This window comes from Sphaerospermopsis sp. FACHB-1194, assembly GCF_014696235.1.
Lineage (GTDB): Bacteria > Cyanobacteriota > Cyanobacteriia > Cyanobacteriales > Nostocaceae > Sphaerospermopsis > Sphaerospermopsis kisseleviana.
Genome location: NZ_JACJPU010000029.1, coordinates 1 through 57,671, shown reverse-complemented (window position 1 = coordinate 57,671; position 57,671 = coordinate 1). Strand labels below are relative to the sequence as shown.

The 57,671-nt window shown below is 38.6% G+C and carries 51 protein-coding genes, 1 tRNA gene and 1 other RNA gene (1 of these 53 running past the window's edge); 27 read left to right on the top strand and 26 right to left on the bottom strand.

Features of this window, described 5'->3' with window-relative positions; genetic code table 11:
• From H6F45_RS16775 to H6F45_RS16760, 4 genes are all read left to right on the top strand, one after another.
• On the top strand, positions 1-1,389 hold the end of the coding sequence (locus H6F45_RS16775) for a DUF1156 domain-containing protein (protein ID WP_190347801.1). The gene continues 1,698 nt to the left of window position 1, outside the view; the window shows 1,389 of its 3,087 coding nt (coding positions 1,699-3,087); the start codon falls outside the window, past its left edge; it ends in the stop codon at positions 1,387-1,389.
• 20 nt (positions 1,390-1,409) lie between these two features.
• Entirely contained in the window at positions 1,410-1,661 is a 252-nt protein-coding gene (locus H6F45_RS16770) for a UPF0175 family protein (RefSeq protein WP_096572637.1), read from the top strand.
• A gap of 52 nt (positions 1,662-1,713) precedes the next feature.
• The gene (locus tag H6F45_RS16765) at positions 1,714-2,220 is read left to right on the top strand and encodes a DUF3368 domain-containing protein (RefSeq protein ID WP_272109827.1); all 507 of its coding nucleotides are present in this window, start codon (positions 1,714-1,716) and stop codon (positions 2,218-2,220) included.
• Between the two features lie 297 nt (positions 2,221-2,517).
• Positions 2,518-5,409, top strand: a complete 2,892-nt coding sequence (locus H6F45_RS16760; protein WP_190347798.1) for a DUF499 domain-containing protein — start codon at positions 2,518-2,520, stop codon at positions 5,407-5,409.
• Positions 5,410-5,652: 243 nt separating this feature from the next.
• Here H6F45_RS16760 and H6F45_RS16755 read toward each other — a convergent pair whose 3' ends face one another.
• The gene (locus tag H6F45_RS16755; RefSeq protein ID WP_190347796.1) at positions 5,653-7,404 is read right to left on the bottom strand and encodes an ABC transporter ATP-binding protein; all 1,752 of its coding nucleotides are present in this window, start codon (positions 7,402-7,404) and stop codon (positions 5,653-5,655) included.
• Between the two features lie 152 nt (positions 7,405-7,556).
• The gene (locus H6F45_RS16750; RefSeq protein WP_096567226.1) at positions 7,557-8,198 is read right to left on the bottom strand and encodes a hypothetical protein; all 642 of its coding nucleotides are present in this window, start codon (positions 8,196-8,198) and stop codon (positions 7,557-7,559) included.
• 475 nt (positions 8,199-8,673) lie between these two features.
• Here H6F45_RS16750 and galE point away from each other — a divergent pair, with 475 nt between their 5' ends.
• Positions 8,674-9,672, top strand: a complete 999-nt coding sequence (galE, locus tag H6F45_RS16745) for a UDP-glucose 4-epimerase GalE (RefSeq protein ID WP_190347794.1) — start codon at positions 8,674-8,676, stop codon at positions 9,670-9,672.
• Between the two features lie 125 nt (positions 9,673-9,797).
• Here the strand turns inward: galE and H6F45_RS16740 are convergent, their stop codons facing one another.
• From H6F45_RS16740 to H6F45_RS16730, 3 genes are all read right to left on the bottom strand, one after another.
• Entirely contained in the window at positions 9,798-10,397 is a 600-nt protein-coding gene (locus tag H6F45_RS16740; protein ID WP_096567222.1) for a hypothetical protein, read from the bottom strand.
• A 39-nt stretch (positions 10,398-10,436) separates the two neighbouring features.
• On the bottom strand, positions 10,437-11,678 hold the full coding sequence (locus tag H6F45_RS16735; RefSeq protein WP_190347818.1) for a sulfite exporter TauE/SafE family protein: 1,242 nt from the start codon (positions 11,676-11,678) through the stop codon (positions 10,437-10,439).
• A gap of 308 nt (positions 11,679-11,986) precedes the next feature.
• A complete protein-coding gene (locus H6F45_RS16730; RefSeq protein WP_096567218.1) occupies positions 11,987-12,418 on the bottom strand; it encodes a hypothetical protein in 432 nt (143 codons plus the stop codon).
• A gap of 154 nt (positions 12,419-12,572) precedes the next feature.
• On the opposite strand from H6F45_RS16730, the gene H6F45_RS16725 reads away from it, so the two are divergent.
• On the top strand, positions 12,573-13,637 hold the full coding sequence (locus H6F45_RS16725) for an alpha/beta hydrolase (RefSeq protein ID WP_190347816.1): 1,065 nt from the start codon (positions 12,573-12,575) through the stop codon (positions 13,635-13,637).
• 280 nt (positions 13,638-13,917) lie between these two features.
• On the opposite strand, the gene H6F45_RS16720 is transcribed toward H6F45_RS16725, so the two are convergent.
• The 3 genes from H6F45_RS16720 to der form a co-directional block, all read right to left on the bottom strand.
• Positions 13,918-14,703 (bottom strand): DUF4058 family protein, encoded by a 786-nt coding sequence (locus H6F45_RS16720; protein WP_190347792.1) that lies wholly within the window; start codon positions 14,701-14,703, stop codon positions 13,918-13,920.
• Positions 14,704-14,800: 97 nt separating this feature from the next.
• Positions 14,801-15,730 (bottom strand): energy-coupling factor transporter transmembrane protein EcfT, encoded by a 930-nt coding sequence (locus tag H6F45_RS16715; protein ID WP_190347790.1) that lies wholly within the window; start codon positions 15,728-15,730, stop codon positions 14,801-14,803.
• A 132-nt stretch (positions 15,731-15,862) separates the two neighbouring features.
• A complete protein-coding gene (gene der / locus H6F45_RS16710) occupies positions 15,863-17,224 on the bottom strand; it encodes a ribosome biogenesis GTPase Der (RefSeq protein WP_137668358.1) in 1,362 nt (453 codons plus the stop codon).
• A 277-nt stretch (positions 17,225-17,501) separates the two neighbouring features.
• Between der and H6F45_RS16705 the strand changes: the two genes are divergently transcribed.
• On the top strand, positions 17,502-19,430 hold the full coding sequence (locus tag H6F45_RS16705; RefSeq protein ID WP_190347788.1) for a WD40 repeat domain-containing protein: 1,929 nt from the start codon (positions 17,502-17,504) through the stop codon (positions 19,428-19,430).
• 93 nt (positions 19,431-19,523) lie between these two features.
• Here H6F45_RS16705 and H6F45_RS16700 read toward each other — a convergent pair whose 3' ends face one another.
• The 7 genes from H6F45_RS16700 to groL form a co-directional block, all read right to left on the bottom strand.
• Entirely contained in the window at positions 19,524-20,285 is a 762-nt protein-coding gene (locus tag H6F45_RS16700) for a D-Ala-D-Ala carboxypeptidase family metallohydrolase (RefSeq protein WP_190347786.1), read from the bottom strand.
• A gap of 254 nt (positions 20,286-20,539) precedes the next feature.
• The gene (gene rnc / locus H6F45_RS16695) at positions 20,540-21,256 is read right to left on the bottom strand and encodes a ribonuclease III (RefSeq protein WP_190347784.1); all 717 of its coding nucleotides are present in this window, start codon (positions 21,254-21,256) and stop codon (positions 20,540-20,542) included.
• A 171-nt stretch (positions 21,257-21,427) separates the two neighbouring features.
• Positions 21,428-21,857, bottom strand: an RNA gene (gene rnpB, locus H6F45_RS16690) — RNase P RNA component class A.
• A gap of 107 nt (positions 21,858-21,964) precedes the next feature.
• Positions 21,965-22,681 carry a hypothetical protein gene (locus H6F45_RS16685; RefSeq protein ID WP_190347782.1) on the bottom strand — a complete coding sequence of 239 codons (717 nt, stop codon included), beginning with the start codon at positions 22,679-22,681 and terminating at the stop codon, positions 21,965-21,967.
• A 36-nt stretch (positions 22,682-22,717) separates the two neighbouring features.
• The gene (gene corA, locus H6F45_RS16680; protein WP_137668363.1) at positions 22,718-23,887 is read right to left on the bottom strand and encodes a magnesium/cobalt transporter CorA; all 1,170 of its coding nucleotides are present in this window, start codon (positions 23,885-23,887) and stop codon (positions 22,718-22,720) included.
• Between the two features lie 11 nt (positions 23,888-23,898).
• A complete protein-coding gene (locus H6F45_RS16675; protein ID WP_190347780.1) occupies positions 23,899-24,144 on the bottom strand; it encodes a hypothetical protein in 246 nt (81 codons plus the stop codon).
• A 310-nt stretch (positions 24,145-24,454) separates the two neighbouring features.
• Positions 24,455-26,143 (bottom strand): chaperonin GroEL, encoded by a 1,689-nt coding sequence (gene groL, locus H6F45_RS16670; protein WP_096567199.1) that lies wholly within the window; start codon positions 26,141-26,143, stop codon positions 24,455-24,457.
• A gap of 158 nt (positions 26,144-26,301) precedes the next feature.
• Between groL and H6F45_RS16665 the strand changes: the two genes are divergently transcribed.
• Both H6F45_RS16665 and H6F45_RS16660 read left to right on the top strand, forming a co-directional pair.
• Positions 26,302-27,384 (top strand): MraY family glycosyltransferase, encoded by a 1,083-nt coding sequence (locus tag H6F45_RS16665; RefSeq protein WP_190347778.1) that lies wholly within the window; start codon positions 26,302-26,304, stop codon positions 27,382-27,384.
• Positions 27,371-27,565: a hypothetical protein gene (locus H6F45_RS16660; RefSeq protein ID WP_190347776.1), complete on the top strand. Its 195-nt coding sequence runs from the start codon at positions 27,371-27,373 to the stop codon at positions 27,563-27,565. Before H6F45_RS16665 ends, H6F45_RS16660 begins: the two co-directional genes overlap by 14 nt.
• A gap of 97 nt (positions 27,566-27,662) precedes the next feature.
• On the opposite strand, the gene fabG is transcribed toward H6F45_RS16660, so the two are convergent.
• Complete coding sequence (fabG, locus tag H6F45_RS16655) at positions 27,663-28,427, bottom strand: 3-oxoacyl-[acyl-carrier-protein] reductase (RefSeq protein ID WP_190347774.1); 765 nt, start codon at positions 28,425-28,427, stop codon at positions 27,663-27,665.
• A 159-nt stretch (positions 28,428-28,586) separates the two neighbouring features.
• Here fabG and H6F45_RS16650 point away from each other — a divergent pair, with 159 nt between their 5' ends.
• The 5 genes from H6F45_RS16650 (at position 28,587) to H6F45_RS16630 (ending at position 34,809) form a co-directional block, all read left to right on the top strand.
• On the top strand, positions 28,587-29,777 hold the full coding sequence (locus H6F45_RS16650; RefSeq protein WP_190347772.1) for an RNA-guided endonuclease TnpB family protein: 1,191 nt from the start codon (positions 28,587-28,589) through the stop codon (positions 29,775-29,777).
• Between the two features lie 682 nt (positions 29,778-30,459).
• Positions 30,460-31,692, top strand: coding sequence for a VWA domain-containing protein (locus H6F45_RS16645; protein WP_190347770.1), 1,233 nt, complete (start codon positions 30,460-30,462; stop codon positions 31,690-31,692).
• Positions 31,693-31,709: 17 nt separating this feature from the next.
• Positions 31,710-32,501, top strand: a complete 792-nt coding sequence (locus H6F45_RS16640; RefSeq protein WP_190347768.1) for a protein phosphatase 2C domain-containing protein — start codon at positions 31,710-31,712, stop codon at positions 32,499-32,501.
• Positions 32,502-32,512: 11 nt separating this feature from the next.
• Positions 32,513-34,306, top strand: coding sequence for a serine/threonine-protein kinase (locus tag H6F45_RS16635; RefSeq protein WP_190347766.1), 1,794 nt, complete (start codon positions 32,513-32,515; stop codon positions 34,304-34,306).
• A gap of 308 nt (positions 34,307-34,614) precedes the next feature.
• A complete protein-coding gene (locus H6F45_RS16630; RefSeq protein WP_190347764.1) occupies positions 34,615-34,809 on the top strand; it encodes a hypothetical protein in 195 nt (64 codons plus the stop codon).
• Between the two features lie 656 nt (positions 34,810-35,465).
• On the opposite strand, the gene H6F45_RS16625 is transcribed toward H6F45_RS16630, so the two are convergent.
• The 5 genes from H6F45_RS16625 to H6F45_RS16605 all read right to left on the bottom strand — a co-directional run bounded on the left by H6F45_RS16625 (position 35,466) and on the right by H6F45_RS16605 (position 39,123).
• Complete coding sequence (locus H6F45_RS16625) at positions 35,466-36,338, bottom strand: DUF6671 family protein (RefSeq protein ID WP_096567194.1); 873 nt, start codon at positions 36,336-36,338, stop codon at positions 35,466-35,468.
• Positions 36,339-36,512: 174 nt separating this feature from the next.
• Positions 36,513-37,115 carry a protoporphyrinogen oxidase HemJ gene (gene hemJ / locus H6F45_RS16620; protein ID WP_190347762.1) on the bottom strand — a complete coding sequence of 201 codons (603 nt, stop codon included), beginning with the start codon at positions 37,113-37,115 and terminating at the stop codon, positions 36,513-36,515.
• Between the two features lie 166 nt (positions 37,116-37,281).
• A complete protein-coding gene (locus H6F45_RS16615) occupies positions 37,282-38,130 on the bottom strand; it encodes an alpha/beta fold hydrolase (protein WP_190347760.1) in 849 nt (282 codons plus the stop codon).
• A 436-nt stretch (positions 38,131-38,566) separates the two neighbouring features.
• A complete protein-coding gene (locus H6F45_RS16610; protein ID WP_096567188.1) occupies positions 38,567-38,860 on the bottom strand; it encodes a type II toxin-antitoxin system RelE/ParE family toxin in 294 nt (97 codons plus the stop codon).
• Positions 38,857-39,123 (bottom strand): type II toxin-antitoxin system ParD family antitoxin, encoded by a 267-nt coding sequence (locus H6F45_RS16605; protein ID WP_190347757.1) that lies wholly within the window; start codon positions 39,121-39,123, stop codon positions 38,857-38,859. Before H6F45_RS16605 ends, H6F45_RS16610 begins: the two co-directional genes overlap by 4 nt.
• A gap of 799 nt (positions 39,124-39,922) precedes the next feature.
• Between H6F45_RS16605 and trpB the strand changes: the two genes are divergently transcribed.
• Complete coding sequence (gene trpB, locus H6F45_RS16600; RefSeq protein WP_137667062.1) at positions 39,923-41,164, top strand: tryptophan synthase subunit beta; 1,242 nt, start codon at positions 39,923-39,925, stop codon at positions 41,162-41,164.
• A gap of 9 nt (positions 41,165-41,173) precedes the next feature.
• On the top strand, positions 41,174-41,689 hold the full coding sequence (locus tag H6F45_RS16595; protein ID WP_190347756.1) for a CAP domain-containing protein: 516 nt from the start codon (positions 41,174-41,176) through the stop codon (positions 41,687-41,689).
• Between the two features lie 277 nt (positions 41,690-41,966).
• On the opposite strand, the gene H6F45_RS27065 is transcribed toward H6F45_RS16595, so the two are convergent.
• Complete coding sequence (locus H6F45_RS27065; RefSeq protein ID WP_277876991.1) at positions 41,967-42,101, bottom strand: hypothetical protein; 135 nt, start codon at positions 42,099-42,101, stop codon at positions 41,967-41,969.
• Positions 42,102-42,265: 164 nt separating this feature from the next.
• Here H6F45_RS27065 and H6F45_RS16590 point away from each other — a divergent pair, with 164 nt between their 5' ends.
• Both H6F45_RS16590 and H6F45_RS16585 read left to right on the top strand, forming a co-directional pair.
• Complete coding sequence (locus tag H6F45_RS16590) at positions 42,266-42,811, top strand: CAP domain-containing protein (RefSeq protein WP_137667060.1); 546 nt, start codon at positions 42,266-42,268, stop codon at positions 42,809-42,811.
• 102 nt (positions 42,812-42,913) lie between these two features.
• Entirely contained in the window at positions 42,914-43,543 is a 630-nt protein-coding gene (locus H6F45_RS16585; protein WP_137667059.1) for a ribonuclease H-like domain-containing protein, read from the top strand.
• 160 nt (positions 43,544-43,703) lie between these two features.
• Here the strand turns inward: H6F45_RS16585 and H6F45_RS16580 are convergent, their stop codons facing one another.
• A complete protein-coding gene (locus H6F45_RS16580) occupies positions 43,704-44,135 on the bottom strand; it encodes a rhodanese-like domain-containing protein (protein ID WP_137667058.1) in 432 nt (143 codons plus the stop codon).
• Between the two features lie 491 nt (positions 44,136-44,626).
• Here H6F45_RS16580 and H6F45_RS16575 point away from each other — a divergent pair, with 491 nt between their 5' ends.
• Together H6F45_RS16575 and H6F45_RS16570 are read left to right on the top strand one after the other, a co-directional pair.
• Positions 44,627-45,343, top strand: coding sequence for a response regulator transcription factor (locus H6F45_RS16575; RefSeq protein WP_096567177.1), 717 nt, complete (start codon positions 44,627-44,629; stop codon positions 45,341-45,343).
• A 478-nt stretch (positions 45,344-45,821) separates the two neighbouring features.
• Positions 45,822-46,613: an endonuclease/exonuclease/phosphatase family protein gene (locus H6F45_RS16570; RefSeq protein WP_242052649.1), complete on the top strand. Its 792-nt coding sequence runs from the start codon at positions 45,822-45,824 to the stop codon at positions 46,611-46,613.
• Between the two features lie 160 nt (positions 46,614-46,773).
• On the opposite strand, the gene pdxA is transcribed toward H6F45_RS16570, so the two are convergent.
• On the bottom strand, positions 46,774-47,874 hold the full coding sequence (gene pdxA / locus H6F45_RS16565; RefSeq protein WP_137667056.1) for a 4-hydroxythreonine-4-phosphate dehydrogenase PdxA: 1,101 nt from the start codon (positions 47,872-47,874) through the stop codon (positions 46,774-46,776).
• A gap of 266 nt (positions 47,875-48,140) precedes the next feature.
• Here pdxA and H6F45_RS16560 point away from each other — a divergent pair, with 266 nt between their 5' ends.
• From H6F45_RS16560 to H6F45_RS16530, 7 genes are all read left to right on the top strand, one after another.
• Positions 48,141-48,245: a PetM family cytochrome b6-f complex subunit 7 gene (locus tag H6F45_RS16560; RefSeq protein ID WP_096567167.1), complete on the top strand. Its 105-nt coding sequence runs from the start codon at positions 48,141-48,143 to the stop codon at positions 48,243-48,245.
• 179 nt (positions 48,246-48,424) lie between these two features.
• The gene (locus H6F45_RS16555) at positions 48,425-49,423 is read left to right on the top strand and encodes an SDR family oxidoreductase (protein ID WP_096567165.1); all 999 of its coding nucleotides are present in this window, start codon (positions 48,425-48,427) and stop codon (positions 49,421-49,423) included.
• A gap of 80 nt (positions 49,424-49,503) precedes the next feature.
• Positions 49,504-50,421 (top strand): NAD(+) kinase, encoded by a 918-nt coding sequence (locus H6F45_RS16550; RefSeq protein WP_190347814.1) that lies wholly within the window; start codon positions 49,504-49,506, stop codon positions 50,419-50,421.
• Positions 50,422-50,647: 226 nt separating this feature from the next.
• Entirely contained in the window at positions 50,648-51,334 is a 687-nt protein-coding gene (nblR, locus tag H6F45_RS16545; protein WP_096572633.1) for a response regulator transcription factor NblR, read from the top strand.
• Between the two features lie 603 nt (positions 51,335-51,937).
• A complete protein-coding gene (locus tag H6F45_RS16540) occupies positions 51,938-54,772 on the top strand; it encodes a zinc-dependent metalloprotease (protein WP_190347754.1) in 2,835 nt (944 codons plus the stop codon).
• A gap of 148 nt (positions 54,773-54,920) precedes the next feature.
• Positions 54,921-56,000: an alpha-hydroxy acid oxidase gene (locus H6F45_RS16535; RefSeq protein ID WP_137667054.1), complete on the top strand. Its 1,080-nt coding sequence runs from the start codon at positions 54,921-54,923 to the stop codon at positions 55,998-56,000.
• A gap of 89 nt (positions 56,001-56,089) precedes the next feature.
• Positions 56,090-56,173 (top strand) — tRNA-Leu (locus tag H6F45_RS16530).
• A gap of 144 nt (positions 56,174-56,317) precedes the next feature.
• Here the strand turns inward: H6F45_RS16530 and H6F45_RS16525 are convergent.
• On the bottom strand, positions 56,318-56,500 hold the full coding sequence (locus tag H6F45_RS16525; RefSeq protein WP_190347752.1) for a hypothetical protein: 183 nt from the start codon (positions 56,498-56,500) through the stop codon (positions 56,318-56,320).
• Positions 56,501-56,568: 68 nt separating this feature from the next.
• A complete protein-coding gene (locus H6F45_RS16520) occupies positions 56,569-57,186 on the bottom strand; it encodes a hypothetical protein (RefSeq protein ID WP_190347750.1) in 618 nt (205 codons plus the stop codon).
• Between the last annotated feature and the right edge of the window lie 485 nt (positions 57,187-57,671).

Sequence of the window (57,671 nt, the reverse complement as noted above, 5' to 3'; positions counted from 1 at the left end):
ACAAATCACCCATTACCTGATAATTTTATTCAAGCATTAATTACAGATCCTCCATATTATGACAGTATTGAATATTCTGATTTATCAGACTTTTTTTATGTGTGGTTAAAACGCACCTTACCTAAAACTATTGGTATTCCTTTCAATGATGAATTAACACCTAAAGAAGAAGAATGTATTGTAAATCCCAGTAGAGGAAAAGATAAAGCTTATTTTGAGCGACAAATGGGAAAAGCAATGGGGGAAGGATGCCGTATTTTATCCCCAGAAGGTATAGCTATAATTGTCTTTGCCCATAAATCAACATCTGGGTGGGAAGCGCAACTACAAGCAATGATAGATGCTGGATGGATAATTACGGGTTCATGGGCAATAGATACTGAAATGCAAAATAGACTTCTTGCCATGAACTCAGCCGCCCTCGCCTCATCCGTCCATATAGTCTGCCGTACCCGCAAAAATGATGATGGTTCACTCCGTACAGATGAAATCGGCGACTGGCGCGACGTACTCCAAGAACTGCCCCAACGCATACATGAATGGATGCCCAGACTAGCATCAGAAGGCGTAGTAGGTGCAGATGCCATCTTTGCTTGCCTCGGACCCGCTTTAGAAATATTCTCCCGCTACTCCAGCGTTGAAAAAGCCTCCGGCGAACTTGTCACCCTCAAAGAATACCTAGAATACGTATGGGCAGCAGTCTCCAAAGAGGCATTGAGTATGATATTCTCCAATGCCGATACTACCAGCTTTGAAGAAGATGCCCGCCTCACTGCCATGTGGTTATGGACACTTTCCACAGGTAGCACGGACAACAACGACAGCAGCGAACCAGAACCCGACGACGAAGACGACGAAACCAGCAGCAAAACCAGTAAAACCGGCGGTTATACCTTAGAATTTGACGCAGCGCGGAAAATAGCCCAAGGACTAGGCGCACACTTAGAACAACTTACCCGCTTAGTAGAAGTCAAAGGCAGCACCGCCAAACTTTTACCAGTATCAGAACGTACACAATATTTATTTGGTAAAGAAGAAGCCCAAACCCCCAGCAAAACCAAAGGTAAAAAAGGCAAAAAGAAAGAAACCGAACAACTCAACTTATTCGCAGTCCTGGGTATCCCTGAAACAGAAGAGGATACAGACTGGGGAGAAAAAACCGTACCCCAACCAGGTAACACCACATTAGACCGCATTCACCAAAGTATGATTTTATTTGCTGCCGGACGTAGCGAAGCCCTGAAACGCTTTTTAGTAGATGAAGGAGCAGGAAACGACCAACGCTTTTGGGGACTTGCTCAGGCATTATCAGCATTATACCCCATCGGTACAGAGGAAAAACGCTGGGTAGATGGGGTATTAGCCAGAAAGAAAGGACTAGGATTTTAATTTTCATGGAAGCTAACTTTATGACGAAAGTAAATCTAGACTTACCCCCAGAAGTATTTTCAGCCCGTCGTCTTTCCCCAGATGACTTTGTACGTGATATGCGCCTAGCAGCCGCTATATACTGGTATCAAAAAGCGGAAATTTCTCAAGAGAAAGCTGCACAAATTGCCGGGTTAAACCGCCGCGACTTTCTTGCAGCCCTAGCCCGTGAACAAGTGGATGTATTTTCTGTAGATTTTGATGATTTAGAACAAGAATTAGCCCGTGAATAAAAACCTGTATTTTGTCCCCAACAATTACCTATTAAAGCCCAAAGATTAAGCCGTGACTGAAAAATTGCCAAGTATTGCCATCAAACCTGCAATTAACACCTCTCCCCTAATTTTTTTGACTAAAGGTGGTTTTCTCCATTTATTGCAGATAGTCAGCCCGGAAATCACTGTTCCTCAAGCAGTGTCCACTGAAATTCAGGCTTATGGAGAAACAGACATCACCGCCTCTAGTCTCGCTCATACCTCCTGGTTGGTAGTGACAGAAACACCTCCCATACCCAGCATCATTCAAACTTGGGATTTAGGGGCTGGTGAATCTGCGGTTTTAACTTGGGCTTATGTAAATCCTGGCACTGAGGTAATTATTGATGATTTAGCAGCCCGTCGTTGTGCAGCAGCTTTGGGCATTCCCCTCCGGGGAACTTTAGGTATAGTTCTTACAGCTAAACAACGAGGGATAATTCCATCTGCACGCCCAGTTTTAGAACAACTGCGCCTCTGTGGAATGTATTTATCTGATAAAGTGATAAATCAAGCATTAAGATTAGTAGGGGAATAATTCTATATCCTATCCAAATCCTTCACTTTTGAGATCAATTTTCTCATTTATAGCTGTAGCCAGGATGATTAGGACATGATTGAGTATTGAAACCTAATCATAGTAAGGGTTTTACTATTGCCTTTTGCTTTCTGCTATAAGCCCCGTTCAAGTTGAAACCTATAGTTTTTTTATGGCGCAAACTCAAGTTTTCAAGATGGATGGAGTTTAGCAAATAAATTGTTCAAGAAGTTCTGGTTTAACTTCATAACCCAAACACTCCCCACTCCGCACTCCCACACACATTTAAATTTATTTATGGCAACTATTAAACCTTGGTACAAAATTGATGGACTAACACCCCGCGAAGACCTACGGGAAGGTAAACCTTTAGATGCTGCGGAATTTGCAGTACATTTAGACCAGGTTAGAAATCAAAAAGCACCTGCTGACTATCAACAACCAGACAGGTTTTTTGAACGTACCTATTTAACTAAATATTTAACAGAATTTTCCGCCCAAGTTGTGCGACGTTTATCGGGTGAAAAAACAGAAACTTCTGCTATTTTTAATCTTTCTACTCAATTTGGTGGCGGTAAAACCCACGCCTTAACTTTACTTTATCATTTAGCTAAAGGTGGTGCTATTGCTAATAATTGGACTGGTGTACAAAAGATATTACAAAAAGCTGGTATTTCCTCAGTTCCAAAAGCAGCAGTAGCGGTATTTGTCGGCACTGAATTTGATTCTCTTAATGGCCGCGGTGGTAATGATGGTACACCATTACGGAAAACTCCCTGGGGAGAAATTGCTTATCAATTAGGTGGAGAAAATGCCTTAGCTATATTAGCGCAACACGAAGCAGAATTTATTGAACCTAAAGGCGATGTTATTAAACAATTTCTGCCTAAAGATCAACCCTGTTTAATATTAATGGATGAAATTATTAATTATGTTAGTACCTATCGTGGCAAGGGTTATCACAATAGTTTATATAATTTCATTCAAGCATTATCAGAAACGGCTAGAGGTTTAGATAATGTAGTGTTAGTAGTTTCCATTCCCGCTTCCGAAATGGAATACACCTCAGCCGATGAAGGGGATGAACAAAGATTTAAAAAAATGCTGGATAGGGTGGGTAAACCTATCATCATGTCAGCAGAAGCAGAAACTTCAGAAATTATCAGAAGAAGACTATTTGAATGGGATGCTGGGGCTGTCAGTGCAGATGGTAGGATTATGTTACCAAAAGATGCTATTAATACCTGTAATGAATACGCAGACTGGGTACTAGACCACCGTCAACAACTTCCTAATTGGTTTCCTGTAGATAACCCCCGTGAAGCTTTTTATGCTACCTATCCTTTCCATCCCTCAGTGCTATCAGTATTTGAGCGCAAATGGCAAGTTTTACCCCGCTTCCAACGCACCAGGGGAGTATTACGACTCCTAGCATTGTGGGTATCTAATGCTTACCAACAAGGATATCAAGGCGCACACCGTGACCCCTTAATTACTTTAGGAACAGCACCACTAGATAACCCCCAATTTCGCGCTGCTGTTTTTGGACAATTAGGCGAAGATAGATTAGAAGGTGCAGTAACAACTGATATTTGTGGTAAAAAAGATTCCCATGCTATTCGTTTAGATATGGCAGCTGATGACCAAATTAAAAAAGCACGACTGCACCGCAAAGTCACAACCACAATATTTTTTGAATCTAATGGTGGTATTTTACGTGCAGAATCTACTATACCAGAAATTCGGTTAGCAGTAGCAGAACCATCTTTAGATATTGGTAATGTAGAAACAGTTTTAGAGACACTAGCTACAGATTGTTATTATTTGTCAATAGAAAAAAATAAATATCGTTTTAGTCTGTCACCCAACTTAAACAAAATTTTAGCAGACCGTCGCGCCAATATCCAATCAGAAAGAATTACAGAAAGAGTCAAAGCCGAAATTAAAAAAGTTTTTACTTCTCATCCAGGAATTCAATTAATTTACTTTCCAGAAAATTCTAGTACAATTTCTAATCGTCCTGTTTTAACTTTAGCAATATTAGCACCAGAACATTCTATCCAGGATAGTCAGACTCTAAAAATGATAGAGTCCATGACTAAAGAATGTGGTACATCAGATAGAACCTTTAAAAGTGGGATAATTTGGGCAGTTGCTGATACTGATACCAAACTGCGAGAAGAAGCGAGAAAAGTTTTAGCTTGGGAAGATATACGGGACGAGGAACAAGGACTAGATGAAAACCAAAACCGACAATTAGGAGAAAATCTGAAAAAATGTGAATCCAACTTAAAAGAAAGCGTGTGGAATGCCTATAAATATGTTGCTTTATTGGGTAAAGATAACAAAATTCGTGTAATTGATTTTGGACAAGTTAACTCTAGTCAAGCCGATAAATTAGTTAACTTAATTATCAATAAATTACGGCAAAGTGACGATGTTATTGATATTATTAACCCTCGCTTTTTAAGCAGAAATTGGCCACCAGCATTTACAGAATGGAGTACCAAAGCTGTCCGCGATGCTTTTTTTGCATCTCCATTATTTCCCAGACTGTTGAATAGTGATGCTGTCAAAGAGGCCATCTCTCGCGGTGTCAAAGATGGAACTTTAGCTTATGTTGGTAAAACCAGCAATGGTTATGAACCGTTTCACTACCAATGCACCTTTACCTCTGCGGAGGTGGAAATTTCTGAGGATATGTTCATCATCACCCAAGAAACAGCAGCAGCTTACCAAACAGCTTTAGCTGCAAGTGTAACAGTTTCTGAAACCCCATCAACGACACCGCAAACCGAGCCAACTGGTACTTACACCCCAGCTAATACTAACAGTAGTTCTGCACCTATTACAAACACTGTAGGAGAGAAACCTGCACCCTATGATAGTAATACGAAAAAATCACAAGATGAACCAGAACCAAAAAAAGATGAACCTGAGATTATAACCCCAGTTGCATTACCCAAATTATTAAAGTGGAGTGGTGTAATTACACCGCAAAAATGGATGAACTTTTACACGAAAGTGCTGACCAAGTTTGCTACTAATAAAGACTTAAAATTGACATTAAAAGTGGAGGTTCTAGTAGAGGGAGAAATAGCTACCCAAAAGATTGAAGAAACAAAAGTAGCTCTGTCTGAGTTGGGGCTAAATAATGATGTTGAGACTGATATACACGAAAATCGCTAAAAGAATTTTACTGTTTACTTTCATATAATGGATATGCTACCAGATAGAAAAATTACTGAGATTAACCTCAGATTTCATAAATTAGGTTGGGATAAACAAAAAAGAGAGGAATATAATTAGGGCTTGCTGAATAAATACAAAAACTCCCCGCGTCGGGGAGAGGTTTGGAGAGGGGTTTATTTATACATTAAAAACTTTTCAAACATCCTCTTACAGGAAAATTTGCTACTTTAATGTAGTTACTCAATGTAGTAACTCTTCTACTTGATGCTGACTCCACAATTTTTGATATAATCCTGGTTGTTCCACAAGTTCTGAATGTTTACCAATTTGTACAATTTTACCATGATCCATAACCATGATTCTATCAGCAGTCGCCGCTGCTGAAAGTTGATGGGTAATGAAAATCACGGTTTTCTGTTTTGTACCGCTAGAGAGATTTTTCAGAATTTTGGTAGCAGTTTGATTATCCACACTAGAAAGGGCATCATCTAAAATTAAAACTGGAGCATCAATTAACATGGCTCTAGCTAAAGATGTACGTTGTCGCTGGCCACCGGAAAGGGTAATTCCTCTTTCACCAACAATTGTTTCATATTCCTGGGGGAAATTATTAATTTCAGCGGCTATTTGAGCAAGATTAGCAACAGCTTCTACCCTTTCTTGTTCACTAATGGGGTCGCCATAACGGATATTATTTTTAATGGTGGTACTAAACAAAAAACTATCTTGAGGAACGTAAGCGATCGCCCCTCGTAAATCATTTAATACTATTTTTGTAACATCCAAACCATCTAAAAATAAATGTTCCTCCTGAATATCCAACAACCGTGGTAAAGCATTAGCTAAAGTAGATTTTCCCGAACCAATAGCCCCGACCACTGCTACCACTTCCCCTGGTTTAATAGTAAAGTTAATATCATCTAAAGCCGGGGTATTAGCACCAGGGTAGGTGTAACTAAAATTTTTGGCTGTAACTTCACCTTTAACTGTATTTGTGGGTAGAGAAATAGCATCAGGTGGATCTTGAATTTTGGGAATGATACTAAAAATTGATTCTAACCGATCAATACTAACTTCACCTCTTTGGTAAGCAGTAATGGTAAAACCTAATAAAGCCGTGGGGAAAACTAAACGCTCTACATAAATCAATAAAGCCAAAAAATCACCCACAGCCAGATTACCAGAAGATATCCGCATAGTTCCCAACCAAATAATAATTAGGGAACTAATATTAGCTAAACCACCAATCAGAGGAAACAGAGTACTGCGGGTTTTAGCTAATGTCAAGTTAGCTGTTAATAAAGCCTGATTTTTCTTTTGAAAAGCTCGACGCTCATTTTCTTCTTGAGCGTAAATTTTAATCAAAGAAATACCACTGATATCTTCTTGGATCAGTTCGCTAATATCCGAAAGTTGTTCTTGGACAGCAGCTTGTTGTGTGCGTAGGCGATCGCTAAAAAAATGCACCAACAAAAACATAAACGGATAAACTGCCAGAGAAGCTAAAGTCAGATCCACACTAATTGATAGCATTACTGGCAGCGTCAGAGTATAAGCAAAAAAAGTATTTGCTAAACTCAATACCGCAAAACCCAACAACCGCCTGATATTGTCCACATCGCTAGTAGCCCGACTAATAAGATCACCAGAAGTATTACTGGCAAAATAAGACGGTTCTAGTTGAAGTAAATGCTCAAAAATTCGCTGTTTCAGTTCAAATTCTACCTGACGACCCACACCAAAAATCCAGATGCGGGAAGCCATACGCATCATCCACATTGCGGAACTGAGGGCGATAATGATTACTACATAACGTAGTACCTGATCCAATCTAAAAGTTGTGGAAACTGTATCCACCCCAGAGCGAATCAGCAAAGGGATATAAACGCCCAACCCATTGACAGACAATAAGGCAATAATGCCCAAAGCAGTATCCTGCCAATGGGGACGTAAGTAACTACCGAGTTTAGCAAGCCGTCGAGATTGTGCCATTTAAGCAATTTTACACTTTGTCATCCTAAATCGCAAAAGGCAGGGGCATTGGGCGATTCAATGAAAGGATTTTGGATTTTGGATTGTTTTTGTCATCTAAAATCTAAAATCTAAAATCTAAAATCTAAAATTTTACTGCCCCTGCCTCCTGATCACGAGCGCCCACGTAAGAAAACGTAAATTTGATTAAGATAACTTTCCCAAACTTGGGTTGTGAGTTGCAGAGTTTCCGCATTAGGTACAAAATCTTCTACACGCAACCCCCTTGTACTGATAGCTTGAGGATTTTGTAGTAGATAAGATGGGATTTTCACATCACCCACAGGTAAGATGCCAGCAGTCATCACATCGGAGATGGTATTGGCACTGTTAATAGTTTGGTTAATAGCTGGTACTGTTGCTACCAATGTAGGAGGAGGCAATATAGCTGCAACTGGTGATCTAACTAAAAAGTAAGCAATAGCGGGTGTACTCGACAATAACAAAATTGTCAACGCCCAACCTAACAAATATCCCCCTGGTTTTTCTATGCCACCGCCTTTAATTTTTTGGGCAGCAAGCATCAACATTAAAGTGGCTGCGCCCAGAGGTTTGAGAGGAAACGAGATAAACCGCCACAGGGATGCCACCGCAGGTTCACCAGGATTAAAAAATGCCAAAGCTAAAACAACCAGTACAATCCCTAACACAAATCGGCCAACAAAGCTTACTGTTGGGTAGAATCTTTGGAACAAAGAATAGGCAACAACGCCAATTAATAGCCACAGTAAGACCCGGCTGAGTAATTGAAACATAGATTAACTCTCTAATTTTCTTGTGCGGCTAGTCTATGAGGATCAGGTATAGCAACCACCAAGGCGGTTAAAACCTCAGTGTAGTAATGGAAGTCTGGCTAAAACAGGGTGTTACTCCTGAACGGCAGTTGCTTCACTTGGGGAGACCCCAAGACCGCACTGCCTCCTCCTGACTCCTGTACGGGCGAAGCATTCGGGCGACTAATTATCAATTTTATGAAAAGGCTATTTTCCGAATGCTTCGCCCCTACGACTTCTGACTCCTGCTATAAGTGGGTTTATTTTATCGTCAAACTGCAATTTATCACTGACTTAAAAATAACTCCCACTTCACGCACACAGACTACCGTCGTAGTGATTTTAGAGCAAATTTTTGACACTGAGTGTATTATTTGGAATTTTTCAAAAGACTAACCTAACACCAGTGGCATAAATTAATTGAGTAGTCGTCGTCAACTCGTTAAAAGGAACAACTATGTCAACGCAAAACCCCACCATCCTAGTCACAGGGGGAGCAGGATACATCGGTTCTCATGCCGTGAAAGCCTTACTGCAAGCGGGTTATCAGGTGTTAATCTTGGATAATCTGGTCTATGGCCATCGAGATTTGGTAGAACAGGTTTTGCAGGTAAAACTCATTGAAGGTGATATAGAAGATCGTCCCCTGTTGGATCATCTGTTTCAAACCCACAAAATTGAAGCAGTTATGCACTTTTCTGCTTATGCCTATGTGGGTGAATCCGTAACTGACCCGGACAAATATTACCGTAATAATGTTGTGGCAACTTTGACGTTATTGGAAGCGATGCTGGCAGCGTCTATTAAAAAATTTGTCTTTTCTTCTACCTGTGCCACTTACGGAGTCCCAAAATTTATCCCTATCACTGAGGATCATCCCCAAAATCCCATTAACCCCTATGGTGCTACTAAGTTAATGGTGGAAAGGATACTCTCGGATTTTGATGTTGCTTACGGTTTAAAATCTGTATGTTTCCGCTATTTTAATGCTGCTGGTGCTGATCCTAGTGGTTTATTAGGAGAGGATCATAATCCCGAAACTCATTTAATTCCTTTGGTATTACAGACAGCTTTAGGTCAACGCCAATCAATTTCTATTTTTGGTACTGATTATCCCACCGCTGATGGTACTTGTATTCGTGATTATATTCACGTTTCTGATTTAGCAGATGCCCATATTTTAGGTTTGGAATATCTGCTTAAAGGTGGTGAAAGTAATGTTTTCAATTTAGGTAATGGTAACGGTTTTTCTGTGAGAGAAGTTATTGCTGCTGCTCAAGAAGTGACAGGAATAAATATATCAGTTCAAGAATGCGATCGCCGTCCTGGTGATCCTCCTTCTCTCATTGGTAGTAGCGAAAAAGCCAGAAAAATCTTAGGTTGGCAACCTATATATCCTGATATCAAAGATATTGTCACTCACGCCTGGAACTGGCATCAAAAAAGGCATAAGTAGGAGATTGGTGATTGGTGATTGGTGATTGGTGATTGGTGATTGGTGACAGAAAAAGGCAAAAGGCAAGAGTTTATTCTTACCAATTATCAATTATCCATTATCAATTATCAATTATCAATTACCCATTACCCTCTTTTCAGTGTTTTCACTACAAAAACTACAATTCCTATAGATAAAAGTAAAATTGCCACGATAATTATAGGTTGTACAAAACCTATAACCGCATTTTGTTGTTGATTATTCTGTTGATTATCTTCAATTACATTTTCTACTACTTGTGGTGTTGCTATTGCTTTACCTGCGGCCACAGTAACTTGAAACTTTAACTCAAAAGGTCGAAAACTCTCTGCTGTTGCTGGTTTTCCACTCAGTTGCAGTTCATAAACTCCTGGTTTGGGAAAAATTATGTCTGCTCCTGGTATGCCTTGATACCGTTCAGCATCAACGGGTTTTAAAGGAGGTTCAAGCAGTGCCGGTTCTTCTGGTGCATGGGGTTCTGCATAAATAGCCAACTCACAATCACACTCTTTTAAAGGTAGAACTTTACCACCTTTACGAGTCAAAGCAAACCAAGTTGCCGCAGGTTCACCAGCACGGGGATTATCATTAGGTTCAATGTGGATAGTACCGCCAATATCACCTGATATTTTGACCGTATGGGCAGAAGCAACAGGAAGAGATGTAAATGTTATAAATAACAAAAGTAGGAATAATTTGTAATTCATAATTGAAGGCAGGAGGCAGGAGTTTTCAATTTTCAATTTTCAATTTTCAATTGATTTGTCACCTTTCTTTGGAGGAACATAGAATTTTTCTAATTTTAAAATTGACCAAAACCAGCGCGATCGCACTAACAAAACACCCAAAGTAATTATTACCAATAACAAAGCTGCTAATCTATTACCCCAAGTTAATCTTAAAGCACCCAAGTAATGAGAACCAATTAAGACTACATGAATAGTAGCCAACAGCAAAGCAGGAACGCTCAACAGATGGATTTGTCGCCAACGCTTACCTAATGACTTTTGCAGAAAATCAAAACTTGTGCAAGCTGCTGGACTCATCAATACTAAAGCTACAGCACCCGCACCCATCGCCCATTGAAATTCTAGCGGTAAGAACCAAACAGCAGCAAAATTCCATTCTAAAGAGTGTTCTATATTATGAATGGTATGTACCACTGATAGCACAAACGCCCCTACTCCTAAAGCGCGACGGTAGCGCATAGGTGATGGACAAAAACCACTGAGAGGACGAGCAACTAAGGCCAAAATTAAGCAAATTAGGGCAGCGTGTCCACTGTAGTCTACCATTGTATCACCCGTTCGCAATAGGGTAATGATGCCAATGATTAATGTCACCCAACCACCCAAGCGAAATAACTGACTGCGCCTATCTTTACTCATCAAGGAAGTGGAAACACCTACTCCTAACATCGTCGGCAAAGTTCCCAAACCAAAAGCTAACATGGTAATTGCACCTTGCCATAAATTACCCGTAGCAGCAGCTTTGATTTGAGCAGCATATAAAAATCCACAAGGCATTAAACCCCAGGTCATACCCAAAAGTGCTGGTGTCCACCATTTTGTATGTAAAGATAGTTTCACCATTCCCGCACTTAAACGGTTATGTAAATTACCTTTTAACAAAGGGTGTAATAAGGGAATATGCGGTATTAAGTCTGGTTTAAGTTGTCCTAAACCAAACCAAATTAACATAATACCAGTAATTATAGCTATCCAGCGGCGTAAATCACTACCCACACCTGCTAATTGTCCACCTTCAACCAATGCCGAACCAAGAGCGCCAATAGCTGTACCTACTAGGGTATAGCTTAACAGTCTTCCTAAATTTAACAGAGTATGAAATTTTACTTGCTGTTGCCAATTTTGGGTTTCTTGTTGACGGGAAAGGGAAAAAGCAACTGCTAAAGGTCCACACATTCCAAAACAATGTCCAAAACTTCCCAAAAAACCCAGGAGCGATATAAGTAGTAAATCTAACATCATCTGATGATATATTATATGTTTTCAAAAATCAAATATGAGTCCTATATATTAATTAAGAGTTATTAATTCATAATTCATAATTCATAATTGTAAAGGTTTGATTCCCCTACCTTGGTAGACAGATCGGTTTCATCTGGGGTTGAAATCCTGATTTGAAACCTAATTATCAATTATCAATTATCAATTATCAATTATCATTGATGTTGTTTACTGGAAAAATTTAATGTATATTGACAAATTTGTCAAAAGACAAGCTGTCAAACTTGCCTTTATTGGCTATTGGCTGATTACCGATAACTGAATAATTACTTTTTAGGAAAAGTTAAAGTCCAGTTTTGGGGATTATTTAGTTGAAAATATAAACCTTGAAATATCATTTTGACAGCAATGCGACTTCTGATATACCTCCGAATTAAATGTGTTCCTGGTTCTGCAAAAACATCATCATAATTTTGGCGGTGTCCAAAAGGACGAGAACAGTATTTGTGATCGCCTGGAATTGATAACATAAAAAATTGACTTTCTTTGTATTCATCAGGAACTTGAAATATACCATATACATTATGTTCACCCAGCCAAGGTTTAACCCTCACCTGTTTAGCTTGCACTTGAAAATTTTGTTTGTTTAATTTGAGTACAGTTGCAAGTCCGCAATTAGAATCATTAACAGGCCACCAGATAATAATCATGATCAATGAAAACAAAAAAAGTAAACTATAGATCAAGGGAGGACGCATAAATTAACTACATCATTCAAGAAAAACAAAAGCCACCGATTTACCAGAAATCTGGTTATAATTACTATTAATCTATTCAACTTAAATTATTATTCACCCGGCTATTTTAAGTAACAACAGTAATTTTACTCAGTAATTTTACTCCTGTCCAACTATTTCGCCCTCACGTCTCTACGATCCTACACAAGCAGGAAGCGCCCAATTACAAATACTAAACTTAAATTTAAATGATGAAAAGCGTCAACGCAACATACCTGTTGATGTTTATTGGTCAAATTCTGCTAACACTGAAAAACCTGTAATTGTCTTTTCTCATGGTTACAAGTCAGTTCGCACAGACTTACGCTATTTAGCGGAACATCTTGCGTCTCACGGTTATGTAGTTGCAGCTTTAGAACATCCTGGTAGTAATTTTACAGCTAATAAAGATGGAGATTCTTTAAAATCACAGGAATTTTTAGCACGTCCCCAAGATGTGAGTTTTGTTCTCGATGAATTAGCAAAAATCAACCAAACTCCTAATAACCAATTACAAAGTAAACTAGCAACTAATAAGGTAATGGTTGTCGGTTATTCTTTTGGTGGTACTACAGCTTTAGCATTAGCTGGTGGTGAATTTCAAATTGCTAGTTTGAAACACAGCTGTGAGCAAAATTCCTCTAAATTAACTCCAGTACAAGAGTTTATTTGTGTAGCTCAAGAATTACCAGAAAATAGCTATCAATTGCGAGATAAAAGAATTAAACAAATTGTAGCTTTGACATCGGCTACATCTCTATTATTTGGGGAAACTGGTTTATCAAAGGTGCAAGTACCGACTCTGATGTTAACAGGTTCTGCTGATAATATTACCCCAATTTTAAGCGAACAAATTACCAGTTTTGCAACAACTCCCTCTCCTAAATGGTTAGCGGCTGCGGTTGGTGCTACCCATCTGAGTGTGCTAGATCCTAACTTAATTAGTGAACAACAAAGAACAAAAAACCTATCTATTTCTAGTCGGGAAGTGGTGGGTGAAAAAGCAGCGGATATTCACAAATATGTTAAAGCTATCACTTTAGCAATGGCAGCACAATTAACTCCAGAAGCTAGTAAATATAGTGTTTTTCTGACTCCAGATTATGCTCATTATGCTCAAATTGCTTCAACTCCACTTTTCCCATTTCGTCTAATGACTGAAATTCCCCCTGCTGCAATGGGTTTAATACCAAGAAATTAGGAAATGGGAAGAGAAAGTAAAAAGTCAAAAAAAAGGGGATACAATTTTGGATTTTGGATTGTTTTTGTCAACTCCAATCTAAAACCTAAAATCTAAAATCTAAAATTATTCTGACTCCTGACTAATGACTAATAAATACAAAAAAGGCTTGGAAGAGAACCCAAGCCCAGACTTCACTCAGGGTAAAATATGTAATCAATATATCGACTTTCAGTAATTTAAACATCCATCTAAAGGAATAAAATTGAACAAAGTCAGTAGTTTTACTGTTAAAAATATGCTACCTCAACCGTTTATGCCGCAACAACTCATCTATCCAAGCCGCATCTGCTTTTGCAAGTGCTGGTACTGGTTCTTGACTATAGTCTATGACCAAATCATAATTATAAATCTCATATACCTGATTTAACAAGGCTTTCAAATCTATTACTGGTTCACTATCACCTGCACACAAAGGTAAAGAAAAAGCTGGAATTATATTTTGTATATTAAAAGCATATAAATCTGCTTGAGGACGGCGATTTCCACGACACACTAAAATTCGATAATCACTTTCAATATTATCACCAAACATGGGCATGGGTTCGCCTTTGCGTAGTAAATCAATTTCTACTAAATTACTACGACTACCTAATACTTGTTGCCGTTTTTCTTGATATGCTTCTCTTCCTTTACCTGAACGTTTATTAGTAGGAGAAAGAATTTCAATTGTGGTAATTAATTTCTCTGTTCCAACTTCTTTAACTTCTAAATATCCTTCTTTAATATTAATTGGCATTGGTACGGTAACTGTTACAGATTTTGGTGCAGGTGCAGCAACAGCAACCTTTGTATTTTTGGTTTCACTGATATTTTTCCGACTTTTCACGATCACATCAGGAATACCTACTAATAATGAACTATCATCTATGGTTTCATAGGTTCTCACTTCTACGGCAACTCGATATTTAGGACGCAGTTGAGGTGATAAAAATCTGGCAATTTCGCTAATTAATAAGTGATGTAGTCCAGGAAATAAGTCTGGGTGTTCTAAATATGGGTTCATTCCGGGAAAGATAGAAGTCATTTCTTGAACTCCTTTGACAATTTTAGATTTTGGATTTTAGATTTTGGATTTTAGATTGGGAAATTATTTCCCTATCAGCTTGTGCTTTTCATCTACATTAAGAAACTTCTGTTCCAAATGCTATCCTCAGTCCCCAAAATACAATTAAAATTCCTATAGCTACCCAATCACCTGTTTTTAATTTTAATTCTTGCCATTTGACTCGATGTTCATTAGGACTGGTAAACCCTCTTACCATCATAGCATTTGCCATTTGTTCGGATCTTAATAGCAAATTTTCTAATAATCTTTCAATCACTATTAACCAAACTTTTGCACTTCCTTTTAATCCTAGTTTTTTCCAGTTAATTGCTCTTGTCATTACAGAACGTACTAGGTTTTGAATTTCTTCTAAAACTAAGGGTATAAACCGCAATGATAATGTTAAAGTGAGGGTAATTTCCGTGACGGGAATTGTGAATTTTCTCAACGGTTGCATTAAGCTTTCCATCCCAGATGTAATTTCTTCTGGTGCGGTTGTGAGTAAATATAAATTAGTGCTGTAAATTAAACTAAATACTATTGTACTCAAGCTAATTGCTAAATCCAAAGAACGACGATTTACTTTTATTGGTCCTTGGTGAATTAGCATATAACTGTATTCTTTATTACTATCTTCTATTTCTGGACTTGCTTTGCTATCTTTAGCGGTTGATGGTTGAGTTAAAACCTGTTCATTTGCTGGTAGGCGTGGTTGATAATTTATACTGTATCCGTCAGGGCTGATCGAACCGATCACCAATACCATTAATGACAGAACTAGCAACCAGCCCATTTGTTGCCGCCATACTCTCAGGGGAATTTTGGCAAATAAGGTAAAAATAATTAACATTATTACCAGTAGTACCCGCCAATAGTTGTTAGCAACTACATAGCTGGTGAGAAAGCTTAACAACCAAACTAACTTAACTCGTGGATCTAATTTATGTAGCCAAGTTTGCGGTTGTTCTAAGTATAATCCGAGTGGGAGCGATCGCAGTAAGTCCATATTTCAATTTTAGATTTTAGATTTTAGATTTTAGATTTTAGATTTTGCAGGAGAAAACTTTTGTAACTATGAAAATTTTGGATTGTTAGCTAATTTATCCTAATCTAAATCTAAAATCCCAAATCCCAAATTTTAAACGCGAGTTGCGCGGTTGACACTACCAACTTCCATTTCTCGGACTTTTTTACTCCGCCATAATACGCGAATTGGTGTACCTTCAAAACCCAATTGTTTGCGAAACTGTCTTTCTATGTACCGACGATAATTGTCATTGAAGCGTTTTGCATCGTTGACAAATAAGGCAAATGTGGGCGGTTGGGTACTCACTTGCGTACCATAATAGATTTTACCTTGTTTCCCACTACGTGATGCTGGTGGGGAATGCCAACTCACTGCGTCTGTGAGAACTTCATTCACTACTGAAGTGCTGACACGGCGTTTGTGTGATTCAGCAGCTTTATTCACCAATTCTAAAATCTTTTCTACCCTTTGACCTGTCATGGCACTAACAAAAATTGTATCTGCCCATTCAGTAAAATGTAAACGTGCTTCTAAACTCTTTTCATAATCATAGATTGTGTAAGAGTCTTTTTCGACCGCATCCCATTTGTTAACAACGATAATGCAAGCGCGTCCATCTTCAATAATGCGCCCAGCTAATTTTTGATCTTGTTCTGTGACTCCATCTAAAGCATCTAAAACCAATAACACCACATCGGAGCGACGAATGGCTTTAAAAGCGCGGTTAATACTGAAAAATTCAGTACCGTAATCTATGTGTTTCTTTTTACGGATTCCCGCAGTATCAATTAAGCGGTAAGTTTGTCCATCCCGTTCAACTAAAGTATCAATTGTGTCGCGGGTAGTTCCAGAAATAGGGCTAACTATGGCCCGTTCTTCACCCACGAAAGCATTTAATAAACTGGATTTACCAACATTAGGACGGCCAATAATGGCAACTTTAATTTCGGTATTTTCTTCTAAGTCTTGAACGTGGGGAATGTATTTAATTAACTCGTCGAGGATTTCACCAGTACCACTACCATGAATAGCGGAAATAGGGTAAGGTTCTCCTAATCCTAATTCCCAAAATTCACTGGCTTGAATTATACCTTGTTCTGGTGATTCACATTTATTCACCGCCAGTAATACTGGTACTGTTTGTTGCCGTAACCATAGCGCAATTTCTTCATCTGCTGGGGTTAAACCGGCTTGGCCATCGACTACAAATATTGCTGCACAAGCTTCTGAAAGTGCCGTCATTGCTTGTTGACGAATCAAAGGCAGAAATTCCGTATCATCGTTAAATACTAAACCGCCTGTATCAACCACGACAAATTCCCGATCTTGCCAAAATGCTGGTCGATAAGTGCGATCGCGTGTTACACCAGGTTCATCATGAACTATTGCGGTTTGATCTCCAGCTAAACGATTTACAAAAGTAGATTTGCCCACATTCGGGCGACCGATAATTGCTACAATTGGCAGTGCCATAAACTAAACTTTCTTGTGCTGAGTGTTGTAGATGTGCTGAGTTATATATCTACGTTCTTCACCCAGCACGCTTTTAGAGAACTATTTATGATATCATATTTCCTCAACGATAGCAATTGTTATGTATTCACCTGGATATATCCCCAACTTCTTCAATAAGTCCGGTATCTGGGTATGATATTTTTCAGGTTGAGTGGTTGAATATTTCCAGTGTCAACTGTTGACAATTGATTGTTTATACAAATATACTTCAGTAAAAGTATCATAATTAAGCAGAATGAACAAAGGTAAATGGTTAGAAATCAGCGGGTATATCTATTTAGGTTTAATAGTATTGGGAACTATTGCTGCAACTGTTAATCAACAAGTGGTTTATGCAGTTATTCCCTTAATTTTAATCATAACAAATATAGCAACTCATTCCCAGTTTAATTATTCTCAATCCCAAGATAAGATTAAAGAAGTACAAACCAGTTTACAAAATATCACAGATCAATTTTACCAATTCAAAGAAACTATGAATACATCCAATGTGAATACATCCAATGATCGCTTACAAAAAATTGAAGATTGGAAACAGCAGCTAAACCAACTTATTGATAACAAGATAGACCAAAAAATTGAAACATCAATGCAAAAAATACTCACAGAAATTAACGAATTTCCTCAACAAATTCAAAATATTAACTATCGCTTAAATCAATTAGACAGTTCTCTAGAAAATTTACATAAACAAATTCAGCAACAAGGTGAGAAATTAGATATTGTCCAAGAAATCCAATCTGAAGTTTTGCATATTCATGAAAAAATGCAAAACATGGAAATTGTTAATTCTCAATTAACTCAGATTGAACAGATTGAGACATCTTTAAAAAATTGGAGTGAAATTAGTCAACAAGAATTAGCAGAATTAAGAGAAAATCAGCAACATCAAAGTTTAGAATTTACTCAACTTAGTCAACAACTTACTGATCTTAATTCTCTCTGTGAAAATATGGCTAATTCCATTCAGCAATTAAATCAAGCTTTTGCTACACAAGTTGAAGATTTTGATCAAGTTAAACAAAATCAAAACAGTGAAAATTCTAGATTAAATGATATTTTTGATTCTGTACATGAATCCTTAACATCGTTAGATACTTCATTTGATGCTTTAATCACATTTAATTCTTTAATCAGACCTTTGGAAACAACAAATAAATCAGATATTCAAACAGGAGAAAATTCTGCCGTCAACATCCAATTTAATCAAGCAATTACTACTACCTCTACATCAGCAGAAAACACAGAAGAATTATTATTTGTGGGAACTTTAAAAGGTCATGAATATAAAGTTTCTTCAGTTGCTTTTAGTCCTGATGGTAAGACTTTAGCTAGTGGAAGTGATGACAAAACTATCAAAATTTGGGATTTACAAACCCAGCAACATCGTACTTTTGCAGGACATAAAGATTCAGTATGGAAGGGAGCTATTAACTCAGTTGCTTTTAGTCCCGATGGTAAAATATTAGCTAGTGGAAGTAATGATAAAACTATTAAATTATGGGATGTAAATACGGGGAGAGAAATTTTCACTTTTAAAGGACATGAAGAGACAGTTAAATGTGTTTTATTTAGTCCCTTGGGAAAAATTTTAGCTAGTGGTAGTAAAGATCAAACAGTCAAACTTTGGTCTTTAGAACAGGGAAAAGAAATTTACTCTTTTAAAGGTCATACAGATGATGTTTTGTGTGTCGCTTTTAGTCCCGATGGTAAACTTTTAGCTAGTGGTGGAGGTAGGAATGATAGAAGTATTAGAATTTTACAATTAACTGAAAACACAGTCAAAACTTTAACGGTAAGTTCTGATTGGTTTACTGGTGGGATTAATGCTTTATCTTTTAGTTGTGATGGTAAGATTTTAGCTAGTGCTGGTAATGATAAAACTGTGAAGTTATGGAATGTAGAAACTGGTGAGGAAATGAAAACTTTAACAGGACATTCTGAAGCAGTTTATGCAGTGGTATTTAGTCCCAATGGTAATATTTTAGCTAGTTCCAGTCAAGATAAAACTGTGAAGTTATGGAAAGTAGATGTAGATAGTGTGGTGGAAATTTCCAGTGTTAAATGTGCTGATGATGGAGTTTATTCTCTTGCTTTTAGTCCCGATGGTAAAGTTTTAGCTGCTGGAAGTGCAGATAAAACCATTACTTTGTTTCCTTGTTAATGATTTGATCCCCCATAAAAAAGTAAGGGTTTAGCATTGCTAAAACCCTAGAAAATTCAGGGGTAAAACCTGAATATAGTGGTAGTTTTATTATTAATAAGGAAAGATGACTCTACCACCAGGCCTAACATCAGCATGGAAAAAGCCCTTATTTCTACCCATAAAAACAGCATCTCCCAAACCGGAAAATTGAGAAGCTCTTAACACATCCCACAGCTTTTTAAAATCTCTGTTCATTGGGATCATATCTATAGCTCGGAAATAGAGATGCTGACTATTACGAGCGCCTCCGACTGCTCTATTGACTGCGGGTGGACGATAACCAGAAGTAATACTAATGGGTGAGCCAAATTTTTCTCTCACTGGTCCCCAGGTTCTCGCTACTCTAATTGCATTTGCTACATATTCAGAACTAGTAGGAACACGAGTACAATTTTTCGTAACTTCACCCCAAGTCAAAGGAACACCGTCAACAATATATTGGTTGGCATAGACTATTTCGCCTCCAGGAAGTTTCATAGTCGCGCCTGTACGTGATCCGGCATTGGTATTAACTTTGATTTCTGAGGTATTAGTTTCTTCTTTGTCTCCTGCTGTTTCTTCTTTATCTTTTAGTTCCAGTAATTCTTTGGCGGTGCTGACTCCTAAACCCAAGGGATATTCTAATTGTTGTAGTGCTTTAAATTCAGAAAATGCTTGTTTGGTGATTGGTCCGACTTTTCCATCTGCTTCTATTTTCAGGAGTTGCTGTATTTCTTTCACCAAGTCTGGATGAGCATCAGTGATAAATATAGCTGGAGAGTTGAGTTTTACAAACTCAGTGAGAGATGTGATATTTGCGGGATTGGATGTCATAAGTTTTTGTCAATAGATTTCGGTAGTTTTCCACATTATTCCTATCCAACTTTAATCTACACATAAAATAAGCGTGATTACTGTGGTCAATTCTTAATTTTGAATTAAATTTTACTAAATTTTACTAAATTTTACTAAATTTTACAGATTGCCCATAACTCAACTGATTTTGATGGATTTACCATCTTGGTGGAGGATATAGTTAAAGCACTTAGGTAAAGCACTTATTTAAAGCACTAACTACTAACTCTTAATTATGTCACCTCTTGAGTAATTGCCAAATAAGCTACTTTAGCCGCAGCTTGTTCAGCAGCTTTAATAGAGCGTCCCTTACCTTGTCCTAACATTTTCTCATGTAACCAAACTTCAGCTACAAAACGTTCATGACTACGGTGGGGTTGATTAACTTCTAGGACGCGATATTCTGGTAGAACTTTAAACTGTGCCTGAGTCCATTCTTGCAGAGCCGCTTTATAGTTTAATCTAGCCGGATCGAGGCGAATTTCTCTTGCTAGTTCTTGAAAGTGGGGATCTAACCAAGGACGAATGAGGTCTAAATTGTGAGTGCTAAGGTAAAGCGCCCCCAGAACAGCTTCAAAAGCATCTGCTAGACGTGACTCTTGACCAACAAGATCAGCAGTAGCACTACCAGCAACTAATAAGTATAATTCTAAACCATATTCTCTGGCTAATTTGGCGAGAATGCGATCGCTCACCAACACGGAACGAATAGCCGCAAAATCTCCCACAGCACAGTCGGGATAATTTTCCCATAACACCACAGCGGACACCAGACGCACAACTGCATCACCGACAAATTCCAACTGTTCATAATTTGCCGACTCGGAAACAGTGGCGTGAGTTAGAGCCAAATCAAGTAACGGCCACTTTATGGGGCTATCTGGTGATAAACCTAACTTTTGGACTAAAGTTTCAAGTTGCCGTTGACGGCGAGGATAAACGCGGGACATTAAAACAAGATAGTAAATATGTGCAACTCAATCATTAATAACTAATAGACATCTGGTGGTAATTAAATGTGTATAACCTGAACCCCATTCTAAAGACGTTCTATAGAACGTTTCTACATTGATTTTCACCAGAGGTCTAATAACTAATAACCAATAACTAATGACTAAAAAAAGAGAGAGCAGGACATAAGCCGGATTCTGTTCTCTTGCGAGGGCGGTTATCTATCTGGGATGTTTGTTACCAAACACCTCTAGCGGCGCTCATTTACTGGAACTGGTAAAAGACCAACCGTAGTTCCTCCGGCCTTGCTCCCAACCGGGGTTTACCGAGCCAACGCCTCTCGACGTTGCTGGTGCGCTCTTACCGCACCTTTGCACCCTTACCAGGGATTAGGTATTGGGGATTATTGGGGATTGGGAAATTTCTTACCCAGTCCCTAGTCCCTAGTCCCCAGTCCCTAGCCCTGGCGGTATCTTTCTGTGGCACTATCCTCACGATCGCTCGCACTGGACGTTATCCAGCAAGTTTGGTCTTTCGGGAGTCCGGACTTTCCTCAAACCAGTCTTGATGACTGATCTGCAACCACCTGCGCCTACTCTCTCCCCTATCTAGTTTAAGCTTTAATCGCCCGTTCTGTGTTATTCAGTTATCAGGGAATAGGGAATAGGGAGTAGGTAAAGAATTTTCTCCCCATTTCTCCATCTTCATCATCTTGTCTTATTCCAAGGTAGAGCATAGGTCCAGGGTAATTTCTCGATAGTGAAAGGACAATTGATAATTGAGATAGGAGGAACATTCACACCCGGAGCCAAACCGACACGCAACTCCGATATTCTTAATACCAGTTGAAAAGAAAATTCTACTTTCTTTTTACCATCCATAAAATCTTTATACAAACCCTTAAAAGGCTTTTGATCTTTCATGGCAACTATATCAATTAAAGGTTCTCCAGGTTGATATGTTCCTGTTTCTTTGTCCCTTTTTAAAATATCTTCTGCTGTCACACTTTCAGAAATTGTTTTCTTAGGAGCAATAATCGTAGGAACTTGTGGTATTGCTAAGTCACGGCTTAGGTCTGGAGATTTGCGAATCACACGGCGAGATTTTTTGCTATGTTCAATGACCCAAGAACTATTATCCCAGTCAACATATACAGCTAAAGCCTCTGATTTATTATCAATGCTAATTGATAATTCTTTCAAGTTGTCTTTTAATTTCTCCAAAGAATATGTATCTGTTTTAAAGGAAATCCCAATTTTTTCATCCAGATTTTGTTCTTTCAATTGTTCCTCAACGGCACTCTTTTGAAAATTTAGCACCACCATGTCATCCACAGATTCAATCATGCGATTGAATGTGTAATAAACTCCCAATATATAAACCATCAAAACAAGAAGATTTTGATCGCCACTTTGTACTGCCATAAAACTACTAATAACTCCTTGGAAAATTCGCAAACTTTATTTTTGATTGATTTCAAATGAATTGTCAAGCCAACCCCGTCTCCAAAAAAAGAAAATTAACCCACTAGCAATTGCCGCCATTAATCCCAAGCATAGCGGATAACCCCAATACCAATTTAATTCCGGCATATTATAAGGTGATTTTTCGGTATTGAAATTCATTCCATATATTCCCACTACAAAAGTTAAAGGAATAAAAATTGATGAAACAACAGTTAGTAATTTCATGATTTCATTCATTTTATTACTAACCGCTGAAAGATAGACATCCATTAATCCTGATGCTAATTCTCGGTAAGTTTCCACCATATCCATCACTTGTACCGCATGATCATAACAATCTCTCAAATAAATTCTTACCTCCTCACTAATTAATTTACTACTATCACGAATCAAAGAATTAATCGCATCTCTTTGTGGCCAAATAGCTCTTCGTAGTTGTAATAATTCTCGCCTAATTTGATATATTTGTTTTAGTGTTTGGGGATTTGGACTAACTATTACTTCTTCTTCTAATTCGGCAATGCGTTCTCCATACAATTCTAAAACAGGAAAAAATCCATCAATAATTGCATCTAACAAAGAATACGCTAAATAATCACTTCCTTGTCGGCGAATAATTCCTTTACCTTTGTCAATTCTCATCCTCACACTATCAAAACAATCATGCTCAGGTTCTTCTTGAATTGTCAATAAATAATGTCTACCTAAAACTAAGCTGACTTGTTCACTATAAAAACTACCATGATTGGGATTAGGCACAACCATACGAGCAATAATCACTAATTGGTCTTCATAATCCTCGATTTTCGGGCGTTCCCCCATATTGAAAACATCTTCTAAAATCAGAGGATGTAAATCAAAAGTTTGCCCCAAACGGTGAATAATCTCTTTGTTGCCTAAACCTTGTACATCTACCCAGGAAACCGATTCTGTATCCAAGTAATTACTGCATTCTTCTGGATGTTTTATTTGTTTGTGAGTTAGATTAGTTTGGTTATAGTCAACCAAAAAAATATTTGGTTGTTCAGCATCTTCATCAATAATGAGTGTACCCGGAGGAGTTCCTGGTTCATGATAGTATTCGTTTTCAAATGGCTTATTTACTTTTTCTTTGTTGATAACTTTATTTATGACTTTGGGTAGACGACGATGTTTTTTAGCCATTAAGTCTCACCTTAATATTTATCTTGCTGAAAAACTTTTTTCTTCAGGAGTAGTAGGGGCGAAGCATTCGGGCGATAAATTATCAATTTTCTGAAAAGGTTATTTTCCTGTAAGGGCGAAGCATTCGGGCGATAAATTATCAATTTTCTGAAAAGGTTATTTTCCTGTAAGGGCGAAGCATTCGGGCGATAAATTATCAATTTTCTGAAAAGGTTATTTTCCTGTAAGGGCGAAGCATTCGGGCGATAAATTATCAATTTTCTGAAAAGGTTATTTTCCGAATGCTTCGCCCCTACTTCGCCCCTACTTCGCCCGTACAGGAGTCAGGAGTCAGGAGGAGGCAGTGTGGTGAATTGCATATCATATTTTTACAAAATTAGGATGCTCTCCTATTTGATAATTTACTAATTTATAGCAGATTGCTGGTAAATAAGACATAGGATCTAAATTCACAGCCAAACTCCTGAATTTTGCCAAAAAAAGTTTGTCTTTACCAAAAGACAAACTTTAGAAAAAATTAAAATTTATTGACTTTGATTGATTTTGATTGATTTGGGCAAGTGGTAGTTAGAACATACCCATACCACCCATACCACCCATACCGCCCATACCGCCCATACCGCCCATACCGCCCATACCGCCCATACCGCCCATGCCAGCATCAGGAGCAGCAGCTTTCTTTTCAGGCTTTTCTACTACTATCGCTTCGGTGGTTAAAACCATACCCGCGATAGAAGCGGCGTTTTGCAATGCAGAACGAACAACTTTAGCAGGATCAATAATACCTGCGGCAATTAAATCTTCAAATTCTCCGGTAGCAGCGTTGTAGCCGATGTTAATATCGGTGTCTTTAACTTTGGAAACAATGACTGAACCTTCTGCACCGGCGTTATCTGCGATTTGGCGTAAAGGTGCTTCTAGGGACTTTTGTACAATGTCAGCCCCAATTTTTTCTTCGGCATCAAGGCTGTTTTTAATGGCATCTACTTTTGTAGACAGGTGAATTAAGGTTGTACCACCACCAGGAACGATACCTTCTGCTACTGCGGCTTTGGTGGCATTGAGAGCGTCTTCAATCCGCAATTTGCGATCTTTGAGTTCGGTTTCTGTGGCTGCACCAACTTTGATGACTGCTACACCACCAGCAAGTTTGGCAATACGTTCTTGCAGTTTTTCTGTATCGTAGTCAGAATCAGTTTCTTCTAACTGTTTGCGAATTTGGGCAATACGCTTTTGTACTTCTGGTTTGTTGTCAGTACCAGAGACAATGGTGGTGTTTTCCTTGTCAATGGTGATTTTCCGGGCTGTACCCAGCATTTCTAAGGTAGCTGTATCCAAGCTCAAACCGATTTCTTCAGAAATCATCTGTCCATCGGTGAGAATGGCAATATCTTGTAATAAGGCTTTGCGACGTTCGCCAAAACCAGGGGATTTAATGGCAGCAACGGCTAAGACTCCCCGCGCTTTGTTGACTACCAAGGTTGCTAAAGCGTCACCTTCGATATCTTCAGCAATGATTAATAAAGGTTGACCTAAACGGGCTACTTTTTCCAGTACAGGTACTAAATCTTGAATGGCGTTGATTTTTTTGTCGGCGATGAGGATGCGGGCGTTTTCAAATTCTACTGTCATCCGGTCGTTGTTGGTGATGAAGTAGGGAGAAATATAACCGCGATCAATTTGCATCCCTTCTACTACTTCTAGTTCGGTAGTTAAGGATTTTGATTCTTCTACGGTGATGACACCATCTTTGGTGACTTTCTCCATTGCTTCGGCCAGCATATTGCCGACTTCTTCATCGTTACCGGCGGAAACGGTGGCAACTTGAGCGATCGCACTTCCTTCTACTGGTTTGGCTATCTTGGCAATTTCTGCTACCAATGCTTCTACGGTTTTATCAATACCCCGTTTTAAGGCAATGGGATTTGTACCAGCAGCGACGTTCTTGAGTCCTTCTTTAACTAATGCCTGTGCTAAAACTGTGGCGGTGGTAGTTCCATCACCTGCGGTATCTTTGGTTTTAGATGCCACTTCTTGGATCAGTCTTGCACCAGTGTTTTCTAAAGGATCTTCTAGTTCAATTTCCTTGGCAACGGTGATACCGTCGTTGACAATTTGGGGTATACCAAATTTTTTTTCTAACAGGACGTTGCGGCCTTTTGGTCCCAAGGTGATTTTTACCGCATCTGCCAAGGCGTTAATGCCTTTTTCTAGCGATCGCCGTGATTCCTCATCAAATGAAATAATCTTAGCCATGTTTGTTTTCTCTATCTCTTCCATTAGACAATTTAGCACTCACAAGACAGGAGTGCTAACTATTCCAACTATTGAATTTAACAAATAACAATAAAAAATTGATTAAGATTACAGGTGATACTTATTTTGGACATTAGCACTAATGATTGTATCGGGAGATGAATTTAGACAACTCCCTTAGATCCCTTGGCATTGCTAACCCTAGCGGCTCCGGCTGGTTGGCGGTAGTATTTACTTTTATTTTGGCTTGGCTGGTTACATGGCGTTTAATTCCGACTATCCGTCAATTTGCTTTGCGGGTAGGTTGGGCTGATCAACCAAACGCCCGACGACTTAACCGAGAACCTTTACCTAATGCGGGAGGTTTGGCTATCTATGCTGGCGTTATTGCGGCTGTGGTCGTTGCTAGTCTGCTAAGACCCATTGAACTTCAAGGCGTATTGGCTCAGGTACTCACAATTTTGTTAGGAGGTTCTATTCTCGTCTTGGTTGGCTTTATTGATGATCAATTTGGCTTACCTCCTTCTGTGCGTTTATGGGCGCAAATGATCACAGCCCTTTTGTTGGTGGCTAATGGTATCAGTGTGAAAGTTACTTTTGGTACTCCTATTGACTCCTTGCTATCAATGGCTTTGACGGTGTTATGGGTAGTGGGTATTACCAATGCTATTAACTTGATGGATGGGATGGATGGTTTAGCCGGCGGGATCAGTTTTATTACAGCCATGAGTTTGTTGGGGGTTTCTGCTCAGTTTGATAATCGAGCAGCAGCAACCCTGGTATTAGCTGCTTTGGGTGGTGCTGCACTGGGCTTTTTACGCCACAATTTTCATCCTTCACGGATCATTATGGGTGATGCGGGGGCGTATTTTTTCGGTTATGTTCTAGCTGCCACTAGCATTTTAGGCAAGTTGCAACAAAGTACAATTTATGCCCTGATACCAACGGTTTTATTTTTGATGTTGCCAGTTTTAGATACTACTCAGGTTTTTATTAGGCGACTTTTAGCCGGAAAAAACCCTTTGAGTACACCCGGTAAGGATCACCTACATCACCGCTTGCTTGCCTGGGGTTTTTCCCAACGTCGTGCGGCTTTTACTTTGTGGTCTGTCACCTTATTTTTTAATATACTGGCTATGACGGTACAAGGTATGACTTTACCTGTGATCCTGGCTTCTGCTGCTAGTATCGTTCTGCTGTTAGGTGCTACGGTTTTACAAAGAATACATGGCAATTCGTAATTACAACAGGAGTCAGGAGTCAGGAGTCAGGAGTCAGGAGTCAGGAGTCAGGAGTCAGGAGTCAGGAGTCAGGAGTCAGGAGTCAGGAGTCAGGAGATCAAGGAGTCAGGAGTCAGGAGTCAGGAGTCAGGAGTCAGGAGATCAAGGAGTCAGGAGATCAAGGAGTCAGGAGTCAGAATGAAGATTTTTCTATTCCCTATTGCCTATTCCCTATTCCCTATTGCCTATTGCCTATTGCCTATTCCCTATTCCCTATTGCCTATTCCCTTCTTTACCAATTACATTACCATCCCACCATCGACGTTAAAGACTTGACCTGTAATGTAAGCTGCGGCGGGATCAGCTGCTAAAAACCTCACCATACCAGCAATTTCTTCTGGTTCACCAAACCGCCCCAAGGGAATAAATTGTAATATGTTATCAGCTTTGATATCGCTGGTCATGTCAGTTTTGATAAAGCCTGGTGCTACGGCGTTAACGGTGATACCACGGGTAGCTAGTTCTTTGGCGATGGTTTTGGTAAAACCAATCACACCTGCTTTGGCGGCGCTGTAGTTTGCCTGTCCTGGATTGCCCATTTGTCCGGCTACAGAAGCAATGTTGATAATTCTGCCAGAACGTTGTTTGAGCATGATTTTACTGACGGCTTTGGTACATAAAAATACACCTGTTAAGTTGAGGTCTATAACAGCTTGCCAGTCTTCTAGTTTCATCCGTAATAACAATGTATCGCGGGTAATCCCTGCATTGTTGACTAAGATATCAATGCGGTTAAATTTTTCTAAGGTTGTGTTTATCAGTGTATCTACTTGATCTGCTTGGGAAACATCTGCTTGGAGGGCGATGGCTTCGCCAACACCTCCGGTGAACGCTTCTCCTCCTGCTGCTGTAATTTCTGCTACTACTTGTTCTGCTGCGGTGCTGGAACTGGCGTAGTTGACTACGACTTTTGCGCCTTGGGATGCTAGTTGGAGAGCGATCGCACGTCCAATACCTCTGGATGCTCCTGTTACAATTGCGACTTGGTTTTGTAATAATGTCATTGAATTTTTCTCTGGGAAATACCGCGTTAATTATTTTATGGTGATTTGGGGTTAGTAGCTAGTTAATTTTTTCTTAACCAATACTAACAAATACTTACATTTACTGAAAATTTCCTGTCATCTTTTGGCTTTGTGACAGAATTACAGTAAAATACCTGTATGCTACTAGGATTCAAAACCCAACTCAAAGTTAACAAGCAACAACGACTACTACTGGCGCAACACGCAGGAGTAGCCAGACACGCTTGGAATCAAGGATTAGCACTTTGTCAGCAGGTATTATTACATAACAAACTTAATCCTCAAGATAAGATTAAATTTCCCACAGCCATAGATTTACACAAATGGTTAGTAGCAGCCATTAAATCTACCCATCCTTGGTATTATGAAGTATCTAAATGCGCCCCTCAATACTCATTAAGATATTTGTCAGATGCTTTTAAATCTTTCTTCAAGAAAAGTAAAGGCTTTCCTAAATTCAAGAAAAAAGGGAGACAGGATTCTTTTACCTTAGATGGGGCAATTCATATTGACTATAGAAAAATCAAAGTCCCTGTAATTGGCTGGCTAAAAACTTATGAAATTCTCCCGACAGGATATAAACCGAAATCTGTCACCATAAGTAAACAAGCTGATAAGTGGTTTATCTCTTGGAAACTGGAGGTAAACCCAAAGGAAACACCCAAAAATCAAGAGTTTGTAGGAGTTGACTTAGGCATAAATCATCTAGCAACGTTATCAACAGGAGAAATATTCAATGGGGTAAAAAGCTATAAAAAGTCTGAAGCTAAATTAGCAAGAATGCAATACTTGAACCGACATAAACTCAGAGGTTCAAATAATTATAGAAAAGCCCAAATCAAAATAGCCAGACTACACCAAAAAATAGCCAATATCAGAAAAGATACATTACACAAAATTACTACCTATATTAGCAAAAACCACGCGGTGATAGGGATAGAAGATTTGAATGTATCTGGGATGTTAGCGAATGGGAAATTATCAAAAGCTATTGCCGATATGGGCTTTTATGAATTTAGAAGGCAGTTGGAATACAAAACACAACTGTATGGCAGTAAGTTAGTAATTGTGGATAGATATTATCCCAGTAGCAAGACTTGCTCAACTTGTGGAGAAAAGAAATCATCACTGTCATTATCTCAAAGAGTGTTTAAATGTGATAACTGTGGCTTTGAGAGTGACAGAGATTTAAACGCTGCGATTAATTTAAAACAAGAAGCGGTCAGATTGATCGTGTTAGCCTGTGGACTAGATAGTGCCGACACTGCTAGGAGTTCAGTAAGCGTAGTCGAACTGGTGAAACAGGAAGAAAAAGCCAACTTTTGTTAGCATTAGTTAGCTTTTTTGTATCGGATGATTTAAGTATTTAGTTTCAGATTCTCAGCCGTTGAGGTTAATAGGCTTTAAATTAATTTAACGTAGATAAACGCAGATAGACGTAGTCAAGAGGTCAATGATTGAACATTTGTTGAAAATTAAATATCTTGGTGATCAGTATTTACACAACTTTACTTATTTACATAATATTTCAAAGCGAGTATTTTTATTTACGGAAAGATACAAAAGTTTAAAAATTAAAATTGTTTCAAACTTGACACAGTTTATTGCTATATATAAAATACAAGAATAAGGTTAAACAGTAAAAAATAAAATTATATGATTAATAAAGTATATAAAGTTTTTTAATAAAAAAGTTTAAATCCAAGCTATTAGGACAATATTCTGGTTGGTAAAGAAATCATCATTTACAAGCATTACCAGAAAAAACTAATAACACTTGATTGGACTGATTTACCTTATACCAAGTGATAAAGGTAACAGCCATCTTATAAACAATGTCGAGAGGCTTTGTGCATAGTCACCTATAACCTATAACCTATAACCTATAACAGTGCAGAAACGGACTCACAGATGGCTATCGGCTGTATTTTGTTATGGTTATAGTCTGAAAACACGCCATAAACCTACGTAATATAGAATATTTCACCAAAAACTACCAGTAACTTAAACAATGTTAAATCTAGAACTTACCTGGAATAAACCAGCAAAAAATAGCGATGAAAGAGTATCCACTGATCATGTACTACGGATTCGGATTTCTCCCTCATCAAAGAAACAAGGATTGCCTTTAAGATTGGCGATCGCCTTGGATACTAGCGGCTCAATGCTGGGGGAAAAACTCGAAGCAGCTAAGAAAGCGTGCCGTTCTGTGGTAGATCAATTACGTGACAGCGATCGCCTAGAACTGGCTAGTTTTGCTACTGAAGTACAACCTTTATTAAAGTCCCATAGTGGAGGTAAAGGGGCTGTTGAAACTGCCAATTCAGCCATCAGTAGTCTACAGGCAAGTGGTGTAACTCGCACAGACAAAGCATTAAATTGGATTCAAAATGCTTTACCAGAGGAAACTGGTATTGTTCGAGTAGGTATTTTGATTACTGATGGCCACGCGACAACTCCTGAAGGAAAGATTTTAGATAACGTCACTCCTTTACTTAACCAAGCAGAAAAACTCAGCAGTGAGGGAATTGTACTACACACCGTTGGTTTGGGAGATGCAGCCGACTTTAACACTGAATTTTTATACAATCTAAGCACTAGGGGACAGGGTACTTTTATGTATGCTGATACCCCACAAGAACTAGAACCAGAACTGCGAGAAAGGCTAACAGTCAGTCAAGCGATCGCCATTGATGATGCCAAGCTGGAGTTAATCTCTAAAATCAAGGATTTGAATATCAAAGCATTCTGTCGGTTTAGCCCCGACTACCTACCCTTAGAGGAAACAGCCAAAGGCATCTTAACTATTGGATCTATTCGCACAGATACACCTACTGATGTACTCGTCAAAGTGGAAATTCCCCGGCTAAGTCCTGGTAAATCACCAGGTGAACAAGAGGTTATGCAAGTTCAGCTAACGGCTAGTGCTTTGGATAACCCTATAACAGAAACTGCTACCATCCTCTATACGCCTGAGTACGATAAAAGTGAGAAAATTAACAGTGATGTGGAAGCAAGCCGAGCTTTGTGGGAAATACGAGAAAATATTGTTATATTGCAGCGAGAAACCAATCCTAACCGCACAAGACAGTTACTCAAAACTATTGAGATAGAAGCAGTAGATCATGGTTTAGACGATCTCAAAGAGCAAATTGATCAACTCAAAGACGACTTGGAGAAAATGGGTAAACTCTCCCCTCGTCACGCGACAAAAGCGTTGACTATCGCCAATAAACTCAACTAAAAGCGAGGTAATAGTTAATGGCAGATCAGCGACAAAGCGAGTTAGGACTGGAATCTAAAAGGAAAACTAGCAAGGGCTTGGGACGGGATATAAACCAGGATCAGATGGTACTTCGAGTTTGGAAAGATAAATCAGCACAACTGGCGGTTGTGGTTGATGGAATGGGTGGACAAGGTGGGGGCGAGGTAGCAGCTAAAATTGCCGCCGATACTTTTAGGGAATTGTTAAATCAACCGTTACCCCAAGAACCCAAAGCCCGGTATGAAATGCTTTTAGAACGTTTTCATGCAGCGAATCAGGCAATTCATCAGCGAGCATCAGAGGATTTTGGACTACTGGAAATGGGGGCTACTATCGTTGCAGCTATTATCACCCAGACAGAGTGCTTACACCTTTATGCAGGGGACTGTCGGTTATATCACTTTGGTCAAGAGCAAACCCCCTATGTGACAACTGACCAAACTTGGGCGCAGCGTCTTGTCAAAATCGGCGAGATTACTTCCGAACAAGCGCGATCGCACCCTATGCGTTCCAAAGTCACGTCCTGCCTTGGCGGCGGATCAAACGCTAAGTTATCCGTTCAGCCGGAATGGCAAGATGATAGTTCATTAGCGTTTCGTCAGTTGCATCAAGGAGATGTACTAATTTTATGCAGCGATGGATTGCATGGAGAAGTCCAAGATTCGGAGCTAGAAGAACTGGTTAAAAATTATCGAACATCCCCTGACCAACTGACTAACGCGTGTGTAGAAACCGCTAAAAATAACGGTGGTAAAGACGATATCAGCCTTATTGCTATTTTTATATAGGAGAATAACCCGTGCCAGATGATGTCCATTGGATACCGTTTGTAAAAAACAATGTTGAAATTGATAATAAATACCGCATTAAGAAACTGCTAGGTGCTGGTGGAGAGGGAGCAGTATTCTTGGCTGATGTAGTTCTGCGAAACAGACAGTTTGGGCAGGTCGCCTTAAAATTGCGGCTAACAAATTTTGACAACCGCGATTTAATCCAACGACAAATGAATGAATTGAAAGCTGCTATGACTTTAAGTCATCCTAACTTGTTGCGTGGTTTAGTTCCAGGAGAAGATAACATTGGCTTTCACAATTATTTGTATTTGGTGATGGAGCAGGCGGAAAGAACACTGGATGAGGATATTAATCTAGACACACCACTGTCAGAGAAAGAAACGCGAGAGGTAGTGCAAAGCATTGGTTCAGCATTAGTGTATCTGCACAATGAAGAACGCATCGCACATCGAGACGTAAAACCCAGTAATATCCTGCGAGTAGGGGAAGTATGGAAGCTAGGAGACTTTGGATTAGTACGTGAAGTAGGTGATGATGATGATTTACGAACAGGTACTCTCCAGTGTACTCCTGCCTATACTCCTCCTGAGTTCTTTCCAGAAGGTAAGATTTCACTAGCCTGGGATATCTGGTCTTTAGGGGTAATAATTGTAGAAATGCTGACCGGGAAGAATCCTTTTAGCGCAGACAGAGAAACCCAGGTTATGGCTCGAGTTAAGCAAGTAGAGTCACTTAATTTAGATAGGAACTTGCCTGCACCTTTTGATGAAATTGTGCGCGGATGTCTAATTAAAGACCATACATCCCGTTGGACTGCCGAGCAAGTGCTAAATGCACTAAATAATAAATCCGGTCATTCTATAAATCCGGCGGTTTCCCCAAAACCAACGCCAAATCCTCAGTTAGCAAAGCAAATAGGTAAGCAAATCCTTTGTTTTCCTAACTTGGGTTGGATACGATCTGTCAGCTTCTCGCCGGATGGTACTCGCGCTATATCTGGAGGTGGTGAGCGGACTGTAGATATTTGGGATCTGGAGAACAACAGAAAAATTATCCGTTTCCCAAAACAGAATAGTTCAGTCTATGCGGTCAGTTTCTCTCCTGATGGCAAATTTTGCTTGTCTGGAAATCATGACGCAATTCTTTGTCTGTGGGAGATAGAAACAGGTCAAGAAATTCGCCGATTCGAGGAACACACCGGACCTATTCGCTCTGTCACCTTTTCTCCTGATGGTAAATTTGCTCTATCTGCCAGCGATGACATGACCGTGCGTTTGTGGGAAGTTAATACAGGTCAGGAAATTAGTTGTCTAAAAAGACATTGGAGAGCAGTTTATAGTGTTGCCTTCTCTCCCGATGGCAGTCAGGCTCTTTCAGGCTGTGGTGATAAAGTTATACGTTTATGGGATTTAAAGAGTAAATGGGAAATCAAGCGTTTTGAGGGACATGAGGCTAGTATATCTGCCGTTGCTTTTTCGCCTGATGGTAAAAGCGTCCTGTCCAGTAGTTTTGATAAAACCGTGCGTTTGTGGAATGCAGAAAATAGTCAAGAAATTCGCTGTTTTCAGGGGCATACAGACAGAGTTTTAAGTGTAGCTTTTTCTCCTAATGGTAATCGCATTCTCTCTGGTAGCTCTGACAAAACTTTACGCTTGTGGGATGCGAACACAGGTCAGGAAATTTGCCGTTGCGAAAAACATACAGGAGATATTTGGAGTGTTGCATTCTCTCCTGATGGTCGTCGTGCTGTGTCTGGAAGCCATGACAAAACCGTGCGCGTTTGGGATTTGCCAATTTAACTCCGTGCCTTTAGGAACTTAGTGGGCTAGTTTATGAGGCATAAATCCATAGGTGTTGTGGACTGCAAACATAAAAGCCCAAAACTAAGTTTAAGTTTAATTAGCTAAATGCTTACAAAGAAAAAATAAAATTACACCGATTCTATTTTTTCCAGGAGGTATTTCTTTTAAGCCGATGATGAAAGCCTTAACTTGCTCAACTTGCAGAGTTGAAAAGAGTATTTGTGGACCGAGTTAATAAATCATCTGCGATAGATATAAGACTTTCTATTCCCTTTTTTAAAAGGAGATTTTATCTAGTATTATTAATGGGCAAGGAAAAACGTTCACAAGAACGTTTAAAAAATTCCCAAGTGCAAATAATAAATGGCTTTTTAGGTACAATGTACACCCTAGCTATACTCAGTTTTCTACTGGGTAGCCTCTACATCATACAGAGAGAATTAAAAATAAATTCTTTTCCATATCACCAAATTGAAAAATTTAGAGAATCTTTAAAATAAAATTCTAAAATTTAGAATACAGCAAATTGGCAGGAAATAGCTCCCAGACTTCTCAAAAAAGTTGCGTATATGGATATGATATGACGTTCTTGAGAGTCTGAGTTTAGAGTCTGAGCAAGACTCCTGTACTAATAAAGCTTACCAAAAGTAACACTTAGTATTTTAATAGACGAATTTAAACAGATATTGCAAAATTTCTCTATCTAATGGAGGAATAAAGATACAAACAATAAATACTAAATAATTAAATATTCCGATCACCTGACGAACTTTAATACAATATTCCCCCGTTGATATCTGATAGCGGGGGCTTTTTTATCAATTTTTTATCTAATTATACCAACAAATAATTTTATCTAAAAATTTATCTCTCTAAAGGAGGACTTGATAAATAGCGAATAATTATTAAATATTAAATAGCCCGATTACCCTACCGGACTTTAGCTCCAAACCCCCTCTTGTTATTAACCGTTCAAGAGGGGGCTTTATTCAGATATCAATTGATAATTGACAATTGATAATTGATAATTGTTTGATTACAGGTTGAAAACCCATCCACGGAGAAACAGGAAAAAACTATTTTTAATTCTCTTGCTTCCAGGAAAAGGTAATTGTTGATTTTCCATTTTTGAACAGTTCTCATTTATTAGTTGTGATTAAGGATTACAATATTCACATAATCCCGGATCTGCAAACTGTTTACCATCAGGATATAATTTTTTCTCTATGAAATTACATTTTCGACATTGATAAATTACCGCCATAGTTAATAAAGTTGGTTGATGGCAACTTTCACAAGGTAAACCTTTGATTTTTTGAGTTATACTAAATCCAGGGGTAGAACATTGAGGACAACAACTATTAATTTTATTCAGCAAATCTTGGGTAGCTTTTTCGATATTCTTCATCCGCATTGGATTATAAAGCGCCCGCATATCAGTTTCTATATGTAAATTACCATCGGGGGAATTATTGAAAGCGAAATTCACAGCTTCCTGTAATTTTTCTGTGGTAGTTATACCTTTAATAATTTCAAGATTTTCAGGATTTGATTTTTCAAACCAAACCACTAAACCATGTTCAGGGAAACCGACTTTTTCAGCAAATTCTTCTGCTTCTGCTAAACTGCTAATAACTCGATGATTAAAGTTAGTATCAGTAGAAAAAACTTCGCCAACAATTTCTAATTCTTTTTCTTGATCTAAAAAAACAATAATTTCTCTGTTAGCATAAATATAAGGAAAACTGGGATGAGGTGCAAAACTTCCTTCACTAGCAATAGCTATAGTTTCCCCTGTCATCTCCATAGCTTTTTGTGCTTTTAATTTTGCAGTGGCAATTTGTGTATCTGGGCGTTTTATTTCTCTGGTAAATGTGCCAAAAACATCGGTGTTAAAATCCTGTGGTACAATAATCTTAATTCCTAATTCTTGTTGTAATAATGGGGCAATTACTTGTTCTTTATGGTGCATAGTTGCGATGACGGCCACACGGTTATTAAAGAGATTTTTCAATAATTGCTTTGTCATTACTGTTGAGACTCCCTGATAAATAATATTACAGAAGATTGCAGATCAATCAGGTACAGAATCAAAGGTGAAACCTAGATATAAAGAGAGAGGGCAACCACAGGGGGTTTCCCCCTACTGACTTCTGACTCCTGAATCTTACATTTTTATGGTGGGCAATGCCCACCTCAAAACTTAACTTTGCGCTTGGGGAACTTGATTATTTTGATTAACTTGATTCATTTCTGCCAACATTTTTTCTTTATTGCGTCTGCGAATTTTGGCATACATTTGAATACTAGCAGCCATGAAAATCAATAAACCAAAAATCAGCCAAGCAGTGATATCTGTGGGTAGATTATTCTTGAAAATAGCCAACATGACAATGACAACTAATAACAAAGTCGGTGCTTCATTTAAAGCCCTTAATTGTTGTCCACTCCACTTACATTCATCGGCGGCTAACTGTTTCATTAATCTACCACAATAATGATGATAGATTAATAAAACTCCCACAAAGCCTAATTTAAAATGTAACCAAGTTTCTTTTAACAAGTCTGGGTTAGTGGAAAGAATACCAATGGCCATCGCTACGGTGACGATCATTCCGGGGATGGTAATAATATGGTAAAGACGTTTTTCCATCAGTTGATACTGGTTTTTGAGTATCGTTTTTGCGGGTTCTGGTTCTTGGTTCGCTTCTGTGTGGTAAATAAATAAACGCACCAGGTAGAATAACCCTGCAAACCAAACTACAAAACCAATAATGTGAAAGGCTTTAAACCATGAATAAGCCATGAATTGTCACCTACCTTAGTCAATTTACAGATGATTGCATTTACTCTTATTATCAGGTTACGGCAATTATTGACAAGGTTGCAGATTATCGCGGTAATTAGTAATTGATAATTGGTAATCAATTATTTCTGTCACCTGTCACCTGTCACCTGTCACCTGTCACCTGTCACCTGCTATGACGACGCACAAAGGGTAACAGGTCTTGTAAAATCACTTCATGATAATGTTCTTGGGGATAATGTCCCACATTATGTAACTTAATTATGTCCCCATCGGGTACAGATTTCACAAAACTTTCAGCCATATCTAAAGATAACCAAGGGTCAATGATTCCCCATTGTACTAAAATCGGTTTTTGCCATTCTTTAAAACCTGTTTCAATTTCTGACATGGCTTGATCCAGTTGCAAATTTCTAATTGTTGATAGTAAACTGCGACCAGATGCTGAAGTTTTCAAGAACGGTTTTCTATAAACATCTAAATCTTGATCTTCGATGCGATAACGACATCCACCTTCTAAGGTTCTATCCACTAATAAGGGATCTTGTGTCATCACTTCCCCCGCTAATGGTAAACCCATTTGTTGAATTTTCCAAGGTAGTTTAGCAGATGTAGAAATGGGAGCATTTAAAATGGCAATATTGGCGATTTTTTGAGGATTTTTCAAGGCATATTGTAAACCAACTGAACCTAAAAATCCCTGCACAACTAAGGAAAAACGTTCTAATTCTATAGCTTGAATAAAGTCATCTAAAGCTTTGATAAATGCGTCGGGAGTGTAAGCAAAATCGCGTTTTTCTGGTTTTGCAGAAAAGCCGTATCCAATCCAATCTGGTGCGATCGCTCTTGTTCCCTGTGCTGCCAAAGCTGGTATAATATTTCTCCAGCTATAACTTTGGGAAACTATGCCGTGTAGTAATACCACTGGTAATAAATCACTTCGTCCAATGGGTTGGGCTTCCCGATAATACCATTCTAGGGAATTTACTGTTATCTTATGTTCTTTTATTGACACTTTATTTTCCGATCCTGAAAATGCAATGATATAGATCCCCGACTTCTAACATTAATTTATCATTTATTGTCAAGACTAAAAAACAAGTAGGGGATTATTGACTTTTATTTGACAACCTGATAAAATAAGGGGCTATTAAGAGATATCATAAAACAGTTAAATATTTTTTGTCAGAATAATGAATTAATAAAAATTAATACTTGTTCCTGTTGTGTAGGTGTTAAATTGTCTAGTTTTTCTAAAATAGATTTTTTGTTTTCCAGTGCTGGATTCATCATGAAAATCCTTATCATTTGTAAAAAAATCTTCTTTAATTATATAGGCATCCGCTTTTATTTGTGAAAATATCCTAATTTTTTAATTGATTCTATCCTGTAAATCCTTTAATCCTGGATATCTTGATTCTGAAAATCTGCGTTTATCCGCGTTTATGTATTTATCCTGCAAACAAAGATTCTAAATCTTGACGACCATTGACAATTCTGAGAATTTCTACATGATCATCAACAAGTTGATAAAGAATGATGTAACCATTAAGAGGTATTCCCCGCATTCCTTTTCTGATGTGTTCGTAACTACGCCCCATTTGGGGAAATTGCAGCAAGTTTTCACACTTTCTCGTAAATTCTTGAAAAATCTTTTCTCCTGTTTCAATATTTCTAGTTAAAAAATATTCGGAAATGCTATCTAAATCTTTTATTGCTTGAGGTGAAATTAAACATTGATTCATCTTTTCGCCTCACGCGCATGGCGAAATTTGGCTTGCATTTGTTCAATGACTGTTTCTAAAGGAACTCCTTCACCTCGTTCTAATTCTGCTGCTGCTTCGTTGACTTTAATTCTCACATCTTCTACCCATTCTTCATATTCTTTTTGTGTTTCTTGTAACAATTGTAATGCTTGATTAATTACTGCTTGAGCATCAGGAAATTTACCTTGTGCTAGTTGGGTTTTAATAAACTGTTCTTGTTCTGGGTTTAGGGTAATATTCATGGTTTGTCTTCTGTGATTGATAATTTTTATTATAAACAATATGTAACTTGGGTTAGTTCCACCACGACAAGCATATTCCCATTCAGCCTCTAGTCTCTAGTTCCCATGCTCTGAGTGAGCAAGTCCTAAGTTGACAATTTCATAGACAAAACTATACTTATATTTATTGACAAAAATCAATATATTTTTAGGAAAAAATCAACTACTTGATATATAATACGGTGATATCAAGTATTGAATTGAGACTATTGCCGACGCGAAAACCAAGCAATGATGGTGGTAGTCTTTTTCAGAAACTTAATTGGAACACAATCGCGTCTGGCTAAGGCGTGAAAGTCTACTGAGGGATAACTGCTCCTATGCTCCCGTTGAAGTAGAAAGTAAAGTCTAGTTTTGTCTAGGTTTTATATAGCAGAACACAGTTAGGGGTTATGCCTCAATGATAACTGGAGGTAGAACCTCCTAGATCGCATTACCAGTCTCTGACTGAGAACGAGAAAACGAGAAACAAAAATAGTTTTACTCCTGACTCCTGTACGGGCGTTCGCGAAGCGTGCTGGAAGCATCAGCATGCGGACGACCAATTATCAATTTTTGTCCAAAACTAAGCTGTTGTGCATTTAATTTGTATAAGTGGAACAGGCATCTTGCCTGTTAAACAAGAGTTCAGAATATTAGGATTATACAATTTAGCTGTGTAACAGCTTATTTTCCGAATGCTTCGCCCCTACGACTCCTGCTGTAAAAGAAGATTGTTCTAGAATTACAATTAACTGTGTTCTCTAATTTAACCGAATCTGTGACTACTACTCCCCTTTCTCCCAACTTCTCACAAACCGCTGCTGTTCCCGATAGCTTAGGACGTTTTGGACGCTTTGGTGGTAAATATGTTCCTGAAACTTTAATGCCGGCTTTAGCTGAACTGGAAACAGCTTATCACCAATACCGTAATGATCCTGATTTTCAAGCAGAATTACAAGGTTTACTGCGAGATTACGTAGGACGCGCTACCCCTTTATACTTTGCTGAAAGACTCACCGCCCATTATGCCCGTCATGATGGCACAGGAGCGCAAATTTACTTAAAACGCGAAGATTTAAATCATACAGGCGCTCATAAAATTAATAATGCCCTTGGTCAAGTTTTATTAGCAAAGCGCATGGGTAAGCAGCGCATTATTGCTGAAACAGGTGCAGGACAACATGGGGTAGCTACAGCTACCGTTTGCGCTCGTTTTGGTTTGCAATGTATTATTTACATGGGTGTTCACGACATGGAACGCCAATCCTTAAATGTGTTTAGAATGCGCTTGATGGGGGCGGAAGTTCGTGGTGTGGCAGCCGGTACGGGAACTCTCAAAGATGCCACTTCTGAAGCCATCCGTGACTGGGTAACGAATGTAGAAACTACTCATTATATACTGGGTTCTGTAGCTGGTCCCCATCCTTACCCGATGATAGTCCGGGATTTTCACGCGGTTATTGGCCAGGAAACCCGCGCTCAAGCAATGGAAAAATGGGGTGCTTTACCTGATATTCTTATGGCTTGTGTGGGTGGTGGTTCTAATGCAATGGGACTTTTTCATGAGTTTGTTAAAGAACCATCGGTGCGGTTAATAGGTGTAGAAGCTGCTGGTGAAGGTGTGAACACTGGTAAACACGCCGCCACCTTGACAAAAGGACAAGTTGGTGTATTGCATGGGGCAATGAGTTATCTGTTACAAGATAATGATGGACAGGTGATTGAACCCCATTCCATTAGTGCAGGTTTGGATTATCCTGGTGTTGGTCCAGAACACAGCTATATGAAGGATATTGGCAGGGCTGAATATTATAGTGTGACAGATGCTGAAGCTTTAGAGGCATTTCAACGCTTATCCCGGTTAGAAGGAATTATACCTGCTTTAGAAACTTCTCATGCGATCGCCTATTTAGAAACTTTATGTCCACAACTTACAGGCAGTCCCCGGATTGTGATTAACTGCTCTGGTAGAGGTGACAAGGATGTGCAAACAGCTGCTAAATTCTTAATTCAAGGCTGATAATTAATCATGTTGAGAAATACTATTTCAGCTATTGGTGCAGGTTTCTTAGTTTTAGTCAGTGGTGGGATGGCTAGTTCTGCTCCTAGTCCATCTTTTATATCCAATGACAGCTACAAAGTAGCACAAACTAATGTTAATACTGCTGCTATAGAAGCCTATGTTTTCCAACAAATAAACCAGTACCGCGCCTCCCAAAATTTACCCCCACTGACTCGTAATTATCGTATTGATGAGCAAGCAAGAATTCACAGTCAAAACATGGCTAGTGGTAAAGTTCTCTTTAGTCATGATGGATTTCAAGCACGAGTCAGAGCGATTGGTATTCCTTTCAGTCGAGTTGCGGAAAATGTGGCTTACAACCAAGGTTCTAGAGATCCTGCAACCACCGCTGTACAAGGTTGGTTAAGGAGTTCAGGACATCTAGCTAACATTAGAGGTAATTATAACCTCACAGGAATTGGTGTGGCGAGTAATAGCAAAGGACAAATTTTTTTCACCCAAATTTTCCTCACATCAAGATAAATTTTAGTGCCTGATTGGTGATTGGTGATTGGTGATTGGTGATTATTTGGTTTCGTAATCCCAATAATTTCAATTATCAATTATCAATTATCAATTATTTTTGCATCTGTCAATGGATACTATTTTTTATATATTTTTTTGACTAAAAATGTAGTGACAATAACACTTTGTGAGGTGAAGCATCTACCATAGGCATATACTGGATACTGGATTTTTTTAAAGTTATGAAATTGGCAGACTTTTAGCAAAATAAAATGTCATTTTCAGGAAAGTGAACTCAAAAATATGAATTATAGAAGGTGACAGGTAATGGGTAATGGGTAATGGGTAATGGGTAATGGGTAATAGGTAATATTTCTCCTGACTCCTGACTCCTGTACGGGCGAAGCACTCGGAAAATAGGCTTAGACAAAAATTTATAATTAGTCGCCCGAATGCTTCGCCCCTACCACTCCTGACTCCTGACACCTACTGTAATTCTTCAGTTCACCAATACTTGACAGTATCCTGGTACTTATTCTGTACATCAGAAGATAGAGTATATGTCTGATAAATCCATACACTACCTAATTCTCTATGTTCCGACAAACTGCTTTTGGCATGGCTTTAAGTACGCTTGTCCTTGCTAGTGGATTGATGACTGATCCTGTTCCCAGCAATAATTCTGCTAAAAAAATCACTTACACTCAGTCATTTAATACTTCTAGTCAGGCGGCTATTTTGAATCTTGGTTCTGAAAATGCTACTTTAGAAAAATTAGTTTTTGAGCAAATTAATCAATATCGTGTTTCTCAAGGATTATCAAAGCTCACCTTAAATGCAAGTATCACTCAGCAAGCAAGAATTCACAGTCAGAACATGGCTAATGGTATAGTGAAATTTAGTCATCATGGATTGGAACAACGAGTTAAAGCCATTCCTCTTAAATATGACAATGCAGCCGAAAATGTGGCTTTCAACGTGGGATATAGTGATCCAGCAAAGCAAGCTGTGATTGGTTGGCTCAACAGTCCTGGACATTTGCATAATATTCAAGGAAATTTTAAATTGACAGGGGTGGGAGTGGCGACTAATGCCAAAGGTGAAGTTTATCTCACACAAATATTTGTCAATACCAAATAGATTGTCTTACTGATTTTTTGCACAATTTGCATAATAATAAATTAGTGTCTGATCCAGTAATTTTTTAACTGATAGACACTATCATTCATTTGGGAACGATTGATGAGATTAGATGATTTTAGGGTTAGTGACGGTGATATAGATGCTGCTACCCTCGCGGAGTATTTAAAATCTGAAGCTCTGGCTGTAGACACGGAAACAATGGGATTATTACCACAACGCGATCGCTTGTGTCTTGTTCAGTTGTGCAACCCAGAAGGAAAAGTCACCGCTATCCGCATCGCTAAAGGACAAACAGAAGCTCCAAATTTAAAACAACTTTTGGAAGCAACCCACATCCTCAAAGTATTTCACTTTGCACGGTTTGATATTGCTACCTTACGCCACAATCTTAATATTCAGGTTCAACCTGTTTTTTGTACTAAAATTGCTAGTAAGTTAGCCCGCACCTACACTAACCGTCATGGTTTGAAAGATGTAGTACAGGAATTAGAACAAGTAGAACTAGACAAAAGCTCTCAAAGTTCTGATTGGGGGAATGCTGCTAATTTATCGGAGGCTCAATTAAGTTACGCTGCTAATGATGTCCGCTACTTATTGAGCATTCAACAAAAACTAACGCAAATGCTACAACGAGAAGAACGTTGGCAACTAGCACAAGAGTGCTTTCAAGTTTTACCAACATTGGTTTCTTTGGATTTATTACAATTCAAAGATTTATTTGAACATTAAGAGTAATTCGTAATTCTTAGGTAAGAGGGAACAGGGAACAGGGAACAGGGAATAGGGAACAGGGAACAGGGAACAAAATGCTTGACTTTTTATCTGATTCTACCCAATCACCAGTCACCAATCACCAGTCACCAATCACCAATCACTTCTATTGATTTTCTCAATGATTTTGGATGCGAGAGACAACATTGTAATCATCTGCACCTGCGGGAGTTCTTGATTCGATAATACCTTCTGTTTGTCCACCAATTGCCTTCCATGCTCCCAAACCACCTTTTAATTCTGATACGTGTACAAATCCCGCAGCACGCAATTTTTGGACAGCTTGAGCAGTTTGTCCCTCATCAGTGCCGTAAACATAAATATCACGGCTTTTTTGTAAAGAAATTTCTGCACGATCTGTTAGTTCATCTATAGGCATAGGCATTGCGCCCATAATATGACCTTGGTTGTAGGTTGAGCGATCGCGGACATCCAAAATTGTAAATGCTGGTTCGCCCCATTCTAGACGAGATTTAACTACATGAACATCCGATTCTACTTCTATGGGTGGCTGTTGAGGAATAATCCCACCCATCAAATTATTAGTCATAAGTTTTATCCGTTTTAACCTATTCAATTTCAACTTCAATCAACTTAGTCAACAATAAATTAACAAACAAAGTCTAGTTAATTTGTCTGGCTTGAGTATGAAAATATAAAAATTTTCCTGAATAAATCCTGAATAAATCCTGAATAAATCCTGAATAAATCTTGTAAAAATCTATCTTTAGATATATTCGATTTCTCATATCGTCATCAGTAATATTTCAGTACAGATACTTCGGTATAACACCACAATTGATTTATATTTTATACATTTTTTTTTTAAAAAAATACCAAAATCATACATTACCGATACATTTTATAAGGATTATTATAAAGTTTGCATAAACTTCAGGAAAAATTCAGTGTATACAAGGACTAAAGCATTTTTCCTACTTATTTATTTAGCCAGGAGCTAAGATACTCCTTAAACACAACATCTCAAAGCATCTGTCACCACAGAAAATCGCCAAATCAATCAATAAACTGCATTGGACTATGGATAAGCTTGCCACGAATATTCCCAAGATTATGATTGTAGATGACGATTTCAGTGTGAGAAATCTCGTCTACCGTTTTCTGAGTCGAAAATACCAAATAGAATCGGCCTCAGATGGTAAAAGTGCTATGGCATTATTTGATCAATTCAATCCAGCCTTGGTAATTCTGGATTGGAATTTGCCAGATGCCAATGGCTATAAACTTTGTCAAGAAATGCAAAGTCGCACCAATGTTTTAGTTTTGATACTCACTAGCCGGAATGATGAAGCTGATAAAATTAAAATTCTGGCCGCAGGTGCAGATGATTTCATGACTAAGCCATTTAGCCTAGCAGAAGTGGAAGTCAGAGTTGAAGCACTTTTAAGACGCATTCGTTATATCCATCCTCATCAATCACAACGTCTTGTTTTTCAACAATTAGCAATTAACCCAGAAGGTAGAGAGGTAAAATTGAATGATAAACCTTTAGCTTTAACGGCTTTAGAGTTTAATATTTTACATTTTTTAGCTAGTCATCCAGGACAAGCTTGGAGTCGTCCCCAACTAATTCAGAAAATTTGGGGTTGTGACTATGTAGGAGATGGAAGGGTTGTAGATGTGCATATTGGTCAATTACGTAAAAAAATGGAAGTTGATTCGAGTACACCAGAGTTTATCAAAACGGTACGCGGCTATGGTTATAAGTTTGAACCACCAGAAGGTAACAAAGTTTAACCTCTCCGTAAGTATTCAGCTATCAGTAATCAGTAATCAGCCAATAGCCAGGATTCAGACGTTTTAATTTTAGGAATGTTATCTGCATCTGCTTTTTTCATTCTTTGTATTTCAATCTTTCAGGTACTGACGGAAACCGATGACTGAATGCTGAATGCTTACACTCCAGAGCAAAAACAAATCATTAAAATATTGGTGCGTTTATCAATTAACAATCTGGTTGTACATCTGAATTTACCAAGGATTTTTATTGGGGCTTGATCACAGATTTAGCATGAGTTGGAATTATTAAGGCTAAAGTCGGTCAGGGAATTTGTATCTACTCAAGCCTCAGAGCAATTTTGGATTTTGGATTTTGGATTTTGGATTTTAGATTTTAGATTTTAGATTTTGAAGATTTTTAAAATTTCCGCTAATAAGTTATTATAGAACTATAAAATCTAAATTGACTATATACTATATATTCTTATCAATATAGATGCCATTAAAGAAAGTAATGAAAATCACAGTTATGACTTTTAACCTCCGCTGCGACAAACCAGATCCGGGGGTACGTCAGTGGGAAAAGCGTGTAGGTGCGATCGCTGCTGTTATTCAACACTATCAACCAGATGTAGTGGGTACACAGGAAGGTAAACCCCATCAACTGAAGGATTTACAAGCACTTTTACCAGAATATAAATTTGTTGGTGGCGATCGCTCTGGTACAGGAGAAGATGAACACTGTGCAATTTTCTATCAACCTGAACTTTTAAAACTGCAAGAAACTCAAGATTTTTACCTCAGCGATACTCCAGAAATTCCTGGTAGTATTACTTGGGGAACTCGTTTACCACGCATGGCAACTTGGGCTAATTTTCAGGTGGGTGATCCTAGTATTTCTCTAACTATTGTTAATACTCATTTAGATCATGAAATTGCTAAAGCGAGGGAGTTGGGTGCAGGTTTGCTGAGTCTGCGTTTAATGGGTTTTCCTGCTGAAAATTATTTACTGTTAACAGGAGATTTTAACGCTCATTCCAGAACTTTAGAACGAATAATTTTAGCTGATAATTTTAGAATACAAGATACTTTAGCAAATCTGCCGTTAGCAGAACAAAAAACTTTTCATGATTTTACTGGTGAACCTGTGGATGCTAGAGATACAATTTATGGCGATCGCCGTTTTCACATCGAACAAGTAATCATTGACAATAAACAATGGGAAAGTATTTGGCCTTCTGATCATTTTCCGGTGATTGTGAAATTAAGCATCAGGAATAGGGAATAGGGAATAGGGAATAGGGAATAGGGAATAGGGAATAGGGAATGGGAATTAATCATCAAAAATTAAGCAGACTTAACGGATACTGCTAACTGTAATCCCAAAGCATCTAATAAGGTAATTAAACCATAAAATTCAATTTCTCCTTGCTCAGATAATTTCTGGGCTAGGTTCTCATAACATCCTTTTCCTCTCCGCGTCTCTGCGCCTCTGCGTGAGGTAAACTTTGCCTTTGCTTCACCAACTCCACCCCTAACTGTATCGCAGCTTTCATACTGGTTGCATCAGCAATACCTTTTCCGGCAATATCAAAAGCTGTTCCATGATCTGGGGAAGTTCTCACAAACGGTAAACCAATGGTAGTATTTACCGCCCGATCAAAAGCCATTAATTTTACAGGAATTAAACCTTGATCATGATAAAGTGCTAAATAAGCATCAGCAGGATTTTTAACGTTAGAATTACCATACCAAGCTTGACCCGGTTTCACCCACATTGTATCCGGTGGTATGGGTCCTTCTAGTTGTAAATGCGGTCGTTTTTGTCTTTCTGCTTTTAACCAAGGGATTAACCAATCTATTTCTTCTGTTCCTAATTGTCCCATTTCTCCACTGTGGGGATTTAAACCAGCGATCGCAATTTTCCCATTTTTAATCCCAAAATCTCTTTCTAAACATTCTGCTAATAAATCTAATTTTTTTGTTAATAATTCCGGTGTTAAGGTTGACGATACTTGACATAAAGGAATATGTGTGGTAGCAAGTAAAGCCCGTAAAGTCCAACCAGTAAAAGGCGATCGCCCGACAAACAACATTCCAAAACGCTCTACACCTGCTTTCTCGGCTAAAAGTTCGGTTTGTCCCGGATAATCAAAACCAGCGGCTTTCCAAGCTGATTTAGCGATAGGTGCTGTAACAATACCATCAAAATCACCTGCTAAAGTTTGGGCTATGGCATATTTCATATAAGCAAAACTGGCCGCACCACTAGCAGCATTACCCACCCCAGTAATAATTTCACCTGAGTTTGGTACATCAACATCAATCACATTTAACTCATCAGGATTGGCCAAAGCTAGTGAACTATCAGTATTAGCTGTCAAATTTTTATAAGTTTTAGTGAGTAAATGCCGATTACCCACTACGACTAAATCACAGTTTTGGCTAACTTCTGAATCAGCCAAAGCCTTTAAAGTTACCTCTGCTCCAATACCGGCAGGATCTCCCAGTGTCAGTGCTAAACGTGGACGTTGATGAGTATTAGTCATAAGTCAGGGAATAGGGAACAGGGAACAGGGAACAGGAAAACTGTTAATTAAGCCACATCGCTACTTACCCAGTCCCGATTTCAATTAGCTGCTAAACTATTTTAGAATTATTTAGACAGGTCTAATCCTCAAGACAGTTGAAGACCTGGTTTACCTAAGTTACCAGACTAGCAAAAATGAGATTTGAGCGATCAAGTTAAGTTAAGCAGTCTCATAAACGGTAAACATCTACAAACCATTCAGTTCACAAAGGAGAAACACAGCAAATGGGCGGCGAAATCTTAAATGCAGCTATGCTATCTTTCGGCTTAATCTTCGTAGGTTGGGGTCTCGGCGCTTTATTGCTGAAAATTCAAGGCGCTGAAGAATAAGCAGGGGGCAGGGGGCAAGGAGCAGGGTGAGAAATATTAATTTCCCAGTCCCCAGTCCCCAGTCCCCAGTCCCCAATCCCCAATCCCCAGCCTCCTTAAAAAAAATGTAAACTTTTATTTCTATAACTAAACTCTGTTAAGATTTTTATCATAAAACATTAAAATATATAACGACCCTCATGACATTATTAATTGTCGGTGCTACTGGCACATTAGGAAGACAAGTAGCTCGTCGTGCTATTGACGAGGGGTACAAAGTACGCTGCTTAGTTCGCAGTACCAAAAAAGCTGCATTTCTCAAAGAGTGGGGTGCAGAACTGGTGAAAGGCGACTTGTGCTATCCCGAAACCCTGGTAGGAGCATTAGAAGGTGTAAACGAAGTCATTGATGCTTCCACATCTCGCGCTACAGATTCATTAACAATTAAACAGGTAGATTGGGAAGGTAAGGTAGCATTAATTCAAGCTGCAAAAGCTGCGGGTGTAGAGCATTTTATCTTTTTCTCTATTCTTGATGCTGATAAATATCCCAATGTACCGCTAATGGAAATCAAGCGATGTACAGAATTATTTTTAGCTGAATCTGGCTTAAATTACACTATTTTAAGATTAGCTGGGTTTATGCAAGGCTTAATTGGTCAATATGGCATACCCATTTTGGAAAATCAGCCGGTGTGGGTGACAGGTTCATCTTCCCCGGTGGCTTATATGGATACTCAAGATATTGCTAAATTTGCGATTCGGGCATTGAGTGTACCAGAAACCCAAAAACAAACTTTCCCTGTGGTGGGTACTCGTGCTTGGAGTGCAGAAGAAATAATAAATATTTGTGAACGTTTATCAGGAAAAGATGCTAGAGTAACACGGATGCCTATTGGCTTGTTGCGTGGTGTTCAAAGCTTACTGCGGTTTTTCCAATGGGGATGGAATGTAGCTGATAGATTGGCTTTTTCCGAAGTTTTAGCCAGTGGTAAACCATTAAATGCGCCAATGGATGAAGTATATACAGTGTTTGGCTTGGAGCAACAACAGACAGCCACAGTAGAAACTTACTTGCAAGAGTATTTCAGCCGGATTATGAAAAAGCTGAAAGAGCTAGACTACGAGAAAACCAAGAGCAAAAAGAAAAAAGATAAAAAAACGCCTTTTAAACAGTCATCAAAAGCTAATAGTCAATAAAATCCCAGATGTTGATTACAATATCCCAAAATATGTAACCATTACTAAAGAAAAAGCATAGCCTACTTGGATATTTGAATGTGCCGAAAGCTGGCATTATCTACAACGACGTTAAACCGATAGCAACTAGAACCGCTATCGAACTCAAAGACCAGTTAACCGCAGCTGGTTGGGATGTGTGTGTGACAACAAGCATCGGTGGTATACTGGGCTACTCTAATCCTGATGGTCCTGTATGCCACACCCCAGTGGAAGCTCTCACACCTCCCGGTTTTGATTCCAGTATGGAGTTTGCAGTGGTATTAGGGGGAGATGGAACTGTTTTAGCAGCTTCCCGTCAAGTTGCCCCCTGTGGGATACCATTGTTAACTGTGAATACTGGTCATATGGGATTTTTGACAGAAGCTTATCTAAACCAACTTCCCCAAGCTATAGAACAGGTAATGGCAGGTGAGTATGAAGTCGAAGAACGAACCATGCTCAATGTCAAAGTGCTACGGGGGGAAACTGTCTTATGGGAAGCCTTATGTTTAAATGAAATGGTGTTGCATCGAGAACCATTAACTTCGATGTGCCACTTTGAAATTCAAATTGGTCATCATGCAACAGTGGATATTGCAGCCGATGGTGTAATTATTTCTACTCCAACTGGTTCAACTGCTTATTCATTAAGTGCTGGTGGACCTGTGATTATTCCCGGTGTACCTGTGTTGCAGCTAGTACCAATTTGTCCCCATTCTTTGGCCTCTAGGGCTTTAGTATTTCCCAACAATGAACCTGTGAACATCTATCCAGTCAATGTACCCCGGATGGTGATGGTGGTAGATGGTAATGGTGGGTGTTATGTGATGTCAGAGGATCGGGTATATTTGGAGCGATCGCAACATAAGGCTAGGTTTATTCGCTTACAATCACCAGAGTTTTTCCGCGTTTTACGGGAAAAATTAGGCTGGGGACTACCGCATATTGCTAAACCCAATTCTGTAGAGTTACCATAATTGTCATTAGTCAGTAGTCAGTTGTCAGTTGTCAATACAGGTTTTCTTCGAGAATTGGTAGTTAAGCAATTGTATTGGGTTGTATTGGGAATGAGTAATTAAAATTGCATCTTGGGACAGTCGAGGTTTGATCATGGAACGTGCTAAAACATCTACAATATCATTTGTATCAATTGTATCAATTACCAAATAATTACCAATTACCCATTACCAATTACCAATTTATATGACCTTTTCTCACAGTGCCTGCGTTCTGGTGATTGAACCCGATGATAGTTTAGCTAATCAATTAGCTTTTGATTTGCAAGAAGCCGGTTATGATACTGTTGTGGCTCATGATGCGGCTAGTGGTTTGCAAAAAAGCCGCGAAATGCAACCTGCTTTAATTGTTGTAGATCGGATGCTGACAGGAGAATCTGGACTTTCTTTGTGCAAAAATCTCCGCAGCAGTGGCCATCGTTCCCCTGTTTTAATTTTAATGGCCAGAGATACAGTTGATGATCGTGTTGCTTGTCTGGAAGCTGGTGCTGATGATTATATTCTTAAACCCTATCGCTCAGAAGATTTTCTCAAGCTGATTCGTCTATATCTCAAACCTGATGTCGATACCAGTGAACAGTTGCGTTTTGGAGATTTGGTGCTAGATATTGGCATCCGTCGCGCTGTCTATAATGGTATAGCTATCGACTTAACTATGAAAGAATTTGAACTATTAAAGTTTTTTATGGAGCATCCCCGTGAAGTATTAACCCGTGAGCAAATATTGGAGAATGTCTGGGGTTATGATTTTATGGGTGAGTCAAATGTGATTGAAGTATACATTCGCTACTTGCGGTTGAAAATTGAAGAGGAAGGGCAAAAACGCTTAATTCAAACGGTGCGGGGTGTAGGATATGTTTTAAGAGAATCTTAAAAATTCTGTAGCAGGAGTCAAGAGTCGTAGGGGCGAAGCATTCGGGCAACCAATTATCAATTTTATGAACAGGCTATTTTCCTGTAAGGGCGTTCGCGAAGCGTGCTCGAAGCATCAGCATTCGGGCAACCAATTATCAATTTTAGCAACAGGCTATTTTCCTGTAAGGGCGTTCGCGAAGCGTGCTGGAAGCATCAGCATTCGGGCAACCAATTATCAATTTTAGCAACAGGCTATTTTCCGAATGCTTCGCCCCTACTTCTCCCGTACTTCGCCCGTACAGGAGTCAGCAGTAAAACCCTATTGTAGTAGGATTTTCATGATAAATTGATGTCCTAACTACTCTGTCTACGGAAGCACAGGAAAAAAATACCAACAATGCAACCAACCTAATATTTCTTTATGCTAATATTCCCAATACATTCAAATCTTGGATTTTGCCGGAATTTTATTTATTGATTTTTGTTTAGTTAAATATAGTTGACAATTTTTTAATTTTATACTGTAGTCATGGTTAATCATCCTAGAGGAACTCTCTGAGCGTGTTAGCTTTTTTTCTGCCTTGTTGTTTTTACCAGAATCAATAGTTATTAGGGATGTAGAATGAAAAGATTAACTTTTTATATAGTTGTGTTACATAGTTTATTTTTAGGTATGGGAACTGCTTGCGCCCAGTCATTAGAGACAAAGGCAAAGGAAAATCTGGCAACTTCAGATCAAATAACTTTACCAGCATCGCAACTATGGGTAATTAATCAAAATAAACAGGTACAAAAACAACCGTTTATGTGGGTGGTAGAAGATCCAAAAAAAGCCAGACAACAACCATTTTTACAACTTGCGAAAAATGCCAATAAACCAACTAAAAAACCTGGAGATATCACTAAACCATATAAAAATGAGAATTTAGAAGAATTTGATGATGTTGTCAAAGACACTCAAAAATTAGAGGGTATATTTACTCTTTATCGCCAAAAAGAAAATAATAAAATATATTTAGAAATTAAACCAGAACAACTAAATAAAAACTTCTTAGCTACAGCTACTTTGGAATCTGGTATTGGTGAAAAAGGTATTTATAGTGGTTTACCGTTGCAAGATTTTCTATTTTATTTCCAACGCATAGATAATACTTTGCAATTTGTGGTGCGGAATGTGAATTTTCGGACTCGTGAAGGAGATCCACAAGCTCGTTCTTTGCGGCGTTCTTTTAGTGATTCTGTTCTCTATAATTTGCCGATTAAAAGTATTCATCCCCAACGGAAAACAATACTCATTGATTTAGGTGATTTACTCTTAACAGATTTAGCAGGATTATCTGCTAGTTTGGAATTATCAGCAAGTCCAGAACAAGCCTATTTTGGTAATGCCAAAGTTTTTCCCCATAATCTAGAAGTGCAATCAATTTTAAATTTTACAGGCGCTGGCGGAAATCTGAGTGTACTGGCTGATAGTCGTGGCTTTACTCTCAAACTGCACTACAGTATTTCTCAACTGCCTAATAATAATTATCAACCGCGTTTAGCAGATGAGCGTGTGGGATATTTTATTACTGCATATCAAGATTTATCTAGGGATGATCGTGATGATAATTTTGTCCGTTATATTAATCGCTGGAATTTAGAAAAACAAGACCCCAAAGCGGAAATTTCTCCCCCAAAAAAACCGATAGTTTTCTGGATTGATAACGCTGTTCCTTTGGAATATCGTGATGCGATTAGAGCAGGGGTATTAATGTGGAATCAAGCTTTTTTGCAGGCGGGTTTTAAGGATGCGATTGAAGTTAAACAAATGCCAGATAATGCTACCTGGGATGCGGCTGATATTAGGTATAATACAATTCGCTGGATTAATACGGTAGATGGCTATTTTGCCCTTGGTCCCTCCCGTGTTAATCCTTTGACGGGAGAAATTTTGGATGCTGATATTCTGGTAGATGCTAGTTTTGTGAGGGCTTTAAAAAATGAATATCGGCAAATTATTTTACCCAAGCAAACACAAAAACAAACACAAACGCCAACTACTTTATCTACATTGATGCAAAATCGCCTTCTTTGTGGTAACAATGATCAAAAAAATAAAGGGTTAATTGGCAATTTATCTAAACTAGCGGGAGAGTATGATTTATGCTATGGGATAGAATCTGCTAATCAATTTGCTTTTGGTGCTTTGGCTATGTCACTATTAGCAAATACTGTTCCTAGTCGGGATCAGATGCAAGATTATATTCATCAATATTTACGTTTAATTATTGCCCATGAAGTAGGCCATACTTTAGGTTTGCGGCATAATTTTCGCGGTAGCAATCTTTTACCTCCAGAGGAGATGAATAATCGAGAAATTACTAGCACTAAGGGTTTAACTGCTTCAGTGATGGATTATATTCCTCCTAATATTGCCCCTCGTGGTACAGTTCAGGGGGATTATTTTCCTGATAAAGTGGGAAGTTATGATATTTGGGCAATACAGTATGGTTATACTCCTTCTGGGGCAAAAAGTACCATTGCAGAAAAATCATTTTTGGCAGAAATAGCGAAATTATCAGAAAACCCAGAGTTGAGTTATTCTCCTGATGAAGATACATCGGAAATTGATCCTACATCTGCACCTTGGGATAATAGCGGTAATGTGCTAGTTTATTCTCGCTGGCAGTTGGATAATTCCCGTGTGATGTGGGATCGTTTAAATCAGGGTTATTTAATGTATGGTGATAGTTACAGCGATTTAACTGATCAGTTTAGTACCATTTTTGGTAATTATTTACAGCAGTTAAGTTACACTATTAAATACATTGGTGGTCAGTCTTTTTACAGAGTTAATCCGGTTGATAATAAAGGCAGATTACCATTTGTGGCGGTTCCTGTGGAAAAACAAAGACAGGCATTAGCAACTTTGCAAGAGTATGTTTTTGATGAAGAGGCGCTGAAATTTTCACCGAAACTACTGAATAAATTAGTACCTTCTCGTTGGTATCACTGGGGAAGTACACCTGTCACGGGGCGTTTAGATTTCCCAGTTCATGATTTGGTGTTGTTTGTACAGAGTGCGGTTTTGAGTGATTTACTTTCAAGCGATCGCCTGACTCGCATTAAGGATATCGAACTTAAAAGCAAACCCGGTGAAGCACTGACTTTACCTGAAGTATTTAATACTTTGCAAATGGGAATTTGGACGGAGGTTTTACAACCAAAAGGAAAATTAGAAATTTCTAGTTTACGACGGGGTTTACAACGGCAATATGTCAACTTTTTAACAGCGATGGTATTAAGGAAAGTAGATGTACCAGAAGACGCTCGCACTTTAGCATGGTATAAGCTCAAACAATTAGATCACCAACTCAAACGGGTGAGGTCTAATGATGAGTATACAAAAGCGCATTTACTGGAAACCCGCGATCGCATTGAAAAAGCTTTAAATGCTCCATTGCAGGGGAACTAGGGGACTGGGGACACTTCGACAAGCTCAGTGCATCCCTGGGGACTGGGGACAGAAAGAAGTTTAGCAATAACCAATTACCCATTACCAATTACCCATTACCAATTACCTATCACCAGCCTAAACAAATAATATATTTATTTAAACAGACATGATTTCACCCATTAATTTATTTGAGTATGAAGAGTTAGCAAAAACCCATCTACCCAAAATGGCGTTTGATTATTACAGTAGTGGTGCATGGGATGAAATTACTTTAAAAGATAATCGCGCTGCTTTTACACGGGTGAAACTGCGTCCTAAAATGCTCGTTGATGTCGGTGAAATTAACTTGACAACTGAAGTTTTAGGTGCATCGTTGCAGTTACCTCTGATGATTGCACCTATGGCTTTTCAGTGTTTAGCCCATCCAGATGGGGAAATTGCTACAGCAAAAGCCGCAGTTTCCGCAAGTGTGGTTATGGTGCTGAGTACCTTATCTACTAAGAGTTTAGAAGATGTGGCAATGGTTGATGATGGTTTGCGCTGGTTTCAACTTTACATTCACAAAGATCGGGGTTTAACTCGTGCTTTGGTAGAAAGAGCTTATGCAGCAGGTTACAAGGCACTTTGTTTAACTGTGGATGCGCCAGTGTTGGGAAAAAGAGAGCGAGATCAACGCAATGAATTTACCTTACCCCCTGGTTTACATCCTGCTAATTTAACCAAAATGTCAGGTTTAGACATTCCCCAAGAAAAAGGCGAGTCTGGTTTATTAACTTATTTTGCCCAGCAGATTAATCCGGCTTTGACTTGGAAGGATTTAGAATGGTTAAAATCTTTAAGTCCTTTACCGTTAGTTTTGAAAGGAATTTTACGGGGTGATGATGCGGTGAGGGCAGTGGAATATGGCGCACAGGGGATTGTGGTTTCTAATCATGGTGGTAGACAATTAGATGGGGCGATCGCTTCCTTGGATGCTTTACCGGAAATAGTCGCCGCAGTGGATGGTAAAGCGGAAGTCTTGTTAGATGGGGGTATTCGTCGGGGTACTGATATTCTTAAAGCTTTAGCGTTAGGGGCGAAAGCGGTTTTGATCGGTCGTCCGGTATTATGGGGATTAGCGGTATCTGGAGAAACGGGAGTAGCTGATATTATCAACCTACTCAAAGAGGAACTAACTACAGCAATGGCTCTCAGTGGTTGTGCTAGACTAGAGGATATAGATTCTAGTTTGGTGATTTGTCGTTAGTGGTTGTGGAAAAAAAGGGCAAAAAAATTTTTTTTCCAAACCCCTTGCCAAATTAGAAGAATAGGTTATAATAGAAAAGTTGCTACCAAGGGCGAGTGGCGAAACTGGTAGACGCACCACACTCAAAATGTGGCGACCTTGCGGTCATAGGAGTTCGATTCTCCTCTTGCCCATTGCTTACTAGATAAGGGTTTTAGGGTTTTTGCCTGTTTCCTATCAATCACCTATAAATCAATTTTACCCCAAAAATGCCCCAAAAAATAAAATCCAAAAAAATCCCCTAACTGTTGAGGTTAGGGGATTACTTTTTTTTATCTTTAGCGCCTAAACCAGGGATGGACTCTCGCAACTTCTTCTATTTTTTTCTCGATCTCCGGTGAGAATGTGGGTACTTGTGAGGGTGTTACTTTCTCGTTGTTGACTGGTTTGTTAGAACCGTTAAACCAGGGATGGTTTTTTTCTATTTCAGCTAATTTGTTTTCTATTTCTTGTTCCGTCATTGCAAATACCGGGTAAACTGCCAAGATTATAACAAATAAATTTAATATAGTCAATAGTTGTATGTGGATCATGCTGCTATTTGCTGTATATATTTTTGGGGCAAATTTGGGGTAGTTTTTGGAGTGATTTTTGGGGTAATTCCATCCAGTTCCCTAACTAGTAGATCGACCTCTTGTTTGTTAGCATCGGCTAAATAGTTGTATAGTTCGCTGCTAGTTTTTAAGTTTAGGTTTTTAGCGATTATGGCGCGTTCGCCTAGTGTTAGTAAGGCTAGTTGGGTTTCTAATTGTTCCTTTACGGGATCTAGTTGGGCATCGTGCGCTGAATCATCTGCATTTTGGGGCTGTAAGTGCTTGAGCGAATCTGTAGCTTGTGTAAGATGAGCGTCGCTTGCAGCCTGATCAGCAGTGGTTATGGCGCTATCATTGTCAACTGGGTTAGCAGCTTCGGCTATATGGTTGTCAAGTTCGACTTTGATAGCGTCTATAATGTCGTCTTGGCTAGTTCCTGATAGTTCGCTAGTTTGTTTTATTAGTTTAGCCGCTTTATCAATATTTTTTTTTATGGTTTTCTGTTTCTTTTCTAATTCTTTTTTTGCTTGTTTAGCTGCAAGTAATTCAGCTTTGATTTCTTCTATTTTTTGGTTAGCTTCGGCTATCGCTAGTTCTAATTCTGTTAAGTTCATAATAAGCACCTTGTTTAAGTTTGTTACTCTAGTATACCAAGTTATCTTGTTATTTTTAGGTTATTTTTTTTTAGGGGTATATTTAAATATTTTATGCTTTTTTGGGGGGGATCTGTCTAGGGGTGAATAGACAGAATCTTTACTGCATAAGGGTTTGGATTCTGTCTGTTTTTTTTTGATCTGTCTATTTGGGAAGATGTTTGATTAGTTAAACTAATCTGAATTAGCTATGAATATTTGATCTAGTGTGCAGTCAAGAATTTTGCAAAGTGGACTTAACAAGGAGACTTGTATTCTGGACGATCTATTATTCTCAAGTCTTTTTATTGTAGGTATCGAAACTTGGCAAAATTCAGCGATAGCTTCTTGGGTGAGGTTTTTATTTTTTCTGATTTCCTTTACTCTATTTTTCATGGTTTTTGTATGTAACGCTACCTTATATGTATAGCATATTGTTATTAGGTTTACAATTTGCAGATATAAGT

What these genes read in the sequence shown, in the direction of transcription:
- H6F45_RS16605 (WP_190347757.1), bottom strand. Translation starts at nt 39,123, where the DNA reads ATGAATATTACCCTAAACCCAGAACAAGAACAGTTTATTAAAACCCAA.
- rnc (WP_190347784.1), bottom strand. Translation starts at nt 21,256, where the DNA reads ATGTCCCGCGTTTATCCTCGCCGTCAACGGCAACTTGAAACTTTAGTC.
- H6F45_RS16580 (WP_137667058.1), bottom strand. Translation starts at nt 44,135, where the DNA reads ATGACTAATAATTTGATGGGTGGGATTATTCCTCAACAGCCACCCATA.
- H6F45_RS16760 (WP_190347798.1), top strand. Translation starts at nt 2,518, where the DNA reads ATGGCAACTATTAAACCTTGGTACAAAATTGATGGACTAACACCCCGC.
- H6F45_RS16700 (WP_190347786.1), bottom strand. Translation starts at nt 20,285, where the DNA reads ATGACATCCAATCCCGCAAATATCACATCTCTCACTGAGTTTGTAAAA.
- H6F45_RS16570 (WP_242052649.1), top strand. Translation starts at nt 45,822, where the DNA reads ATGCCATTAAAGAAAGTAATGAAAATCACAGTTATGACTTTTAACCTC.
- H6F45_RS16750 (WP_096567226.1), bottom strand. Translation starts at nt 8,198, where the DNA reads ATGTTTCAATTACTCAGCCGGGTCTTACTGTGGCTATTAATTGGCGTT.
- H6F45_RS16755 (WP_190347796.1), bottom strand. Translation starts at nt 7,404, where the DNA reads ATGGCACAATCTCGACGGCTTGCTAAACTCGGTAGTTACTTACGTCCC.
- H6F45_RS16705 (WP_190347788.1), top strand. Translation starts at nt 17,502, where the DNA reads ATGAACAAAGGTAAATGGTTAGAAATCAGCGGGTATATCTATTTAGGT.
- groL (WP_096567199.1), bottom strand. Translation starts at nt 26,143, where the DNA reads ATGGCTAAGATTATTTCATTTGATGAGGAATCACGGCGATCGCTAGAA.
- hemJ (WP_190347762.1), bottom strand. Translation starts at nt 37,115, where the DNA reads ATGGCTTATTCATGGTTTAAAGCCTTTCACATTATTGGTTTTGTAGTT.
- H6F45_RS16625 (WP_096567194.1), bottom strand. Translation starts at nt 36,338, where the DNA reads ATGACAAAGCAATTATTGAAAAATCTCTTTAATAACCGTGTGGCCGTC.
- H6F45_RS16660 (WP_190347776.1), top strand. Translation starts at nt 27,371, where the DNA reads ATGGCAATTCGTAATTACAACAGGAGTCAGGAGTCAGGAGTCAGGAGT.
- H6F45_RS16575 (WP_096567177.1), top strand. Translation starts at nt 44,627, where the DNA reads ATGGATAAGCTTGCCACGAATATTCCCAAGATTATGATTGTAGATGAC.
- H6F45_RS16665 (WP_190347778.1), top strand. Translation starts at nt 26,302, where the DNA reads ATGAATTTAGACAACTCCCTTAGATCCCTTGGCATTGCTAACCCTAGC.
- H6F45_RS16585 (WP_137667059.1), top strand. Translation starts at nt 42,914, where the DNA reads ATGAGATTAGATGATTTTAGGGTTAGTGACGGTGATATAGATGCTGCT.
- H6F45_RS16740 (WP_096567222.1), bottom strand. Translation starts at nt 10,397, where the DNA reads ATGAATTACAAATTATTCCTACTTTTGTTATTTATAACATTTACATCT.
- H6F45_RS16560 (WP_096567167.1), top strand. Translation starts at nt 48,141, where the DNA reads ATGGGCGGCGAAATCTTAAATGCAGCTATGCTATCTTTCGGCTTAATC.
- H6F45_RS16720 (WP_190347792.1), bottom strand. Translation starts at nt 14,703, where the DNA reads ATGACTTCTATCTTTCCCGGAATGAACCCATATTTAGAACACCCAGAC.
- H6F45_RS16640 (WP_190347768.1), top strand. Translation starts at nt 31,710, where the DNA reads ATGGCAGATCAGCGACAAAGCGAGTTAGGACTGGAATCTAAAAGGAAA.
- H6F45_RS16595 (WP_190347756.1), top strand. Translation starts at nt 41,174, where the DNA reads ATGTTGAGAAATACTATTTCAGCTATTGGTGCAGGTTTCTTAGTTTTA.
- H6F45_RS16630 (WP_190347764.1), top strand. Translation starts at nt 34,615, where the DNA reads ATGGGCAAGGAAAAACGTTCACAAGAACGTTTAAAAAATTCCCAAGTG.
- H6F45_RS16770 (WP_096572637.1), top strand. Translation starts at nt 1,410, where the DNA reads ATGACGAAAGTAAATCTAGACTTACCCCCAGAAGTATTTTCAGCCCGT.
- fabG (WP_190347774.1), bottom strand. Translation starts at nt 28,427, where the DNA reads ATGACATTATTACAAAACCAAGTCGCAATTGTAACAGGAGCATCCAGA.
- H6F45_RS16590 (WP_137667060.1), top strand. Translation starts at nt 42,266, where the DNA reads ATGTTCCGACAAACTGCTTTTGGCATGGCTTTAAGTACGCTTGTCCTT.
- H6F45_RS16520 (WP_190347750.1), bottom strand. Translation starts at nt 57,186, where the DNA reads ATGAACTTAACAGAATTAGAACTAGCGATAGCCGAAGCTAACCAAAAA.
- galE (WP_190347794.1), top strand. Translation starts at nt 8,674, where the DNA reads ATGTCAACGCAAAACCCCACCATCCTAGTCACAGGGGGAGCAGGATAC.
- H6F45_RS16525 (WP_190347752.1), bottom strand. Translation starts at nt 56,500, where the DNA reads ATGACGGAACAAGAAATAGAAAACAAATTAGCTGAAATAGAAAAAAAC.
- H6F45_RS16685 (WP_190347782.1), bottom strand. Translation starts at nt 22,681, where the DNA reads ATGGCAGTACAAAGTGGCGATCAAAATCTTCTTGTTTTGATGGTTTAT.
- der (WP_137668358.1), bottom strand. Translation starts at nt 17,224, where the DNA reads ATGGCACTGCCAATTGTAGCAATTATCGGTCGCCCGAATGTGGGCAAA.
- H6F45_RS16735 (WP_190347818.1), bottom strand. Translation starts at nt 11,678, where the DNA reads ATGTTAGATTTACTACTTATATCGCTCCTGGGTTTTTTGGGAAGTTTT.
- H6F45_RS16535 (WP_137667054.1), top strand. Translation starts at nt 54,921, where the DNA reads ATGATTTCACCCATTAATTTATTTGAGTATGAAGAGTTAGCAAAAACC.
- nblR (WP_096572633.1), top strand. Translation starts at nt 50,648, where the DNA reads ATGACCTTTTCTCACAGTGCCTGCGTTCTGGTGATTGAACCCGATGAT.
- H6F45_RS16715 (WP_190347790.1), bottom strand. Translation starts at nt 15,730, where the DNA reads ATGGACTTACTGCGATCGCTCCCACTCGGATTATACTTAGAACAACCG.
- H6F45_RS16645 (WP_190347770.1), top strand. Translation starts at nt 30,460, where the DNA reads ATGTTAAATCTAGAACTTACCTGGAATAAACCAGCAAAAAATAGCGAT.
- H6F45_RS16610 (WP_096567188.1), bottom strand. Translation starts at nt 38,860, where the DNA reads ATGAATCAATGTTTAATTTCACCTCAAGCAATAAAAGATTTAGATAGC.
- H6F45_RS16555 (WP_096567165.1), top strand. Translation starts at nt 48,425, where the DNA reads ATGACATTATTAATTGTCGGTGCTACTGGCACATTAGGAAGACAAGTA.
- pdxA (WP_137667056.1), bottom strand. Translation starts at nt 47,874, where the DNA reads ATGACTAATACTCATCAACGTCCACGTTTAGCACTGACACTGGGAGAT.
- H6F45_RS16730 (WP_096567218.1), bottom strand. Translation starts at nt 12,418, where the DNA reads ATGCGTCCTCCCTTGATCTATAGTTTACTTTTTTTGTTTTCATTGATC.
- corA (WP_137668363.1), bottom strand. Translation starts at nt 23,887, where the DNA reads ATGGCTAAAAAACATCGTCGTCTACCCAAAGTCATAAATAAAGTTATC.
- H6F45_RS16540 (WP_190347754.1), top strand. Translation starts at nt 51,938, where the DNA reads ATGAAAAGATTAACTTTTTATATAGTTGTGTTACATAGTTTATTTTTA.
- H6F45_RS16650 (WP_190347772.1), top strand. Translation starts at nt 28,587, where the DNA reads ATGCTACTAGGATTCAAAACCCAACTCAAAGTTAACAAGCAACAACGA.